This is a genomic window from Paenibacillus rigui, assembly GCF_002234615.1.
Lineage (GTDB): Bacteria > Bacillota > Bacilli > Paenibacillales > NBRC-103111 > Paenibacillus_S > Paenibacillus_S rigui.
On record NZ_NMQW01000018.1, the window covers coordinates 1 to 57,671 of the forward strand.

Consider the following 57,671-nt stretch of genomic DNA (forward strand, 5'->3'; position numbering starts at 1 on the left):
GGTAACGGCTGATCTGAAGCCCATTTACAAGGCAGCTTCAGAAGAAATGGCACTCGTCGAGCTTGATCGGTTCGAGGAAACCTGGGGAACAAAGTACCCGCTCATCCTTCGCTCTTGGCGTAATAACTGGGATGAACTAGCGACCTTTTTTAAGTATCCACCCGAAATTCGCAAGCTCATTTACACGACCAACATTATTGAAAGCTACCATCGTCAGCTTCGAAAGGTAACCAAAGGGAAAAGCATTTTCCCAACGGACGAAGCGCTCTTAAAAATGCTCTATCTAGCCACCATGGACGTCACTCGAAAGTGGACAGGCCGTGTCCAGAACTGGGGACAAATGCTGCTCCAGCTATCTGTTTTCTATCCAGATCGCATCAGCCAGCACCTGCGCTGAAAATTTTTCTCCCCTCGGGGAGAAGTCTGTAAAAGAGTTTACACAAAAGATTTGACAGACCCAGAGAAGTTATCGATTAAGGAAAAGAAAGCTATTAAAGACGCTGCAATTGCGAAAGGTTTAATACCTGAGGTTAAAGTAACTAAAGTTGAAGGAATGAAATTTGGATTTGCAGATTTTAAGAGTGCAGGAGTTGTTCATGAAACTGTTGAGTTACCTGAGTACTTATGGAAAGCCTCTGACTCAGAACAATTTAAATGGCTCGATGAAGCTATAGGTGGAAATAGACCAGGAATGACTTGGCATCATACTGAAATACCAGGTAAAATGGAATTAGTAGAAACGGGGATACATGATATAGTTCCACATAATGGAGGAAGAACTACTGGGATGTGGGCAGATGCACCACGATAATTATAAATTATAAGGGAGTGAACATATGAATATTATTCATGATACAATTGTCCATCCTTTACCAGGAGATGCTTATTTAAATAAAGAAGAGGGAATGTGGAGAGTTAATTTACCTATTCAGTATAGGGAGTTTATAAAAAAAAATAACGGTGGAGTTCCCGAACAAAACTCATTTATAGCAAATCATCGTTCATATGCAATTGATAGGTTTCTTTGTATTCTCGAAGATGCAAATAACAATAAGTTTGGTGTATATGATATTGATGTTACTCTTACGCGTATTGAAGACAGACTTACTGATAATGAAGACTTAGTAGGGGTAGAACTACTCCCTATTGCTTCTTTGTTTTCAGGTGATTACCTTTGTTTGGATTTTAAGGTGTCGAATGAAGCGCCTTCTGTATGTGTATGGAGTCATGAAGAATCTGGTGAATTAGAACCAGTGTCGTATATAGTTAGTTCAAGTTTTGAGGAGTTTTTGGAATTGTTAAGTTAATTTCTAGATATATATTTTACCCAGTGCTGAATGAGTTTCATCATTCAACCAATAACAAACTTAATCCATGTAATATCCATTTAAAGATTTCTCGAAGTTGTTGTACGCACGCCAATGCTTTACTTTTATAACTTAGAATCGAGAAAATAACGCCTGAAGGACGGAGCACAAGCAGGCTTCTTTCTGAGTCTTAGAAAACCTACCCACCCAAAAACGCCGCGAGGCGTTTTTCGTCTGTTCAGCTACACCTCCCCCTCCGCATACCTTCTAAAAAAAGAGCACGTAATCCTTAAATAAGCTCATTCCAAATTTTGCAAGCCTCAATTATAATGTGGGAGCCTTATCTATTCTGTTATAATAATGATACTTTATTTCAAGCTGGGGATGGAGCGGTAGCTGTGGGCAAATTCAATATTTCCAGGTGGCGCAACAGTATTTTTGCCAAATTCACGTTTTCCTTTATCCTGATCGGGTTAATTCCGCTGCTGGTCATCAGCTATATTTCTTTAAGCACGTTCAGCAAATACATGGAGCGGTACACGGTTAACAATTTTGAACAAATGATCCTGTTTGCAAGTAATAATATGACCGATATGTACAACAAATATAACAATATATCCAAATTAATGTATTCGTACGGGATTCTGGGCAAGTACGGTCAATTAGGGGAAGCGATCGCGGCACAAGTCGACATGAAGGACGGCAGGCTGGAATCGACTGTCGATGACTTTTTGCGGACAGTGCTTTATACGGACCGGTATTTGGAGAACGTTTTCTTCGTGTTTCCGGATGGCACCTTTCAAAGGCTGACGAAGGATAGCAAAGTATTCGACTACCGGTATCACTATCCCGACCCCGCGTGGGAAGCGCAGCTCAAACAGAATCGCCAAGCATTAGCGTTCTTTCCGACGCATCCGGAGCAGTACCATGTCGGAGTCAACAGTCAGGTGATGACCTTCGGACGTAATCTGACCAATGTTCTGGGGACGACGGCGCTGGACGGACCGGTTGTGGGAACCTTGTATATGGATGTAAGTCTGAGCGCATTCGATGAAGTATTTCAGAGAATCGTATTGAACGCGAATGACATTGTATATGTAGTCGATGCCAAGGGGACTGTGCTGTACAGCAACAAACGGGAGCTGATCGGCAAAGCGTACGTCCCGATAGCTTCGGAGGAGTATCTCCATATCCGGCAGGACGCTGCGGAGAACGGGTGGACGATTATCGGCGAAGTGTACAAGGAGGAAATGTTTCAACGAATCACGCAAATCATGGGCATGCTGCTGATCGTAACGGTCATCTGCGCCGTATCCTTAATGCTCGTTGCGCTATGGTTCTCGAACCGCTTCTCGGGTCCGATCCGCAGTATTACCAAACAAATGTCCAAGGTAGAATCGGGTAATTTCAATTCTTATGTCGCCGTGCAATCCGCGGATGAGATTGGTCTGCTTGCCCGTGGCTTCAATAAAATGGTGGAGCGGCTGCAAAACTATATCGACGAAGTCTACGTCGCACAGATCAAGCAAAAGCAGGCCGAATTGAATGCGCTCAAAAGCCAGATCCGGCCGCATTATTTATACAACACGCTTGAGGTGATCCGGATGAGTGCGGTGGCCAATGATGACCATGAGGTAGGGGAAATGATCTTATCGTTATCCCACCAGTTAAAATATGTTCTGGATTCCGGAGTGGAGACGGTGAAGCTGCTGGAGGAGAAGGCGAATATCGATCAGTATTTCCGGTTAATGGAGTTCCGGTACGGCGAGCATCGACTGGCTCTCGATTTTCGGTTCGATGCCGAGGTGCTGCAGTACAAGGTCCCGAAGCTATCGATTCAGCCGATCGTTGAAAACGCTATTTATCACGGGATTATGCCGAAATCAGGCAAAGGGACGATTCGAATTACGGCCGAGAAGCTGGCGGATGACAAGCTGTGCATCACGATCGACGATGATGGAGTGGGCATGTCTGAAGAGGCATTGGAGCGGGTTCGACACAAGCTCACAGGCTCGCCGGTCAGTGAGAGCTCAGGCGGGATAGGGATTAAAAATGTGCATGAGCGAATTGCCGCTTTATATGGTGCCCCTTATGGGATCGAGATGAACAGCAGCTTGCATATCGGTACTTCCGTCCGAATGATGATTCCGATAGTGAAAGAGGTGAGCGGGGATGCTTAAGGCCATTCTGGCTGACGATGAACCTATGATTATCCGCGGTCTCCGTAAGCTGATTCCTTGGGAGGAGCTGGGGGTTCAGATTATAGGTGAAGCCTGGACCGGCAAGTCATTGATGAGCCTGGTGGAGGCCGAGAAGCCGGATCTGGTCATTTCCGATATCAGCATGCCGGATGACACGGGAATTGATGTAATTAAAGAAATTCATCGGCGGCAGCTGCCGACGAAGGTCATTTTTATAAGCGCATTCCAGGAATTTTCCTACGCGAAGGATGCGCTGGCCTACGGTGCCGTCGATTATTTGGTCAAACCGATTGAGAAAAGTTTGCTCATCTCGGCAGTCCAGAAGGCCATTACCCAGCTGAACGAGGAAAATGAAGAAAGATCGTCCAAGGGCAAGCTGGCTGTCTATGAACAGAAGGATAAGAAGACGCAGCTGGAGGATCTGTTCGACAGGCTGACAGAGGGAGATATTCGCAGCGAGGAAGCGGAACGCCGGCTGGAGGCGCTGAAAGCCGATTTTGCTTCGGACACGAATACTGTAGTTTTGATTGAAGTCGAACAGCTGCAGTCCCATACAGGAAGCTGGGGAGAGCACGAGAAGCGTCTGCTGCTGTTTGCGATGACCAATTTGGCGGACGAGCTGATTCACCAGAAATATAAGGGATGGATCATCCGGAAATCGGACCGCCTTTGTGCAATTATTAACCATCCGTTCGACGCCGATCTGTTTGCTCTGGCAGAGGACATGGTGGACAAAATCAAGTTGTATTTGAAAATTGCCGTAACCGTAGGTATGGGAACATCCATAAGAGGACTTGGTCATATCCAAAGCTCCTACGATGCCGCCCAAGAGGCATTAAGTCTAAGCTATTTTACAGGCGGCGGCAGGGCGCTCTCGGAATCTGTAACAGGAGAGGAAGCGAAGGAGCGGGAGGGAGAGCAGAACCCGGCGAAGCTCAAGCAAGCGGTCACTCAGGCTCTTCTAATGAAGGAGGAGGGTAAAGTGCTCGAAGCGCTTGGGCCGTTGTTCGAATCGATTTCTCGTTCCTCCAAATGGAACAAGCAGGCGGCCGTAACGAGCTGCTATACCTTTTTACTTGAGCTGACAGAAGAATTGACGGAGATGGGTATTCCGGCGTCTATCAAGCGGGAGCCCCAGGAGCTGCTTCAGTGCATGCACGAGCATCCGCGCTTCGAGGGGTTAAAGGCCTGGGTGACGAAGTACATCCTCGACGTACTGGAGCAAATCAAGCAGTCGGGCGGCAGCAAGGAAATTCACCAGATGAAGCTGGTCAAGGAGTATATCGAGCAAAATTTCAAAGAAAACCTGTCACTCGACAGCATGGCGTCGATGGTGTTTATGAACCCTTACTATTTCAGCAGCTTCTTCAAAAAGCATACGAATCAAAATTTCAAGCAATATGTGACGGAAGTCCGGATGAAGGAGGCCGTCAAGCTGCTGCTCCAAACCGATCTGATGGTCTACGAGATTGCAGAGCAGGTCGGATACAACAACGCAAGACAGTTCAGCGATATGTTCAAGAAGCAATTCGGCAAGCTGCCCCAGGAATATAAGAACATGAGCCAGAATAAATAAAGCCAGCTCCAACTCCGCTCGAAACCGATAAGGGAGGCGGAGTTTTTTTTTCTTAAAATGCTGCACATCGCGCTTAAAAAACCGCATTCTAAACGACAGACGCGTATGGTAGTCTTGAAATATAGAAAAGAAAGAAATCATAAAGGGAGGCATCAACAAGATGTTAAAGAAAATGCTCAAAGTTGTGGCAGGGACATCGGCACTGACCCTGGTTTTATCCGCATGCGGAGGCGGCGCCCCCAGCAATACGGCCAGTCCCGCAGAGACGGCTCCTGCGAAGAAGGAAGTATCCTTCTCCATTGCTTACGCCATAGGTGACCCTGCGACCAAGCAAGCCATGGCTACGGCTGTAGACGCTTTCATGAAAGCGAATCCTAATGTGAAAATTAAAAATATCAGTGACGGCGGATCGTCGGCATATCTGGATTTTCTGAAAACAAAGGACGCTGTGGGGGAATTCCCTGATTTGGTAGAAATGCGCGATGCGCAGCTGTTCGCCGATGCCGGCAAGCTCGCGGAGCTTCCTTCCGATATAGCGGGGCTGTTCGACAATGTACCTCAAGTGAACGGCAAGGTTTATGTGGCGCCGATTTCTTTGACCTTACCTCAGGGCATTATTTACAGCAAAAAGCTGTATGAAGAAGCAGGCATTAAAGAAGAGCCGAAAACGTATGCCGACTTCCTGACCGCTCAGGAAAAGCTGAAGGCTAAAGGTGTATCCCCTATCGTTGTCGGAGGCAAGGACGTATTCCACTGGGGCTTCTGGATTAATAAGTACTTTGTCGATGAAATGTTCGTGAAGAACCCGAACTGGAATGCCCAGCGCTCCAAGGGACAAGTCAGCTTCACCGATGAAGGACCGATGAAGGCGATGCAAAGCTTCACGGAGCTGTTCACCAAGGGCTATGTGGACAAAGGCTACTTGAGCACAGCGGATAACCAAACCGCTTCCATGTTGGTTACCGGTAAAGCCGCATCGCTGTTCTCAGGCCCTTGGATGTTCGAGCAAATCAAGCAAGCCGATCCGAAATTTGATTTCGGGTGGTATCCGGTGCCGGATCAGCAGGGAAATGTGAACTTGGTTGGACTTCCGCAGCCGCAGGGCTGGGCCATTTCGGCGGAAGCAGCCAAAAGTCCGGAGAAGACGGAAGCGATTAAGCAGTTTATTTCCTTCTTCTTCAGCAAGGACCAATACACGAAATTCCTGAAGGCCGTGAATGGGGTCGCAGCGACCAAAGAAAAAATCACGTATGAGACCATGCCGCAAATGCAGAAGGTTCTGGACGTGATGGCGGATCCGAAAGTGAAGAAATCGCTCCAAATCAACAACTTCTGGGGAGATAACCAAATTCCGCCGCAATTCCGCAACTGGTTCTATAAATTGGCTCAGGAATGGCTGACCAAGGGTGATTTCAGCGTGGATTATATGAAAAAAGCCGATGCCGAATGGGATACCGAAGTCAAAGCGATGAAGAAGTAAATGTTAATGCAATGTTAATACACAACCATGGGATGCAACCTCTGCTGCTGCAGAGGTTCTCCTTTTATATGGATAGGAGTGAGTATAATGGCGAGTACCCAACTGGTGAAAGGACACGGAATGACGAGCGCACAGGCTGTAAAGAAAAAAAATGCCTGGCTCTCCTATGCCGTGCTGTTTATTCTCCCAACGTTCGTTTTGTATACCTTGTTTGTTATTGTACCGACCTTCAGCAGCATTTACCTTAGTTTTACATCATGGGACGGCGTCAGCCCGGACATCCGGTTTATCGGCTTCGACAATTTCGTGGAAATGTGGCATAGCGAGCGGGTGCACAATGCGCTTAAAAATACGCTGATTTTATCTGTCGTGCTCGTCGTTCTGGAAAATGTGACGGCCATTCTGCTGGCCATCCTGGTCGATCAGGTCCGCTGGCTTCGCAATTTTTTCCGCAGCATTTTCTACTTCCCGGTGCTGCTCAGCGGGATCGTGATGGGTTTTGTATGGACGATCATTATGAACTACAACTTCGGTGTCATTTCACAGCTGCTCGATAAGCTCCACCTGGGATTTCTCAAATTGGATTTGCTCGGGGATCCGAAGTATGCGCTGCTTGCCATTATTATTACGACAGTTTGGAAATCGTCAGGCTATTACATGATTATTTATTTGGCGGGCCTGCAAGGAATTCCGCAGGAATTGAACGAGGCCGCTGCTATTGACGGGGCGAACCGCTGGCAGCAGTTCCGCCACATTACGTTCCCGCTGCTTGCCGGGGCGATGACGGTTTGTGTCATGCTGTCGATGATTTCTTCGCTCAAAATATTCGATCAAATCGCGGTAATGACTGACGGGGGGCCTGGCTTTGCTACCGAGACGCTCACCTACATCGTGTATAAAGTCGGCTTCGGCGAGCTGCGCCAAGGATACGGTACAGCGCTTGCGCTTGTCCTGTTTATTCTGATTCTGCTAGTTTCCATTGTACAAATCCAGCTTTTACGCAAAAGAGAGGTGCAGATGTAGCTATGAAATCCCGTAATAAAATGTTTGACATCCTTCTCTTTGCTGTAACGCTTGTGCTGGCTGTTGTGTTCTTTTTCCCGATTTATTTCAGCCTGATCTCCGCTTTTAAGAGCAACGGGGAAATATTACGGAATGCGGTCGCTTTTCCGGACAGCTTTTATGTAGATAGCTTTAAAGCCTTGTGGACACAGACAAAGTTCCCGAGGGCGATGCTGAACAGTCTGATTCTAACCTTAACCTCGATTGCTTTGATGATCGGTGTCATTCCTATGGCGGCTTACGCCATCGAAAGAACCAACAAGAGGTGGACGCATCTGGTCTATATGTATTATTTGGCGGGGATGATGATCCCGTTTCAGGTGTACATGATTCCTTTGTTCAAAGAGATGAAAATGATCGGTCTTTACGGCAGCCTGGGCGCCCCGATCTTGATTTATATTTCCGGCTCCGTCGGGTTCGGCGTGCTGCTGTATACAAGCTTCATTAGAGGGATCCCTCAGGAAATCGAAGAAGCGGCTTCGATCGATGGCTGCTCGCGCTACGGTATTTTTTGGCGGATCGTGTTCCCGCTGTTAGGTCCTTGTACGGCGAGTATGGTCGTATTGAACGGGCTTGGGATCTGGAATGACTTCCTCATGCCGATGCTGGTTCTTCCTTCCGGGGAGCCGAAAACGATGATCGTCGAAATTTTCAAGTTTGTCGGAGAGCTGGCCTCTCAGTGGGATATGGTTTTCGCCGGTACCGCCATATCGATCGTTCCCGTCCTCATCGCTTTTATTGCCCTGCAAAAATATTTTGTAAAAGGCGTCGCAGCGGGAGCTACGAAAGGATAAGAGCCAACAAAGCCTCCCTGAGCTGCGCGGAAGCGCCGTGCAAGGAGGCTTTTTCACCACATAATAATTTAAAAGTTTCCAATGAGTCGGAAAACAAAATTCTTATTGGCGATAAAACCAACCGCTGAACGCGGTCGCTCATCTTCGCAAGGCTTCGATAGAGGTTTTCTCATGCTGCATCAGGCTATTTTCACGATGTTGAGGAAGCGAAGTGCTGAACACCCGCATGTTCGCAGGGGCGGAGCGTTCCTTTTTGAAACAAGTATCAATATTTGAATACCGGCAATGTTCACAATCCTTTGGATTATTCAGTTTTTGAACTACTCTTCGGAACGGGAAGCCGCTAAGATAGGCGGGAAGCAACAAGAGATGAAGCTTACTTGCGTCCAAGAGGGAGTGGTATCAGTGTCAGTGTCTTTAACATCTTCGTTGGATTCCATCGTTCGATTTGCAGAGGAGACGGCCCGGGAAGCGAGATGCGGTAACGAACCAGGTCAGTTTCTTGAGGAGGCGGTCCAAGCCTTCCTTCATTCCATTCGCAGCGCTGGGGCTGCCCAGAATGGCGAGGAGGCAGCCATACGTTCGATAAGACAGGCCGCGGATGTTTTCCTGAATTCGGTTCATGTCTCCGATCAGGTTATCGATGCCAAACAACATTTGCTGGCTTACTCCGTCTACCGGAGGGAGTTGAACCGCCTGGTATGGCAGGCCAAAGCCTGCCTTTTGGTCGACACCGAAAGCTACACCGAGGGTGCGAAGACGGCGCTGCGAGATTCATTGGAGCGGGCGGAGGCGGTATTAAATGGAACGTACCAGGTGCCGTTCGTCCGGAACCGGGAGTTCCATCAGCCGAGACCGGATGAGAATATTCAATTTGCAACCGAGTATTGCTCTATGGCTCCAAGCTACGGCATGACCACGTACGGGCTAAGACCGGCACTGGCATGGTACGAAAACGAGCATATTCTTATGGGCACCTACCGGACGCTGCATGTCGGAACAAGCTTTTCGACGTATGTGTCCGCACTGGCACCGGATTGCTCGTATGCCGGCAAGCGTACGGTAGAAATCGATCAAGGCCATATTGCGTATGTCCAATTTCCGCTCAGCGGCATGCCCCAAACGATACGGCAAGCCAGGCTGAGGCTGACCAATCATCATATCGATGGGAAAAGGCTGCTGCTTTACTTAGCCCCTCATCTGACAGCAGAGGGAGTTACCTATGCGGATGTAGCGAACAATGAGGACGGCTCCCCTGTTCCGGGAACCCTGTTGTCCGAATTTCATATCAACTTCCGTGATCGTCCCGCCTATGTCGATATTACGAAGCCGATCACGAGCAAGCTGGCGGCCAGGGCAGCCTCGGTCACCTTTGCTTTGACGAACGAGCCCGGGGCGGTTGCCTGCGGATTTTATACCAAGGAGTACTCCGATGAGTCCATGCATCCGGTCATAGACATACGGCTGCAGGAAGTGGATGAGCAGAAGCTGGAGCAGAAGGCCCGTTTTGTACTGAATCAGGCGAAGCGGATGATTGACAGCGTGGTCATTGGTCAAGCACTGGGGCAATACCCTGAGGCGTCGGTCCTGGGGCTGCGTCAGGCTATATCGGATGCCTGGAAGCTCCAGGCTTCAGGCAAGGCCGACAAAATCGGCCATGCGCTTGTGAAGGTTTACAATGCGATGCGTACGATGAGATACACCCAGGTTCTACGCAGTGCTCTCGATCCGGCTGCCGATCTGTTTTTCGATCAGGAAAGCAGGACCAAGCTTCAAGAAACGGTAAGCACCTCACCGGTGCTGAAGGCAGAGTATGGGAAGCTAAAGGAGCTGTCCGACGGGATGAGCCTCGAGGACATACGGCAGTATGATCTCTTGCTGCAGGAACGGCCAGAGCCCGAGGAGCTGAATGCTCGATTTAAGCTATGGAGTGTCTCGCCGGTGCTTTCCTTTACGCCGCCGGAAGGCACGGAGTCGGCTGAGTTAAGGTTCGTGCTTCCTTCGGACAATCATGAGGAGCACGGGCGGCTCGGGCATATTTGGATCGACGACGTCCAAATCCTGCCGGCGAACGCAACGAATCTGGCCATCGACAATTCGGGCTTCGAGCTTGAGGAAGACGGCCTGCCGGCGGGCTGGAAGCCTTGTGCCGTAAAGGGCGAGCCGATCATGAAATGGGAGGACCGGCCCCATTACGTAAACGAAGGGCAGCGTTCGCTTTATATTTGCAATCCGACGGCTGCGGATGAGGGCTCCTGGGTGTATGAGAAGGAGCTGCCGATGCAGGGCGGGATGGGACACACGATCAGCTTCCATGCCAAAATCGACGGCAAGCTTGCCAGCGGCGTCCATGCTGTCCTTGCCTTCAAGGATAAATCAGGTGCAGTTATTGGAACGTACTGTGGGGTGCATAACAAAAAATCGATGCTGGGCAACGGGAATGTCAAGTTCTCGCTTCTGTTTCAGGCGGATGCGCTCGTATACGCGATCACCGGAGACCGGTCTTATGCGGACAAAGCAAAAGCCCGGATGCTGTGGATGCTGAACGATTTTTGCCAAGGCGTCGAATTCTGGCTCGTTACCAATATGCGCCCGGACGGAATCGACGCCTACGGCGCCGTACAGGGGGGACGTATCGCCACAGTTATTGCATCGGCTTATGCCATGATCAGACCCGCGGGGGTTTTTACGCCGGAGGAGCACAGGACGCTGCTGGCGCGGGTAGACTACCTGCTGCGCGACCTGCTGGACCTGCGTGACCGGACGGAAATGGGCGAGTACGCCGCTCATTTGCATACGAGCAATTGGCACACGGATATGGCGGCGGGGGCGTCCATGCTGGCCTTGGCCATGCCGGAGCTGCCCCATGCCAGACAATGGTTTGACAATGGGAGGGCCATTCTGAAGGGACAGCTCGACTATCATGTCAACGAGGACGGCTCCTGGCCCGAATCGATCCGGTATTTGTTTGCGGTCATTCCCAGATATGCGGGGTTTGCCAAGGCGTTGCGGCATATGACGGGGGAAAATTGGTTCCATGGAACGAAGCTTGCCCGCATGTTCGATTTTGCCGTATCCGTTCAAACGCCGCCGTACGCTTACTTCGGCGGGCGAATCGCCACACCGAATTTCGGGGATCACATGCTGGACGACGGCAGAGGGTATGCCTCTCTCGGCCTGTTCATTGACGAAGTGGGCTCCACGGATACGGCGCTTGCCTCCCGGATGTATGATACTTGGGTGAAAGCGGGACGGCCTCTTGCCTCTTACGGTCATGAGAGCAGCGTCTTGGACAATTTCTTTATCCCTGCCGGATTGAAGAAGCCGGGGGGAGCGCCTCTAAAGCTCGATTCCGAGGGATTCGCAGATATGGGATTATATCTGTTCCGCCACCGATTCGGTGAACCGGAGGAAGGCTTTGTTTCCGTCATTTCCAATGCGGCGCCCATCGGTCATGGCCATGCGGACCAAGGCTCGTTTATTTTGTTTGCCCATCAAACGCCAATCGTTGCGGACCCGGGAGTAGAGAGCTATTTTGACAGCACCTTTGCATGGTACACAAGCTCCAATGCCCATAGCACGGTGCAGTTCAGCTATCACGGTCAATATGTGAATACTCCGCGCACCAGCGAAATGCAGGTATTCCAAACGTCGGAGCTGATGGACTACTGCCGTATTCGCGTTGCAAACAGCGAGGGAGAGGGGACGCAGACCCGTCATTTGTTCTACGTGAAGGATGAGATCAGTGCGCTGATCGTCTGGGATGATATACGCGGAGCCAGGGAAGGGACGATATTTAACCTGCCGGTTGCGGCGGTTCATTCGGACATTGAAGGGAATCGGGCCTTGTCCAAGGGCCACTACGACGTTGATTTGGAGACGGTATTTCTGCTCCCAGAGCAAGCGCAGCTTGAACAGGAGTGGGGCAGGTGTAAGGCAATGGCCCCACCGGTGAACGGGGCTCATCAGCTCAATTATATTCGCATAAAAGGAAACGCGGATGCGTCTTACCTGGCCGTGCTTCATCCGCACAAGGCGGGGACTGCGGGACTGCAGACGGAGAAGCTAGAGACAAATAGCAGCATAAATGCATGGAGGATCGGCCTTGCTGAGAGGTTGCGGATGGTCCTGCTCGTCAATCCGGCAAGCGAAGAGGCAGCGGTGCAGCTGCCTGCGATGGAAGCGGCATGGATGGATATGATGGAGGGAACGAATCACGCCGCAAGCGAGGGTCAGGTAACGATAACCTTGCCTGGCAGAGGAAGCCGCATCTTCAGGTTGTATGGAACAAATTGTCATTTTAATGAAGGGGTCGAGCATAGCAAATGAGAACTACAACGGCAATTACGAAAGAAGAGCTTCGTTCAGATCGGTTCCCGCTTCAGGGGAACGTCGATGAAGCTTGGGTTCAACAAGCGATACGGCATGTTCTAACCAAAATCGATCAAAATATAGAAAGACTCGGGGACCGGTTCCCGTCAGCCTCCACGCAGCATTCGCGCTATCAGGCTGTGACCGCGGAGGAGGTTGACTGGACGGAGGGCTTTTGGACGGGGATGCTGTGGCTCGCCTACGAGGTAACGGGCGATGAGAAATATAAATCCATTGCAGAACGGCACGTGACCGAGTTCAAAGCACGGATTGAACAGCGGCACAAGACGAACACCCATGACCTCGGCTTTCTCTATTCCTTGTCTTGCGTGAGCGCCTATAAATTAACCGGTCATCTGGAAGCAAGGGAAGCGGCTTTACGGGCAGCGGATGTGCTGATGGAGCGTTACCACGACAAGGCGCAAATTATACAAGCATGGGGGGATCTGAACCATCCGGAGGAGCAGGGCCGTATGATCATCGATTGCAATTTGAATCTTCCCCTGCTGTATTGGGCATCTGAAGAAACGGGCAATAAAGCTTATTATGAAGTGGCACGAAATCATATTCATCAGGCCGCAAGCTATATCGTACGGGAGGATGCATCGACGTTCCATACGTTTTATATGGACGTTCATACCGGCAAGCCTGTACAAGGAAAGACGCATCAAGGCTACAGCGACGATTCCTGCTGGTCCCGGGGCCAGGCGTGGGGCATCTACGGCTTCGCTTTAAACTATGTGTATACCCGGGATGCCGGGCTGCTTGAGCTGAGCAAAAGGCTGACCCATTATTTTCTCAACCGGTTGCCTGAGGATGACGTATGTTATTGGGATTTACTCTTTACGGAAGGAGATGCGCAGGAAAGAGACAGCTCGGCAGCAGCGATCGCCATATGCGGCCTACTGGAATTGATTAAATATTTGCCTGTTACGGACGTGGAGAGTGCCGTTTATAAACAGGCTGCGCTTGCGATGCTCCAATCGCTGGAGCGAAGCTATACGACCGGGCCGTCGGAGGAGCAGCATGGCGTGCTGCTGCATGCGGTATACAACAAGCCCCGTGGCATGGGAATCGATGAAAGCTGCCTGTGGGGAGATTATTACTATTTCGAAGCCTTGGTTCGAGTTTCGAGGGCATGGAACCTGTATTGGTAAATAAAACATGAATCAAACCATATGATAAACGAGGTGTAGTGTAAATTGAATCGAAACCATGAAGAGGACAAAGTCATGCAGCAGCTGGCCAACGGAGTGTGGAGGCTTCAATCGGGACAGCCGGAAGCGCACACGCCTGTCAGCCTGCGGGAGACGGAAATGAAGACGGAGGCGCTGGAGAAGCTGGCCTGCGAAGGTCGGCCCCCTTTTACCCTGGAAGAGGTTGCCGTTAAGCGAACGGCCAGAGGTGTGAACATTGAGCTGCCTCTGGGGGCGGAGGAGCAGATCTACGGCTTCGGGCTGCAGCTGCACCGGGTTAACCATACGGGCCGGAAAAAAGTCATCCGTGTCAACAGCGACCCGATTGCGGATACAGGTGACGGCCACGCGCCGGTGCCGTTCTATGTATCGACGGCCGGCTATGGCGTGTTTGTGGATACCTCCAGGTATGCCACCTTTTATTGCGGGACGAATTTGCCCAAAGGGGCTTCGGAGCATAAGCAGTTCGAGACCAAGTCCGTTGCTACCTCCGAAATCGAATTGTACGGCTATCAGACTGCCAGCGGCGAGCGCAGTGTCGTCATCGATGTCCCTTTCGCGGAGGGCATTCACGTTTATTTCTTCGAAGGCCCTGATCTGATCTCCGCGGTGCAGCGCTACAACCTGTTCTCGGGCGGCGGATGCCTGCCGCCTCTGTGGGGACTTGGCATGTGGTACCGGGCTTATAGTGCGGCCCGGAATGAGGATGTGCAGCGGTTGGCGGAAGGCTTCCGCAACGACCGGATGCCTGTCGATGTGTTCGGCTTCGAGCCGGGCTGGCAGACCAAAGCGTATTCCTGTTCCTTTGTTTGGGATGAAAGCCGGTTTCCAGAACACGAGAGCATGCTGGATTCATTGTACGGCATGAATTACAAGGTAAACCTGTGGGAGCATCTGTTCGTCCATCCGACCTCGCCGATGTATCAGGCATTGAAGCCTCATTCCGGCAATTACGAAGTATGGGAGGGCCTGGTGCCGGATCTTGCCGTGAAGGAAGCCAAGGAAGTCTTCGCTGACCACCACCTTCGCGAGTTTGTCGACAAAGGCATATCGGGCTTCAAGCTCGACGAGTGCGACAGCTCGGACTTCGTCCATTCGAACTGGTCGTTTCCGGATATCGCCGAGTTTCCGTCAGGGATGGACGGGGAACAAATGCACAACCAGCTCGGTACGCTGTACCAGGCGGCGGTGCAGGCTCCGTTCGAGGTGGCAGGCAAAAGGACGCTTTCGCAGGTGCGCTCTTCCGGCGCATTGGCTTCGCCGTTTCCCTTCGTGCTGTACAGTGATCTGTACAACCATAAAGTGTTCATACGCGGCATCGTGAATAGCGGCTTTTCCGGGTTGCTGTGGACGCCGGAGGTCCGGCAGGCCGAATCGCCGGAGGATCTGATCCGTCGGATTCAAACGGTCGTGTTCTCCCCGCTGGCGCTGTTAAACTGCTGGCGAATTCCGAATCCGCCGTGGATGCAGGTTGATCGGGAAAAAAATGTGCGCGGGGAGTTTCTCGATAACTATGAAGAGGTTCGGGACGTGTGCCGGGAGCTGTTTGAGCTTCGGATGTCGCTGATTCCCTATGTGTACTCAAGTTTTGCAAAATACAGCTTTGAAGGACTTCCGCCTTTCCGCGCGCTTGTGATGGATTATCCGGACGACCCGAATACGTACGGCATAGACGATGCCTATATGATGGGTGAGTCACTGCTGGTAGCTCCGATGGTGACCGGTGAAACAAAACGCAGCGTTTATTTGCCAAAGGGCCGCTGGTGGGACTTCTGGACGAACAAACCGTATGAGGGCGGTCAAACCTACGAATGTACACCGGGGCTTAGGCATATTCCGGTATTTGTGAAGGATCAAACGCTGCTTCCGCTTGCGAAGCCTCTACCTTATGTTTCGGACGATTGCACGTTCGAGCTGACGGTCCGTGCTTACGGATCGGCGCCGAGCGATTGCCTTTTGTATGAAGACGACGGAAGTTCATTCCATTACCGCGAGGGCGAATATAACTGGGTGAAGCTTTCCTGGCATCCGGACCATCAAGGAGCCATTGCGCATAGCGGCAATTACGACGGATGCAAATATAAAGTTGTCAGCTGGGAAGCAATCCGGTAATGGATAAACATCACATAGGACAAATCGAGGTGAACGCATGAACCGAATCGATCTGCTTCGCGATTGGGATAATACAGGCCAGAGAACGGATCAGGGGTATGCACTGAAGGATGCACTGCATATCCGATTTCCGGCAGCCGCAGATGCCGTAGGATGGTATCCTATAGGCTTCGAGAGGGGCAACGATACGGCGCTGGAAGCGATGGGATGGTACGGCCTGAAGCTCTGCTTGCGGACCCGATCCGACGAAGCCTTCGTTCAAATTAAGGCGAATTTCGCCGACCGGAGGACCATTACCGCTACGGTAGCCCTGGCGGGAGCCGGACTTCATGATCAGGTTAAGGTGAAGCTTTCCGATTTCGAGATCGAAACCAGCAAGGCCAACATTTGGAGATTTTTGCAGGGCTTTGAGCTTCAAGGCGAGGCTGAGCTCGTCTCGGCAAGCCTGACCCGAGGCCATACCATATTCGTCGAAACCGGTGTGCTGGGAAAAGCGGGAGACGCGAATGAAGACATCAGCTACACGTTCCGTGTGCATAACTGTACGGAGAAGAAGCAAAGCGTTGCGGTGAAGCAGCTGTTTAAAGGCTGGGAATCGCTGCTGGCCGATGTGCGGCCGTCCCGGTTTGTGCTGGAGCCGGATGCCCGGCAAGAGGTCGTCGCCAAGGTGAGGGTGCACGATAACATGGTTGCCGGGGGCCACGAGAACACCATCCTGCAATTTACACCGAACGGGGATGCCGACAGCTCGGTTCAAGTGGAATGCAAGACGTTAAGAAGGCTTCGGCATCCGTATATTTACCATAACGGGCACCAGTGGCAAGAGACGAAGAAAAAAATCGGGACGTATCCGCAATTTCAAGCAGGGTATGACAAAATCATCGCCGATGCGGATTCATGGGTGGTGACGCCCCCTGTTCACGAGCGGGATTACTGCTATAACACGAGCGAAGAGCACTTTATGATGTCTGCGGCATATGCCTATGCACTGACGAGGGAGGCTCGATACGCCGAAAAGGTGGCCCGGTTTTTCCGTTATTTTATCGACGAAGAAACCGGGTATCCGAAGAAGAAAAAAGGCTGCAGCCAAAGCTACGTGCAGGAAGGGCACTTTTTCCAGCATCTGGCGATTCCCTATGACATCATTTATGACGCGGGCGTCCTTACGCCGGAGGAGCATGCAGGAATCGAGAACGTATTCCGCATCTACATGGACATACTGGATCATCATTTGCAGCAGGGGCATATTTCCAACTGGCTGCTATCCGAAATTACGGGAGCGGTGTACTGCGCCATGGCGATTCAGGATATAGAACGCGTCGAGCGTTTTGTATTCGGCGCGGGCGGCTCCATAGATCACCTGAGATACGGGCTATTTAACGACGGCTGGTGGCACGAATGCTCCGTCGGGTATAACACTTGGGTATCTTCGATGTACATCCATACCGCCCACGCGCTGCTGCCCTTTGGCTATAACCTTGTGCATACCCATTTCCCGATCCCGTTCAACGACGAAGTCGACAGCACGTATGGCGGGAAGGACATTCCAATTCGGTTCGGAATGGCGAACAAGAAGTGGGGAGGCAATTCCAAAAATTACGTATGCATCAAAGATATGTTCGATGCGACGATCCCTTTTCTGGATTACAGAGGGGTACTGTTCGGAATCAGCGACTCGGACGAGAAGAAACTGGAAGGCGCTCATTTTGGATCCACCTTCGACCTGGCTTACCACTATTATAAGGATCCGGAATACATTCCGGTCATCCGCCAGAACAGCTATGCAGACCCGATCTTCGGGCATGGGGAGCTGCCTGCCTACGAGTCGGCCTACATTCAGAAAAATGCTTATGCGGACAACGTGGGGGTAGCCATGCTGCGCAGCCGGACGGAGCACAGGGAGCCGAAGGATCAAATCCAGGCCGTCATCCGGTACGGTTCCCACGGTTACGCGCACGGGCATTACGATAAGACCGGAATCCTGTCTGTCATGCGTTATGGCCGGAGCTTTTTTAACCCGGAGCATGTCTGGTGGGGCTATCATCATTTTATGTACAAATTTTATGTACAAAATTCAATGACCAAGAACATGGTCGTTGTCGATGAAAAAATGCAGGTGCCGAGCGATTCCAAAAGAACGTTGTTTTATAGCGGTCAAGCGATTCAGGCCGTAGCCATCGAGACGCTTGCCCCGTGGTCCTACCCACCTTATGGCGGGATGGTGTACAAGGATAACGAAACGCTGGAAGAAAGATGCCGCATGAACGCCAGCTCGCTGCCCCAGCTGAAGGAGGCGCCTCCTTATGGGGAGCTTTCCGATTTCACCGAGCCGATCAGGCAGAAAAGAGTGATGGCGGTAACGGATGATTACCTCGTGCTTTTTGATTATGTACATGGCGAGCGGGAGCATCAATACGACAGCCTGTTCCAGATCAAAGGCTTCAAGGGCTTAAAGGCCCGGCAGCTGGACTACATCAAGCATACCAGCCAATGGACGGACAATCCGCTCTCCGACGCCCAATTCATTACGGATTGCCACTGGTACAACGTATCCGGCGGAACGAGCGTTGCAAGCTTCGAAACGATCTTCGGTGAAGGCGAGGATCTTCGAGGCACAAGAACAGCGCACAACACCCCCGGTTTGTTGAAAATGGATGTGCATACCGCTTGGCCGCACCAGTCGCTGCAGATTGCCGGCAGAGCAGCAGAGTCGCATGGTATCGCGATTCCGATGGCGTACGGGGTTGAGGTGGATGGCGAGGTGAAGGCGGAGGGTGCATTCGGGGCATGGCTGCTTGGCGAAGGCCGATGCGACATTGAGCTTCACGGGGCTAGGTCTTTAACGCTGCGCGTAAGAAACGATCCAACGTATAACGAGCAAAAATATCCCGAGAAAACGAAGCAGGCGCTATTCTGGGGGGAGGCTTATCTGCTTTGCGCGGACGGTAAGAAAATCCATCTGTGCGATGTCGATTTCATGAGTGAAAATATCGATCCGGGCTTTGGCATCGGCAAAGATTACGAGGGGGGCCGGGTCACGATTATTGGCAACGAATACCCTTATGCGATTCCGACGAGTCCGGTCGATCATGCTCAAGAGGGCGTCATTACGGTAGATTTAACCGGAATCGATGCGGTACGTTTTGTCGGGTTGATCGGAGCGGATGCGTTCCCGGGCGACGAAGCCCAGCGGCGCACAACGTATGGGGTTCGCACGAAAGGCCGTACCGCACGGTTTGTCACTGTCGTGGAGCCTTTTGAAGCGGAAGCCATGATCCTGTCCGTTCATGCGGCAGATGAGAACACGGTTGAAGTGAAGCTGAGGGACGGAAGAACCCAAGTGATGACGGTTTACGACATCGAGGACGATTCCGCAGCCGTAAGCATGGTGGAAACCGAAACTGCCAGCGGCCGCATTCTCCGTGAGGAGCGGGCGGCAGGTAAATAAAGCAAGCTCCATGGACGATGGACGATCCGAATGCCCATTCCCTCCCTACACAAGAACGTATGGGTTTGCACATGAATGGACCGTCAGGATAAGGCAGGTGCGACGGGGAATGTTCTGGTTCCGGGATTCCAGTTTGCCTCTTCGTGTGAGGGAAAACCTAATATAATGAAAAGATCTTGCACGGAAGTTATTTATCATAATAGGAGCAGATCATAATGAAGGATTCTACAATTTGGTTTCAGAAGCCCGCTGAAAATTGGAACGATGCACTCCCCCTGGGCAACGGACGGTTGGGGGCTATGGTGTTTGGTCATGTTGCAAAGGAACGTATTCAGCTGAATGAAGACTCCGTATGGTATGGTGGGCCAATGGACCGGAACAATCCGGATGCGTTGCCTAACCTTCCCATGATCCGAGAGCTGATCATGCAAGGGAAATTGCAGGAAGCGCACGGGTTGGCGGTTACTGCCTTTTCAGGCACCCCGGAAAGTCAGCGGCACTATATGCCTCTCGCTGACCTGCAGCTTCATTTTCATGGACAAGAAGGAGAGGTAACCGAGTACGTACGTGCTTTGGATTTGTCAACAGGCTCGGTCTCGGTCCGTTATGAAGTCGGCGGTACGACATTTACAAGGGAATTATTCACAAGTTATCCGGATCAAGTGATGGCCATCCGGTTGACGGCGAACAAGCCCGGCTCGCTCTCTTTCCGTATTCGGTTAACTCGAACGAAAAACCGTCACATCGACCAGGTGGGTCGGCTTGGAAACGATACTTTGTTTCTACATGCCAATACGGGCTTCCTCGATAGCTCTACGTGTGTGAAGGCCTCAACGGATGGAGGAAAGCTATCGGCTATCGGTGAGTTTCTGCTTATAGAACGTGCGGATAGCGCTACGCTTCTGTTAACGGCGGCGACCTCCTTTCGTTATGAGCAACCGGGTGAGCAATGCCTCTCTGTATTGGACAAAGCCTCATCGCTGTCCTTTGACCAGCTGAAGGAGCGCCATCTGTCCGACTATCGGGAACTGTATGACAGGGTAATCCTGCGGCTGGGGGCCGAGGAGGAGAACTGTTTAAGCCAACTGCCTGTGGATGAGCGTCTGAAAAGATTTAAAGAGGGGAAAGAAGATGCAGGCTTGTTCGAGCTTTATTTTCAATTCGGCCGCTATTTGCTCATCTCCAGCAGTCGTCCCGGTTCATTGCCGGCCAATCTGCAGGGCATTTGGAACGACCAAATGCTTCCTCCCTGGGACAGCAAGTATACTATTAATATCAATACGCAGATGAATTATTGGCTCGCGGAAAGCTGCAATCTATCCGAATGCCACCAGCCGTTGTTTGACCTGATTGAACGCATGCGGGCGCCGGGCAGACGCACCGCGGAGAGCATGTACGGCTGTCGCGGCTTCGTAGCGCATCACAACACGGATATTTGGGCAGACACGGCCCCCCAGGATATGTATTTACCTGCATCGTACTGGCCGATGGGAGCGGCGTGGTTATGCTTGCATCTATGGGAACATTACGCATTTAGTGGAGATCCGGGCTTTTTGCGGGAAGCCTACCCGGCTATGAAGGAAGCGGCGCTGTTCTTCGTCGATTTCTTAATTCAAGGCCCTGAAGGCAAGTGGGTCACATGTCCATCGGTTTCTCCTGAGAATACATATATTCTTCCGAGCGGAGAGTCCGGTACTTTGTGCATGGGGCCATCCATGGACAGTCAAATCCTGTACGCATTATTTTCAAGCTGTATACAAGCAAGTGAGCAGCTTGGGGCAGACGAGGCTTTTCGAGCGCAGCTTGAGAATATAAAGGCGAATCTCCCTGAACCGCGTATCGGCAAGCATGGGCAAATACAGGAATGGATCGAGGATTATGAGGAAAAAGAGCCGGGACATCGGCATATTTCCCATTTATTCGGCCTTCATCCCGGAAACCAGTTCACGGTCCGGGGGACGCCTGAACTTGCGGAAGCGGCTGTGGTCACCTTGCGCCGGAGGCTGGCGAATGGCGGTGGCCATACCGGCTGGAGCCGTGCCTGGATCATTAATTTCTGGGCCCGGCTGGAACGAGGGGAGGAGGCGTATCATAATGTATCCGAGCTGTTGAGAAAATCAACGCTTCCTAACTTGTTCGACAATCATCCGCCTTTCCAGATCGACGGCAACTTCGGGGGCATGGCGGGGATAGCTGAGATGCTGCTGCAAAGCCATGCAGGAGAGCTACATCTTCTTCCTGCACTGCCAAAAGCATGGTCTGAGGGAGAAGTGAAAGGACTGAGAGCACGGGGGGGCTTCGAGGTACGGATGGCATGGGAACGGGGTCAATTGAAGCAAGCGGTTATCCATTCAAGTCTTGGCGGCATCTGTCGGGTAAGAACAGATGCCGCAATTGCCCTGACCACAGGTGGCGGCGTTCAAGTGATGGAGCGTGACCCCGTCAGCGAGCTGATTGAGTTTGCTGTGGAGGCAGGCGGAACCTATGTGCTGACGGCACTATAGCTTTCATTGTTCTCCGTTAACTAATCAATGCTCAATGATAAGCCACTTTACGAAGGTATACATTACAGTCAACAATAAAGGATGTGCATAACTTTGACGATACAAGAGATCAATATTTCGCAAGAGGGTAAGAAACTGACTCCTATTTGGAATAAATGTGTGGGAGCGGGAAGGGCTAACGAGGGACTGCGGGCCAATTGGCTGGAGCAGCTTCAAATGGTGGTATCGGAATGCGGATTTGAATATATCCGCTTCCACGGCTTGTTCCATGACGATATGTTCGTATACAACGAAGTGAATGGAGCGGTAGCTCACAATTGGCAGTATGTGGACGAGTTATTTGATCGCCTGCTCGATATGGGCATTCGTCCATTTGTGGAATTTGGCTTTACTCCAAAGGATCTGGCATCCGGGGAAGGAACCGTATTTTGGTGGAAAGGAAACGTGACGCCGCCAAGCTCATATGAAGCTTGGACCGAGCTAATTTATCAATCGGTTCAGCACTGGATTCAGCGCTACGGGATCGACGAAGTGCTTCAATGGTTTTTTGAAGTGTGGAATGAACCGAACCTGAGCCCGTTCTGGAAAGGAACACGTACCCAATATTACGAGTTATATAAATGCAGTGTCCAGGCGATCAAGTCCATTCATCCGAAGCTTCGGGTTGGGGGTCCTGCGACAAGCAACTTTGTTCCGGATGACCGGTTCGATGGGGATAGAGAAGATCTGAGCAAGCATCAAACGTTCACCTCGCCAAATATTGACGACGCGGAGTGGAGACCGGTCTGGGTAAAAGATTTTTTGGAGTATTGCAGCCGAGAGCAATTACCGGTGGACTTCGTATCCTGCCACCCGTATCCGACGGATTTTGCATTGGACGGACACGGCAACGGGCGCAATTATAGCCGCAGCGTGGAGGCGACTAGGCGAGATCTGACGCTGTTGAAGCGTATCGTGCAGGAGAGTGCCTTTCCGGAGGCGGAAATTCATTTGACCGAATGGAGCTCCAGTCCTTCCCCTAGAGATCATAGCCACGATCATCTGCCTGCTGCAGCTTATGTGGTGAAAGCTAATCTGGACGCAGCATCTTTAACCGACTCGTTGTCTTACTGGACATTTACAGATGTATTCGAAGAGAAAGGCGCAGGCGCTTCCATATTTCATGGCGGTTTCGGCATGGTGAACTTCCAAGGGATTGTCAAACCGACCTTCCATGCGTACCGCTTCCTGAATCGCTTAGGAGATATCGAGATTGACAGAGTTGAGCAAGGCATTGTCACCCGATCTTCAAAGGATGGACGCATTGCAGCGTTATTCTACAACTATGATCATGAAAGTGTTCCTACAGCGCCGCCGGTAACGAATAATCGTGAGGAAGCCGAGCAGGTACAGCAATCAGGGCGTCCTCGCTCACTACAATTGCAGTTGAGCGGGCTCAAGCCGAACAGTCTCTTCCGTGTCGAAGCGGTGGATGAAGAACACGGGTACGCTATCCCGCTATGGAAGGGCATGGGATTGCCTGAGCCGCCGAATCGGGAGCAGACTCAATTGCTTAAAGCTGCGTCACAGCGCACACGCCAATCCGCTTTATCCGCTGACGAGAATGGCGTTCTTCATTTAAATATCGAACTGGCACCGTGGAGCATTCTATTATTGAAGCAAGTGTAAGAGAACGGCGGGCGTTCCCGGAGACCTCCGGGCATGTCCGCTTTGTTGGTTTAGAGCATGTTGCTTCGCTATGACGCCGGAAGGCGTCTTTCTTTTTAACATTATAGAATTTATAAAATTTCAGGGTGGAGTGTGGAGAGATGTATCCCGAATATTACAAGGGTGTACATGGATATGAATACCGGATTGAGGATCGGTTAGGAAAAAAAGAAGTCGAAGGTAGCTCAAAGTAGAACAAAAAGGGAATGGATATGGGGTGGAAAAGCGATAGCGTCCGTATTTGAAATCGTGTTATTATCGCTACATAAATTTAAAAAACACGATTTCAAGAAACGGTTGGAGCCCCATATCCATTCCCCCCATGCTCAAACGTATTGGGTTAGACAAGGACCTGAGGCGTAGCCTCGGGTTTTTCTTAAGCCTGCCGGATGTCATGATTTGTAGAAATGACTCATATAAGCCGAGGGCGACTCGCCGAATACTTTCTTGAACACTCTGCTGAAATAGTAAGGATTCTGATACCCCAGCCGTTTGCTGATCTCCGATACGTTAAGAGAGGTGCTACGAATAAGCTCAAGAGCATGGTTCATCCTCAGCTTGGTATGTGCTTCAAAATGCATACTTCTGTTTGCTTGAGGCTCTGAGCCTGCTGCGGGCGGCCGGAGGAAGCATTCATCTTTTTTGTATGCGGTTCATGTAATCATTCAGTTTCCTTAAGGGCAGATTTAGTATATAAAACGGCTAAAATTAGATATGTACATGGCAAAGCTTGCCTTCTATAATTGATAATAATTATCAATATCAACTATGAAGGACTTGAGGGTCTAATAACGGGAGGAAACCAACCGATGAGAGTGATCAAAATGATGCTGGTGCTTATGCTGGCATTGGCCGTTTCGGCATGCGGAGCAAGCGGCGGGGCGAAGAACAGCGGTAGTCCGTCTGCGGGAGACGGGAAGCCTGGGCAAGCCGGTACGGAGAAAACCATTCAACACGCATTGGGTACAGCTGCGCTGAAAAAGAAACCGGAACGTGTCGTCGTGCTGTTCAATGGCGGTGTAGATATTGTAATTGCGCTGGGTGTAAAACCGGTTGGAGCGGTGGAATCTTGGGATCAGAAGCCATGGTACAACTATTTGCGTCCGCAGATGGAGGGTGTGAAGAACCTGGGGGATGAGACCCAGCCTAACGTGGAAGCCATCCTGGCCTTGAAGCCGGACTTGATCATCGGAGCCAAGAGCCGTCATGAGAAGATCTATCCCCAGCTGAACAGCATCGCCCCTACCGTTATTGTGGAAGAGTTGTTTAATTGGAAAGAAAATATGAAGATCGCTGCTGATGCTCTGAGTAAGCAGGACGAAGCGGCAAAATTTTTAAGCGATTGGGATCAACGGGTTGCCGAGTTTAAGCAAAAGGCAGGCGGAAAGCTCTCCAATACGGAAGTGTCCCTTATCCGATTTGAGAAAGACGGCAGCGCACGGATCTACGTCACAGGTTTCGCAGGGACGATCTTCAACGAGCTCGGGCTCAGCCGGCCGAAATCCCAGCAGCTAGAGGGGAAATCGGTTGTCAATCTTACATCGAAGGAGCAGATGTCACAGCTTGACGGCGATTTCATATTTGATATTACCCAAAGCGGCAGCGACCCTAATCATGCGAAATCCCAGAGCGAGTGGACGGCACATCCATTATGGAAGGGCTTGAAGGGCGTCAAGAATGATAAATATTTTAAAGTAGATGCCATAACATGGAATTTAAGCGGCGGTGCCTTGGCGGCGAAAGCGCTGCTCGATGATTTGTATAAATATTTTGATATTCAATAGGATAAAGAGCCCAATGGATGAGCGAGCATGCTCATTCATTTGTGTGTCACAAGGAGATTCGGAAATGATAGCAAGCAAACAGTCAAAGGATTGGAAATGGAGCGGATTGTTGGCCGGTTGCATTGTCATGGTATTAGGCATGGTGTCGAGCGTCTTGCTCGGTGCCGTGAACTATAACTGGCATACGGCCTGGGATGCGGTCTTTCATTATGACGAACAAGTAACCGAGCAGGTCATTATTCGAACAACCCGACTGCCGAGAGCGTTTATCGCAGCGGCCATCGGTGCAAGTCTCGCCATCGCAGGAGCACTTATGCAGACCTTAACCCGTAACCCGCTTGCCGCACCGAGTGTCCTGGGCGTCAATGCAGGAGCGACCTTTCTCGTTGTATTGGGAGCGGTGGCTTTCTCGGTTTCCTCCATGCAAGTGCTGATGATGCTTGCGTTTGCCGGAGCGGCAGGCGCAGCTATTATCGTGTATGTGCTGGGTTCGGTGGGACGCGATGGCTTGACTCCCTTGAAAATTGTTTTAGCCGGGGCGGCGATGACGGCGTTATTCTCGTCTTTTACACAAGGAATTCTTGTGCTGAACAAGCAAGGGTTAAATACCGTATTGTACTGGCTGACCGGGACCATTGCAGGACGGTCGCCCGATAACCTGCTTGCGGTGCTGCCCTATATGGCCTTGTGCTGGGTGGCGGCATGGCTCATCGCTCGGGATATGAACCTGCTGATGATGGGAGAGGACTCAGCCAAGGGGCTGGGGCAGAAGACGATAGGGATCAAAGTGACCGCAGGCGTCATCATCGTTGTGTTGGCTGGAAGCTCGGTATCTGTAGCTGGCCCTATCGGCTTCATTGGGATTGTCATTCCGCATGTCTCGAGATTTTTTGCCGGGGTGGACCATCGATGGGTCATTCCTTATTGTGCGGTGCTCGGTGCAATCCTCCTCCTTGGAGCGGATATCGCAGCCCGTTTCATAATGATCCCGGAAGAGCTGCCTGTCGGTGTCATGACTGCGGCCATCGGCGCGCCGTTCTTCATGTATATCGCACGGAAGGGGGCGGCGCGCTCATGAATTCACACATTCCTTTGCGCTCTAAGCGGGGCAGTCTTTCCATTCTGGTGCATAAGAAGACTGTTTGGGTTTCTTTACTACTGGTCTTAAGCTGCTTGCTGATTGCTGTCGTCAGCACAGGTATGGGGGAGCTGTACATCTCTCCCTGGAACGTGATCCTTAGCGTGTTCGGAGCCGGCTCCGAAGATTACTCACTGGTGATTCAGAAGCTGAGGCTGCCGAGAATTACGGTAGCCTTGCTGGCGGGAGCATCGCTGGCCGCGGCAGGAGCGCTGCTGCAAGGCATTGTCCGCAATCCGTTGGCTTCGCCGGATATGATGGGCGTAACGGGCGGGGCCTCTGTTGCGGCCGTGGCCTTCCTAACTTATTTTGCCGGCGGCCTTAGCATTCGCTGGCTTCCTTTTGCAGCGATGTCAGGCGCCACTGCCGTCTCCGCCATTTTGTATCTGTTGGCTTGGAAGCGCGGGGTAACCCCGTTTCGGCTCATCCTGGTCGGGATCGGCATGTCGTCACTCATGTCTGCAGCAACCACGATGATGATCATGTTCAGTCCGAAAAACGATGCCGCTCAAGCTTATTTATGGTTAACCGGCTCCGTGTATTCCACCAATTGGGAGAACGTACTGACGATTTTGCCGTGGACGGCGGTACTGCTTCCATGTTGTCTTCTTGTCGCGCGCCATGTCAACATCTCTCAGCTTGGGGACGAAATCTCGATGGGAGCCGGGAGTCGGGTCGAAAGGAACCGTCTCCTTCTCCTGCTTCTCAGCGTTGCACTTGCAGCCTCGGCCGTTGCTGTGGCAGGCGGGATCGGCTTTGTCGGGCTTATCGCGCCGCACATGGCACGCAAGCTGGTCGGTCCCAGCTTCGAGAATGTACTGCCGGTCTCCGCGCTGCTTGGAGGCGCAATCGTGATGCTGGCGGATCTTGTGGGGAGAACCGTTTTTCTCCCGTTGGATGTGCCTGCAGGGGTATTTACATCTGCGGTAGGAGCGCCATTCTTCATCTATTTACTTTATACGAGAAGGAATGCAAGATAAGAGGCGCAAGTCGGTTGGTTTAGAGCGCAGTCGGGAGCCAACAGCCGGCAGCCTAATTTAGCTTAGAAGAAGGTAACTCACATAGGAGGTTTGGCAGGTATGACACAAACAAATACGAAGGTTCAAGGAAATGTATCGGAGCTGATCAAGCAGAGAAGAACGGTTCGCGTATTCAAGAGCGATCCAGTCCCTACGGAGCTGCTGACGGAGCTCTTGAATGTAGCCGTGTGGGCTCCGAATCATGGTCACAGGGAGCCATGGAGGTTCATCCTGTTTCAGGGTGAGGGCAGAGCCAGAATTGCGGAAGCGATGGTGCAGACGTATTCGGGAGAAGATCTGGAGAAGCACGGAGCGAAGAAAAGGGAATACTTCATGCAGGTTCCTGCTCATCTCGTCATTGTATTGAAGGAAGATCCAAGGCAAAAAGTATGGGACGAAGATTACGCGGCCGTCTGCAGCCTGATTCAGAATTTTCAGCTTGCCGCATGGGAGCAGGGGCTTGGCGTCGTTTGGAAAACGAACAACTACGGCTATCAACCGAAGTTCTGTGAGGCCATCGGGGTGCAGCCCGGTGAGAAAATTGCCGGTGTGCTGCACGTCGGTTATCCGGAGGTCATTCCGCCTGCAAGACCCCGTACAGCAGCCGAAGCACGGTTGACCGTTGTAGAACACCTGTAAATGAAGCCGCCAGCCGCATATGCCTTTCCAACAGCGCGAAAACCATCTATACTACTATTAATGATAACGGTTCTCAATGCTGTTTGGAAAGGTGACATGTTATGCCCTCGTTTGCTAAGCATTCTTATCCTCTAATATTTTTGTCCTCCATCCATAAACGCCGCTTCTACAAGCGTCATACCCTGCAATTTCCGAAGATACCTGCTGAGCTCTTATGCGTTGTACGCGGGGGTGAAGGCATGGTGCGGATTCACAACGATATGGTTACCTTAAGCCCCAATCAAATTTTTTTCCTGAAACCTTCTACCGAGATGGAAGTGATGCTGGAATCCGACTATGTAGACTATTATTTGCTGACGCTGCGTTCTGTTACGGTGACACGGCAGAGGGGGGAATGGTCATGTCAGCCTTCCCTTGACAGTGTATCGGTTTTGCCATCGGGAAAGCTGCTATTGCCGACTGCTAAAATTTGGCTCGAACGGGTGGAGCAGCTGCATGCCACCAGCAGGCTGTCTTCAGATGGTGCCCATGAAGTGCAGCGCCAATTCCAGATGTTCTTCCAGGACCTGCAGCAGGAGCTAGCCGGGCAGGGTGAAGCAGCCGGCAATGGGATTGACCAGAGCATTGGATACATGTACAAGCATTACAGTGAAAAAATTAAACTGGATACCCTGGCGGAAATCGCTGGCTTGACCGAGACCTCCTATTCGAGAAGCTTCAAGAAGGCCAAAGGCGTTACTCCGGTCCAGTATTTGAATCAAATCCGGATCGAGAGCTCGAAGGCGCTTCTGAAGCGGGAACTCCCGATTCAGGACGTAGCCGCATCCGTCGGCTTTGGCAATGAATTTTATTTTAGCCGGATGTTCAAAAGGACGATCGGTCTTTCTCCTACCATCTATATGAAGCGCAAGCAGCTGCGGGTGGGTGTGGCTTCCTGCTACAGATACCAGGAAAATCTCCGCACTTTGGGGACGGAAGCCTTATATGAAATGAATGGATATACCATTAAACAGCTGACTGCGGAGGAGCATCGAAGCTTTGTTCAAGTGCAGCTGGACGCATTACGGGAAGCGAAGCCGGACATGATCCTGTCAGACTACCGTCACCTGCCGTTTTATGACCGGCTCAAGGACATTGCTCCAACGATTTGTCTGGATTTCACGATGGACTGGCGTCAAAATCATTGGAGAATCGCCGAGCTCATTGGGCGGGAACAGGAGGCCAGGTACAATTTTGACCAGATGGAGCTCAAGGTGAATTATACCCGTGAAGTGCTCGCTCACGCCATTGGGAAGGAGACGCTGTCCATTCTGCGTTTTTATTATGGCAAAATCCGCATGTATGGCATGATCGACCACCCGCTGAACCACTTGCTGTATAAGGAGCTTGGGCTGAAGCCGGGCAGCTGTGTGCCCCAGCATGAACGAAGCAAGGAATTTACGCTTGCACAGGTGCCTCCCTTCGAAACCGATCATTTGCTGATCTACAAGCAGTATGTTTCACCCCAGGAGGAGGCCGCATTCTCTGCGTTATTGGCAAGCGATGCGTGGAGCACGATGAAGGCGGTGCGGAATGATCAAATACGGTTTACCCCGAATTGGATCGGGATGAGCTGGTCCCCAACCGGGCTGAACGAGATCATGGATTATTTACTGGATGCTTATGGTTCGGAGTAGCCACTACGGCAAGTACTGCTTGCGGAACCGCATCGGCGAGATCCCGGCGTATTGCTTGAAGCAGTTGGAGAAGTACGGAGTATTCGGAAAGCCAACGTGTTCGGCGATTTGCGTCATCGGCCACTCCGTCTTGACCAGCAGCAGCTTGGCTTGCTCCATGCGGTATCGGTGCAAATATTCCATCGGCGTGCATGCGTATATTTCTTTCATGCATCTGACGATATAATTCGGGTGAAAACGTAGCGCCTCGGCAAGCGTTCCATTCGTCACCTCGGCCTGATAATGCTGGCGCAGGTAAGCTTCTGTCTGATCGGCCAGTTCCTTTGCTGGCGAGCCTTCTTTTCCAGCGAGCTGCTCCTCCAGCAGACGAAGCAGCTCGAGGAACAGCTGCTGCCCGTTCCAGTACGCAGCTGACCGGTGCCGTTTAAAGTCAGCCAGCATCTTGCGCAAATGACGCTCGGCCAGAGCGAATTCCGGCAGTGAGGCGTATTGGGGAATCCGAAGCTGATAAGGATTGGACCAGGTTTGCCGAACCGGATGGATATCACTTTCCCCGTCATGGATGTGGCGGGCCTCCTCGTACCATACCCCAGGAAAATCGAAATGAATCCAGTAAAAGACGGTCTCCGTCTCGCACGGCTTAACCGGATAATGGTAACGATCCGGAAGCAGCAGCAGCGTCTGACCCTCTGCAACGGTCCAGTGCCGGTCATCCTCTCCCATGTACAGGGCGCCTTTGACAACGAAGAGCAGGTCAAAGATGCCGAGCTTCCGGCGGCTTGGGTGCTGCTCACCCGGTCTGAAGGTGGATTCGCCGATTGTGATGAAATAAGGCATCGGCGGCAGCTTCATCGAAATCAGTCCGTCATTCATGTGCCTTGACTCCCTTTTCAGTAGTGTGAAATTTTATAAAAAACAAGTTGATTTTATACGTAGATGTTCCTTCCTTCCAAGGATAAACTGGAGTAGGAAAATAATCAAATGTTATATAAACGTTGCACACAACGAAGGAGGGAAGACACATGTTGGACTCTGCTAGAGGACAATGCAGCACCGGCCGCGTTCGCATTCAGGATGAATTCTGGAACCGCTATACGTCATTGGTTCGGGAGACGGTGATTCCATACCAATGGGAGGCATTAAACGACTTGGTTCCGGATGCCCAACCAAGCTTTGCGATTCGAAATTTTCGCATTGCGGCAGGGCTTGAAGCAGGGGAATACGGGGGGATGGTCTTTCAGGACAGCGATGTGGCGAAATGGCTCGAAGCGGTTGGTTATTCGCTGCGGAATCACCCCGACCCTCAATTGGAGCAAACTGCGGATGAGGTCATCGAGTTGATCGCAAGGGCACAGCACAAAAACGGCTACCTCAATACGTACTACACGGTCAAAGAACCGGGTCAGGAGTGGACCAACCTACATGAGGCTCATGAGCTTTACTGCGCGGGGCACATGATGGAGGCTGCGGTTGCTTATTATGAAGCGACAGGCAAGCGAAGGCTGCTTGACGTAATGTGCAAATGTGCCGATCATATCGATTCGGTTTTCGGTCGGGAGCCCGGCAAGCTGAGGGGCTATGACGGACACCAGGAAATTGAGCTTGCCCTTGTGAAGCTGTATGAATCAACTGGAGAGGAACGCTATTTGAAGCTGGCTCAATATTTCATCGATGAGCGAGGGGCGGAGCCGAATTTTCTTGTGGAGGAGTGCAAGCGAAGAGAAGGGTACAGCCATTGGGGGAAAAAGAATCTGCCGATTCCATCAGTCGAGCAGATGGCGTACAACCAGGCTCACAAGCCGGTCCGGGAACAGGAAACGGCCGTCGGGCATGCCGTAAGAGCGGTCTACATGTACACGGCCATGGCCGATCTGGCCAGGCTGACGGGAGACCGGGAGCTGATGGACGCGTGCCGCCGCTTGTGGAACAATATGACCCGCAAGCAGATGTACATTACCGGCGGCATTGGGTCCACCCATCATGGGGAGGCATTTTCGTTCGATTATGACCTGCCCAACGATACCGTCTATGCCGAGACCTGCGCTTCTATCGGTCTGATCTTTTTCGCCCGCCGCATGCTTGAGCTTGAACCGAAGAGCGAGTATGCAGATGTGATGGAGCGGGCCCTCTACAACAATGTGATCGGCAGCATGTCGCAGGACGGCAGGCATTATTTCTACGTGAATCCGCTTGAAGTATGGCCGAAGGCTTCCGAGCGCAATCCGGGCCGGCAGCATGTGAAGGCGGCGCGGCAAAAATGGTTCGGCTGCTCCTGCTGCCCTCCGAATGTGGCACGGCTGCTCAGCTCATTGAACAGCTATATCTATACTTTCTCGACAACGGCTAATACGATTTATACGCATTTGTTTATCGGAAGCGAGGCCGAGTTCCAGCTGGATGCGGGGACTGTTAAGCTCAAGCAGCAATCGTGTTTGCCATGGGAAGGGAATGTCAGCATTGAGCTGTCCGAGGTTCCGGCTGCGCCGTTTGCGCTCGCTCTGCGCATTCCATCCTGGAGCTTTGGCCGGGCCGTCATGAGCCTGAATGGCGCCCCGGTCGATTATCGTGTCGAGGACGGTTACGCGATAATCGGCAGACAGTGGATGCAAGGGGACAGGGTAACATGGGTGCTTGCCCTGGAGCCACAGCTGACGGCCGCTCACCCCGAGATTCGCGCGAATGCGGGGAAAGCGGCTATCGAACGGGGGCCGCTGGTGTACTGTCTTGAGGAAACGGACAATATGAGCCCGATTGCCTCTTTGTTCATTCGAAGCGCTTCGAAGCTGAAGTCCGTTTATGATCATGACCTGCTCGGCGGAGCGGTCGTTATCGAGGCAGACGGCAGCGCCGATGAACGTGCATCCTGGCAAACCGACACGCCATACCGGCCGCTTGCGCAGCAGCGGGCATCCGAACCGGTGAAGCTGAGAGCGGTACCGTATTACCTGTGGGGTAATCGGACACCGGGAGAAATGAGTGTGTGGATTCGCACGGTAGTTGAGTAATGATGAGACTATGAAATCATAATTCCCCAAAATGAAGATACACTCTCAAAATTAATGATCGTATTGTCTTCATATTTATGAGCGGTTTCAATTTTTGCTGATTTAAAATGAGAGCCATCCTCTATATAACTAAGGAGAGACCAGCTCTTACAATATGTGAAAGTGCTCTATGTTATGTTCACGCCGAACAGCAGAGGGAAGAGATGGCGATTTTTTGAAATCACGACGCAGCAAAAAAAGAAGAGCAGTGCACCTTGCGCTAGCTTTCTTCGCAAACAAAGCAGGGACGGCCGCGGATCGGGCAGCCGTCCCTGCTGTTTCCTATGAACGGATGCCGGGAGAAACTCGAGAACGCTGGCTCGATCCCTGCTTTTGTGTATAATGAGATTATTACTTATATAACAAGATTGCCGGAGGTAACGGTTATGAGTCTTCGAAGGATTCGTTTTAACACACATAGCATCGTATTCAACTGGCTCATCTCCTACATCTCCGTACTGCTGGTACCAATTGTGGTAAGCGCTTTTATTTATACAGCAACCTGGCATGTGGTGGAATCCGAAGTAAATCGGGCCAATGAGTCGCTTCTTCGGCAGATGGAACAGGCGATTGACGGCAATCTAAGCGGCATCGAACGGCTCAGCGTAGAAATGGCGTTAAGTAAACGTCTTGCAGGCTTCATTGGCACGGCCAAGCCGCTGACAGACAATGACTACTACGATATTGTCAGTATCGCAGCGGATCTTCGGTTGTATCAGCTGGCTAACGATTATATCGAGCAAATATACGTGTATTACAAGAATAGTGATACGGTCATATCTACCCGCGAACGAATCGATAGCCGCGGGCTATTCGATAGGATTAGAGAACGAGATGACATGAGCTATGAGCAATGGCAGACGTTTTTCAACAAGCGATACATCCAGGAATATGCACCGGTCACTCTTCGGGAGAATGGAGAAGCGGTTAAAGCCGTGATGTATGCCAAATCGATCCTGCTTGATAACCCTGAACAACCGGGCGCCGTTATCTTATTTATGATTAAAAATTCAAAGCTCCTTGAAAGCATCAGCTCTGCAAACCAAACGTCCGTAGCCGTGCTGGATAAGGACAATCGCTTGATTGCCTCCACCGGCATCGAGCAGCTCCCTGATTTTCTTGCCCAGGCAAAATTTACTGGAACCAATGGGTTATTCTACGCAGGCCAGGCTGAGCAGGAAGTAGCGGTTTCCTATACGACTTCAGAAAAGACCGGGTGGAAGTACGTCTCGATGATCCCCGCCGAAATGTTCGATGAGAAAATGAAATATGTAAAGAAGCTGATTTATATCAGTCTTACGGTAAGCTTGCTGGTCGGGGGACTCGTCACCTTCTTATTCCTGAGAAGAAATTATAATCCGATCCATACGTTAATTCGCAGCCTCTCCACCAAATCAGGAATCACCTTTGAGAAAGGGTCGAATGAATACGGCTATTTGCAAGCTGCGCTGAACAATACCTTGGACGAGAAGGAGAAGGCCGGCCAACGATTGGAACAGCACCGCGACGCCATCCGTTCCCACTTTCTCCAGGACCTGCTTAAAGGGCGGATTGAACCGAAGGTACCCCTGCACGAGTTGTTTCAGAGTCATAATATCCGGCTGTTAACATCGGAGTTCGCCGTATTGTTATTTCATATTGACCACCACGGTAAGTTCCATGCCTCCGACTTCATAGAGCCTCAGAAGGTGAAGCTCGTACACTTTATTATTATGAATGTGGCGGAGGAAGTGGCGGGATCCAGGCATCAAGCCATGACTACGGAAATTGACGGCCAGCAGGCATGCATTATTAATTTCAACGAAGAATATGAAGCGGGACAATTAAATCGGATCGCGGAACAGGTGAAATCGTTCGTAGCGGATCATTATCATATTCACTTGACGGTAGCCATTAGCAGAGTCCATCAAGGACTTGGAGGGATTTCGACCGCTTATCAGGAATCGCTCGCTGCACTTGAGTACCGATTAGTCAAGGAAAGAGGAGAAATCATTCGGTATGAGGATCTGCCAGGTGCAGGCACGGTTCGAGGCAGTAACCGGTACTTCTATCCCGTGCATATGGAGCAGCAGCTCATTAATTTCATCAAGACGGGGGATTACGAAAACTCCAGGGCCGCGGTCGACGAAATTGTTGAAACCAATATAGCGGATGCTACTTTATCCGTTCCACTGGCTAAATGTCTTATGTTTGACCTTATCATTACCATGCTCAAGACGCTGGACGAAATCAGCAGCAGCGACAAGCGGGATTTCATTGACATGATGAACCCGGTGGATCGATTAACCGCTTGCCAAACGATCAATGAAATGAGAGAGCAGATCGGGGCCGTGCTTCAGCAGGTTTGTGCCTCCATCCAGGATGACCGCAAGCAGGGGCATAATCAGCTCAGTCAGCAGGTGATGGCTTACGTGAAAGAGCATTACAGCTCTGAAAACCTGAATATTACGATGATTGGGGAGGCCTTCCGCTTAACTCCCCCTTATTTGTCAAAACAATTTAAAGCTCAAACAGGTGAGGCGCTCCTGGAGTATATTAGCAGGACGCGTATTGAAGAGGCCAAGCGCCTTCTTGCCGACCAATCCTCTCCTATTGCCGAAATTGCAAGAAAGGTAGGCTACTCGGATATTAACACATTTAATCGACTGTTCAAAAAGTATGAGGGCATCACCCCAGGCAAATATAAGAGCATTCTATAGGGCATGTCATTGAATAAAAGTCTCTCTCCTCCATCTGAGCCGCCGAGTGCGGCTATTTCCGTTTTTTAAAGGGTATATTCCGTTTTGCATATTCTTAACTCCCCATTTTAAAGACGAATTCTGTTTTTTGTAGATTTCCAAAACACGATCTTAAGACCATAATAGGGCCATGGGTGACAGTCTTTTGCAGATGAGCACCCAAAAAGAACTTGCGACGAATACAAGGGGGATAACGATGAAAAAGCAATCTATGAACAAATCGGTCGGTCTTGCCGTTTCCGTCATGCTGGCTTCAACGAGCCTATTGGCGGCATGCTCCAGCACAAAGGAGGGAGGAACCGACTCGACTAAGAAACCAGCCGCACCGATGACCGAAGCGGGCAAATACCCGGTTAGCACGGCGGAAACCATTACATCCTGGGAGCAGATTAATTCGAACTTAACCACGTTCTTTCCCAACCTGGCCGATTCGCCCTTTGGCAAACAGCTGGAGAAGGAAACGGGCATCAAAGTCAAATACTCGCACCCGGCAGACGGACAGTCGAAGGAGCAATTCAACCTTCTTATCGCATCGAACAATTTAACCGATGTCATCGAGTACGATTGGAACAGTTCTTACCCTGGCGGACCGGAAAAGGCGATTGCCGATAAGGTCATCCTCCCTTTAAACGAGTTAATTGATAAGCATGCACCGAATTTGAAGAAAAGGCTGGAGCAGGACAAAGAGCTGAATAAAATGCTGAAGACGGACAGCGGCAAATACTATGTGTTTCCTATGATTCGTCCGGATAACGGCCTTGTATTCCGCGGTCCGATGATCCGCAAGGACTGGTTGGACGAACTTCAATTGAGTGTTCCTTCAACCATTGATGAGTGGTACACGGTCTTGAAAGCGTTTAAGGAAAAGAAAAATGCTTCGGCCCCTTTCACGGCACAATATAGCAATGAGCTTAATATTCAGGATGCGTTCATCGGTGCCTTCCAAACGGCTAACCGTTACTATATCGACGATCAGGGCAAGGTCAAGTACGGACCGGTGGACCCTCAGTTTAAGGAAGCATTAACCTTGCTTCGTAAATGGTACGCCGAGGGACTGATCGATAAGGATTTTGCTTTGAATACGGACTCCAAATCCTATGACAATAAAATGCTGAGCAATGCCTCGGGGGCTACGGTCGGACTGTTGAGCGGAGGCATGGGACGCTGGATGGAATCAGGAAAGAAGCAGGATCCGAAGTTCCAGCTGGTTGCCGCTCCGTATCCTACGCTGAAGAAGGGGGAAAGGGCCTTCATCGGGCAGCGCGATTTCAAATATAACCCGGCAGCCAGCAAGGCGGTCACTACAGCTGCCAAAAACCCTGAACTGGCTATAAGGTGGCTGGATTATGCATATAGCGAAAAGGGCAGTATGCTGTTCAACTTCGGTATTGAAGGAGAAAGCTACACGATGCAGAACGGCAAACCGGCCTTTACGGATAAAATTACGAAGGATCCAAAGTACAATCTGCAGCAGATGGTATCCCAGTTTACGAAGCCGAACGGTCCTTTCCCAGGCGATTCCAGAAAAAGCTTCAATACTTTTAAGGAGCAGGATGAGGCAATAGCCATATGGGAGCAAACCGATGCAGCCAAACATGTGCTTCCGCTATTCATTACCCCTACGATAGAAGAAAGCAAAGAGGTAGCGAAAATCAATACTGCAATCGCCAGCTATAAAGAGGAAATGTTCGTGAAATTTGTTATGGGGAAAGAGCCGCTTGATAAGTTTGACGATTATGTAAAGCGGATTAAAGATATGGGCAGCGACAAGGTTGTGAAAATTTATCAGGATGCTTACGACCGTTACAATAAGCGTTAAAAAGCACGCCGGCTGCGCTTCAAGAGGACGCGTTTTCCTGTAAAAGGGCATTAAGGAATGGAGTGGAATAGAGATGTCTGCAATTCATCAGGAAGCAACACCCATCGTTCGAGACTCAACACAAACGAAGTCTGGTCTGCTGCTGGATATACGAAAAAATAAATTATTATATCTCATGCTGCTTCCGGTATTGTTATATTATATCGTATTTCATTATGGTCCCATGTATGGAGCCCTGATCGCCTTCAAGGATTTCTCGCCGAGTCTGGGGATTTTAGGGAGCGAATGGGTTGGCTTCGAGCACTTTAAGACGTTCTTTACCGGAGCCTATTTCTGGAGGACCATCAAGAATACGATTTTGATCAGCCTCTACGAACTGATCTTTGGTTTCCCAGCTCCGATCATTTTAGCTCTACTTTTAAATGAAGTGAAGCATTCCTTGTTCAAGCGTACCGTTCAAACGGTTACTTACATGCCGCATTTTATCTCTTTGGTTGTTATTTGCGGTATTGTTAAGGACTTTACTTCAAGTGAGGGTGTTATTAACGATCTGATTGCCTGGATGGGAGGAGAACGGGCTACGTTCCTGCTTGATCCGGAATGGTTCCGGCCGATTTATGTGTCCTCCGGGATCTGGCAGCATATCGGATGGGGTACCATTATTTATTTAGCCGCATTAACAGGCATAGATCCCGAACAATACGAAGCGGCCCGTATGGACGGAGCTGGGCGCTGGAAGCAGCTGCTCCATGTTACGATTCCGGGGATCATGCCGACGATCATCATTTTGCTTATCCTCGAAACGGGAAGAATGATGAACGTTGGTTTCGAAAAGATCATACTGCTGTACAATCCCAGCACTTACGAAACGGCTGATGTCGTCTCCTCTTATGTGTACCGGGTCGGTCTGCAGGATTTCAATTATAGCTTTAGTTCGGCTGTCGGTCTGTTTAATTCGGCAGTCAATTTCACCCTGCTTGTATTCTCAAATTGGCTAAGCCGAAAGTTAAACGATACGAGCCTTTGGTAAGAAGGAGCAGCCCATATGAATCGACCGACAATATCGGAAAGATGTTTTGATGTGACCAATGCACTATTTTTAGCACTGCTGATGATGGTAACCATATACCCCATCATTTATATCACATTTGCATCCGTAAGCGATGCAGCAAGGCTTATGGCCTTCAACGGCATTCTTTGGAGGCCCCTGGGGTTTTCACTCGATGCTTATGCAAGTGTATTTGAAAATCCGATGATCTTGAAGGGCTACGGCAATACTTTTTTTGTTGTGCTGACGGGGCTTGCCTTTAACATTCTGCTGACCTCGTTAGGGGCCTATGCTTTATCACGCAAAAGCTTGAAATATCGCAAGCAGCTTATGCTGTTTATCGTTTTTACGATGTTTTTTAGCGGCGGCTTGATCCCCTTTTACTTGACCGTGAAGGGAGTCGGACTGGCGAATACATTGTGGGCGCTGATCATCCCCCAGGCGATCAATACCTTTAACCTGATCCTGATGAAAACAGCCTTCGAGGCGATTCCCGATGCGCTGGAGGAGTCGGCGAAGATGGATGGCGCCAACGACTTTGTCATTTTATTTCGGATCATTCTTCCATTATCCATGCCTGTTATTGCAGTTATGCTCTTATACTATGGCGTCAGTCATTGGAATTCCTGGTTTCACGCGCTGATCTTCCTGCAGGACCGCTCCATGTATCCGCTTCAGCTGGTTTTGCGGGAGATATTGCTGCAGGGTGAAGCCAGTGCCATGGCTGTCGGTGCCTCCGTTACGGATGCCGGGATGTTATCCGTCACTTTAAAATACGCTACGATCATTGTAGCTACCGTACCTATTCTGTTAGTGTATCCGTTTCTTCAAAAATACTTTGTGAAGGGTGCCCTAATCGGAGCGATTAAAGGGTAGGGGGAGAATTGATGAGCGTCATTAAGCGTGGAGATCTTGTGCTTTTTCAGGGTGACAGCATCACCGATGCAGGGCGGAATCGGGACAATCCGATGGACCTGGGCAGAGGCTATGCCCATATGATTGCCGGCTTATTCGGGGCGGCCTTCCCCGAAAAGCAGGTCACCTTCCTAAATCGCGGTATAAGCGGTAACCGGGTGAAAAATCTCCAGGAACGCTGGGAAAAGGATTGCTTGGAGCTTAAGCCGACATGGGTTTCGATATATATCGGAATCAACGATTGCTGGAGGCGATACGACCGGAACGACCCTACCTCAGCAGAGCAGTTTGAGGAGGGCTATCGGGAGCTGCTCACAAGAACGAGGACCCACTTGGGTGCCGGGCTGATTTTAGTGGAGCCGTTCGTGCTGCCTGTGCCGGAGGATCGCAAGACCTGGCGCGAGGACCTTGATCCCAAAATTCATATCGTAAGAGACCTGGCGCGCGAATTTAATGCCCTTCTTGTTCCGCTCGACGGTTTGTTGGCCCAAGCTTCCACTTTAGCGCCGCCGGGCTTTTGGGCCCCTGACGGGGTCCACCCGACACCTGCCGGCCACGCACTGATCGCTAAAGCATGGCTTAAAGCGATGAGTGTTCCTATATTTGCATAAGCTCTGGACAATGGTCGGATCGGGGAAGGAGGTACGTATTTAAGAAAGCGTTCTCATCAAAAAATGTGTAAAGGATGTGTAACGAAAATGAAAAACCCGAAGAGAATCCTCGCTTTGCTGTTATGCTTGTGTTTGATGCTAACTATGATTCCAATGATGGGTAATGCAGCTGACGCCAAAATATCCATAGCCCCCGGTTCGGTAACAGCCAGTGCCGATGATGGGAATGTACCGGCTAATACCGTAGATGGAGATTTGGCCACCCGTTGGTCCGCAAGCGGGGACGGGCAGTGGATCCAATACGATTTGGGAGCAAATAAGAAGCTTGCTTATATGAAAATCGCCTTTTTAAGCGGGGATACTCGGACCTCAACCTTCGACATCCAAACCTCCACAGATAACGCTAGCTTTACCACGATAAGTGCGAATGTAACCAGCAGCTTAAATACGGCTCTTCAGACCTTCGATTTTCCCGATGCGGATCCCGTCCGGTATGTGAGGATTATAGGACACGGGAATTCCGTGAATGCTTGGAACAGCTATACCGAGGTGGAGATGTATGGGGATACCTCAAGCGCTGCAGCTAAATTGTCTATTCCGGGCACCTCTGTGACGGCCAGTGCCGATGATGGAAATGTACCGGCTAATACCGTGGATGGAAATTTAGCGACCCGTTGGTCGGCAAGCGGGGACGGGCAGTGGATCCAATACGATTTGGGAGCAAATAAGAAGCTTGCATATATGAAAATCGCTTTTTTAAGCGGGGATATTCGGACCTCAACCTTCGACATCCAAGCCTCCACAGATAACGTTAGCTTTACCACGATAAGTGCGAATGTAACCAGCAGCTTAAATACGGCTCTTCAGACCTTTGACTTTCCCGATGCGGATCCCGTCCGGTATGTGAGGATCGTAGGGCACGGCAACTCTGTCAATGCATGGAACAGCTATACCGAGGTGGAGATGTATGGGGGCGACTCAAGCGGTTCCGGAGGCTCCGGCACGGTTGTGCCTGTTTCGACATCGTCACAATTGAGCTCGGCATTAAGTAATGCAGCTGCCGGCACTACGATTGTGCTCGCTAACGGAACTTATACGCAGAGTACGCCTTTCATCATTACCGGAAAGCAAGGGACGTCCGCTGCCCCTATTACGATTAAAGCAGCCAATCAGGGTCAGGCCATCATCTCCGGTGGCGCGGCAATACACATTTCAAGCTCATCGTATGTCACGATTGAAGGCTTGAAGTTTACCAATACCGGGAACACGGCCATTCTGTTGGACGGATCGAATCATATTCGGGTCACGCGGAATACATTCGCGCTCGCTGCTACCGGGGGAGACCTCATCTGGCTTCAGGTCAGCGGCAGCAACAGTCATCATAATCAAATCGATCATAACGACTTTGGAAACAAAAGTGACACAGCTCCTTTAATCGCTTATCAAGGGGATGGCAACGGAAACGTCTCGCAATATGATGTGATCGAGTTGAACTATTTCCACGATGTAGGCCCGTGGGTCGCGAACGGCAAGGAAACCATCCGTCTCGGTTTGTCCTCCGTGTCTCTCTCGAATGGCTACAATACGATCCAGAACAATCTATTCGAAAACACCGATGGTGAGCCCGAGATCGTCTCTGTGAAGAGCGGCAACAATACGGTCCGCTACAATACCTTCAAAACCTCCAAGGGCGGCCTTACCTCAAGGCATGGACATAGCAACAGCTTTTACGGAAACTTCTTCCTTGGGGATGGAGTAGAGAGCAACCAGGACGGAATTCGGATTTATGGTAACGACCATAAAATTTACAACAATTATATGGAGAAGCTGACGGGAAATGCGATTCTGCTGGACAGCGGCAGTTATGACGGCGGCTCCGACGGCTACCCCTCCAATCCATCCTCAAGCGACCTAACGGCACAATGGAAAATATATCGCGCCAACGTTGTGAACAATACCATTGTCGATAGCGCTACAGGGATTATCGTGGGCTCCGGCAAGACGTATCCGCCTCAGGATAGCAGAGTTGCAAACAATATTGTAAGAAATACAGTCGGTACCCTCTACAATGAGGCGGCGACGACGAACACCGTATTTGAGGGCAATATCGGTTATGGCAGTACGGTCAATAACAAGTCGAGAGCTGCCGCCGAAATTTGGAATACGAACCCGCTATTCACAACGGTCGGCGGATTGCAAAAGCTATCCGATTCCAGTCCGGCAATCAATTATGCGAAGGGAAGCTACGCATTTGTTACGAAGGATATGGACGGAGAAACGCGCTCTACGAACGATACCGGAGCCGATGAACGCTCCAATGCCACGACGTTCTCTATTCGTCCGTTGACCCCGGCGGATGTGGGTCCTCTCGCTCCATAACAGGTTGGATACAGGTGTGCTGCCTTGGCGGCCGAGATAACGAGCTTGTTCGAGCAGTTGTTCAAGCTGCATACACCGCAGGAAAGAACAGCCCCGAAGTACCGTTTGAGCCTGTAAGAGTCAATCCTTAAACCGGATTGGCTCTTTTTCTTTTTCCAGAGTCAAGGTGCAGTGGCGTGCCTGTTCATTTTCTTACCAAAAAAACGGTTGCAAAAAAAACGAAAGGTAGTTACAATGAATCTAAAGATAGTGATGTAAACGCTTTATTCATACAATGAACGAACTCAAACATCACTATGTTTCATTTATAAGGAGTACCCGTATCGAACAATAAGATGAGTAAAGGGGTAAACGTATGAGAAAAGCTTGGAAATGGGCATCGGTTTTGCTTGTTGGATCATTAGCGGTGACAGGTTGTGGAAAAACTCAGGTTACGGGAGGCGAGGAGAAGCCTGCTGCCGGGAAAACGACCAAAATCAGTTTTATCCATTGGCGCGGTGAGGATACCAAGGTATTCAATGATCTTATTGCTGAATTCAAGAAAGCGAATCCTACGATTGATGTAGAAATGAATGTATTTCCTTCAGAATCATACTTAGCCAATGCACAGGCCAAACTGCTTGACGGTTCCTCAGGCGATGTATTCGCATCCTTCCCTGGAGCCCAGTTTGAAAGCATTTCCAAAGCCAACTTGTATGAAGATTTATCCAAAGAAAGTTTTGTAAGCAATTACACGGAAAATTTGATTCAAGCGGGTAAAAAGGACGGCAAGCAGCTTGCATTCCCATACCAGCTTGTATATAATCAACCGATTTATAACAAAGCCATTTTCGATAAGCTTGGTTTGAAGCCGCCGAAGGATTGGGACGGATTCCTGAAGCTTTGTGAAACGTTGAAAAATAGCGGCTACATCCCGATTGCTTTCCCGGGTCAGGATATCGGTCCGGGGCAATTTATGAACTCGATGATGATGAATAACAATACGGATGAAGCGATTTGGAGTAAGGTAGAGTCGGGTCAGGCCAAGCTGACGGATGAATGGTTCGTTAAGACTCTATCGCAATTTAAAGAGCTTGCGGACAAAGGTTATTTCCAGAAGGACTCTCTTGGTACGAATAAAGATATTGCCGGCTCGCTGTTCGCTCAAGAAAAGGCAGCCATGCTCGCTACAGGCTCTTACATGATGTCCTCAAATAAACAGCAAAACCCGAACCTGGTTCAAGGCTTGCTGGCACCGATTACTGTAAGCGCAGACAAAGCGGTTTTTGAAGGAATTCATACGACCACCTTCATGCTTGGGGTCAATGCCAATTCGAAGCACAAGCCGGAAGCCAAAAAGTTTATTGAGTTTTTGAGCCAAAAGGAAAACGCGCAGAAGTATGCGAACCAAACGGGGCAGCTGGTTACAGTGAAAGGCGTTAACTATGAAACGGCTGAGCTGAAGGAAAGCGCTCAATGGGCGGATAAGAAGACGAGATTCCATCCGCGTTATCTGATAGCCAATGCAAATAATGAAAAAGCGGTTGTCAGTTCGATCCAAGCGGTCGTTTCAGGCAAGAGCCCGGAAGAAGCGGCCAAAGCAGCTCAAGTGGTTATCGACCAAAATGTGAAGAAGTAACGGAAAGCGGGGAGGGGCTCTCCCCTCCCAAACAGGTAATATGGAGGTAACGCAATGAAGCAAAGTAAATCGCTCTATCTGTTTGTTTTACCGGGCTTGCTCATGTACTTGCTGTTTTTTGTTTATCCGACGATCAACGGACTGGTCCTTTCGTTCACGAACTGGGAAGGCATCTCTCCGGACTGGAAATGGGTCGGACTGGACAATTATAAGAAAATGATCACAAATGATGTTATTTTTCATACGGCTATTTTGAACAATTTGAAATTCATGTTTTGCGTCGTGCTGTTTCAAACCGCGTTTTCCTTGATCCTGGCACTGCTGCTGCTCAAAAATTCCAAGGCCAACATCTTCCTGCGGGCATTATACTTTTTTCCCACGATCATTTCTTCGATCTCCGTCGCTTTCATTTGGTCCTTTGTACTGAATCCGAATGTCGGGGCATTGAATGTGATCCTTGGCAAAGTCGGGATGGAAAACCTTGCGATGAACTGGCTGGGCAATCCGAGCCTTGCGATGTATTCGATCGCTTTCGTACAGATTTGGGCACATACGGGACAAATGCTCGTCATTTTCGTCGCAGGTCTGCAATCGATTCCGGGTGAGCTGTATGAGGCGGTTTATCTGGACGGAGCGACGCGCTGGCAAGCGTTCAAAAATGTGACCTGGCCGATGGTTGCACCGGCTGCGACAATCGTTGTTGCTTACACCACCATTCAATCGTTCAAGGCTTTCGATCTGATCTTTGCCATGACTGGCGGAGGTCCAATGAACTCTACCGAAATTCTTTCTACTTATATTTATCATACCGCATTCCAAAACTCAGAGTTCGGTTACGCGGCTACCCAATCTATGGCCTTCATGGCCATCATCGCCCTGATTACGTTTATTCAATTCAAATTGTTAAAAGGCAATCGGGCGGCTTAACATGTCCGCATGAAAGGATGAACCACCAATGAATCAGCTAAGCAAGGAAACAGTGGCGGGGAGTTTAATGAAACGGACGATTCTCCTCGTATACGCAGCAGCCATCGTGCTGCCGTTATTGATTATTGTGTTTGCATCCTTCAAGGGTACGAATGAGCTGTTCAAGAATCCGATCGGGCTGCCAGTGAACTTTTCCTTCAGTAATTATCTCAATATGATGAAAGAGCAATCGATGGGGGATTATTTTCTAAACAGTGTGATCGTGACTGGCTCGACGATCTTTCTCGTCTTGTTCTTCTCCAGCTTGCTATCGTATGCCATGTATCGCTTTACCGGCTGGAAGGGTGTCCTGCTGTACGGACTATTCGCCGCAGGGATGATGGTTCCCCCCCAGGTCAATATGATTCCGATCTATACTTTGGTCGCGAAGCTGGGACTCACAAATTCGTTAGTCGGTCTGATCGCCGTGTCCGCATCGGTTTTTATGCCGGTTGCCGTTTTTATTCTTGCCGGATTCATGAAGTCCGTGCCCAAAGAAATGATTGAAGCGGCTGCGATCGATGGCGCCAATGAATGGCGGGTATACTATCAGGTCGTCCTGCCGATTACGCTTCCTTCCTTGTCCGCGTCAGCTATTTTTTTGAGCGTCATGGTATGGAACGATCTGTTGTATCCGTTATTGTTTATTAACTCGAATAGCAAAAAAACGCTGCCGCTGGCTTTGCTCCAGTTCCAGGGAGAGTATTTGACCAACTATCCGATGATTTTCGCAGGGGTCATTATCGCCTCCGCACCGATGGTCATTGCCTATGTGTTTTTGCAAAGATATTTTGTTGCCGGTGTGACGGCTGGCTCCGTGAAAGGCTGATCGAAACAGAGAGGGAGAGATACATGAAAGAGAGAATGACCGAGCTTCAAGGCTTAAATCCGCATTTGGCACTGTTCTCTGTACAGAACGAAGCCTTTCGCCCATATGGCAGGATTCTGAAGGGCTATGATTTTAATGAAGTGATGCAGCAGATGGAACAAACCGACATTCCCGCAGAGGGGAACGTCTACCTGACTTCTGTGAAGCAGTTGGAGCAAACGGCTATTAAAGGCCAGCTGCAGCAGCATGTATACGGCGGCATGGAGATTCAGCTCGGCTATTGCAATGGGAGAAACTCCAATCTGAATGGTCTGGAATACCACAAAGGCAGTGAAATTAATGTCGCAGTGACGGACCTGGTCCTTCTATTAGGGAAAGTACAGGATATCCGGGACAATAAGTACTCGACTGAACATATACAAGCGTTTTTTATTCCGCAAGGAACGGCTGTGGAGCTGTACTCAACGACGCTGCATTTTGCCCCTTGCAAGGTGACGGATGACGGGTTCAAATGCATCGTTGTTCTGCCGAAAGGCACGAATGAACCGCTGGAGCACAAGAGCGAAGCCATCACAGAGGAAGATGAGCTGCTGTTTATGACCAATAAATGGCTGCTGGCCCATCCGGAGAGGAAAATTCTGATCGATCGGGGTGCATATCCCGGGATTGTTGGAGATAACATTGTGATGATGTATTAAGGAGGAAATGGCGTGCGGGATCAAGCGACACAAGAAAGCCGGTTTCAGTTTACGAAGCTGGAGGACGGATTTGAGATCACGCTCCGGGGGGACGTGTTGCTCAGGCATACTTCAGCCCAGCCATTGCTATTTGCCGGTTACGGTGAAGAAACGATGGAGATGTACCGGGGAAATTTCGATATCCGTGATTATGTGATTGAGCGTATAGCTTTGCGTTATGCGGAGACGGAAGTGACGGAGCAATCGATACGGATCACCTTTTCAAATGTAAAGAATGGCGAGCCTTATATCACGCTGGAGGTGAAGCAGGGACTTCGCGACCTGCAGATCGATTTCATACAAGCGAATGCTGCATTGAACCGTTTGTGGTTCCGGCTTCAGGCGGATGCGGAAGAGAAAGTGTATGGCTGCGGCGAGCAAATGTCCCATTTGAACCTGCGGGGCAAAAATTTTCCTCTGTGGACGTCCGAGCCCGGGGTCGGCAGAAACAAGAAGACCTATGTGACCTGGCAGGCGGATGTGATCGACAAAGCCGGGGGCGATTATTATACGACCAATTACCCGGAGCCTACGTTTGTCTCCAGCCGGAAGTACATGTGCCATGTGGAAACAACGGCTTATGCGGACTTTGATTTCAGACAGCCACAGTATCATGAGCTCCAAATGTGGGAGGTGCCATCAAGCATTGTGATCGAAACGGCCGAATCGTTCCTGGAGCTGACAAGTCGTATCTCCGATCGCTTCGGACGTCAACCGGAGCTCCCCGACTGGACTTATAACGGGATATGGCTGGGGATTCAAGGCGGCACGGCTGTGGTGGAGAAGAAGCTGGAGCATGTGCTTTCCAAAGGGCTGAAGGTCGGCGGCGTCTGGTGTCAGGATTGGCAGGGCAAACGAATCACGTCGTTCGGTAAACGGCTGATGTGGAACTGGCGCTGGAATCCGCAGGAATATCCGGGCCTGGATCGCAAAATGCAGGAGTGGAAGCAGCAGGGCATCCGTTTTCTCGGTTATATTAACCCTTATGTAGCCGTGGAGGGGGATTTGTTCCAAACGGCCAAAACGAACGGTTACCTGGCTTTAACGGAGCAGGGGGAAGTGTATTTGGTCGATTTCGGCGAGTTTTACTGCGGCGTGGTCGATTTCACGAATCCGGAAGCCAACGAATGGTATAAGGGAGTTATTAAGGAAAATTTGATCGGGTTCGGACTCGACGGCTGGATGGCCGACTTCGGCGAATATTTGCCGATTGACCTGGTGCTGCATAATCGCAAGCCGGCAAAATTAATGCATAACGCTTGGCCTGTCTTATGGGCGAAGGTGAATTATGAGGCTGTGGAAGAGTCCGGGAAATTAGGCGAAGTTGTGTACTTCATGAGAGCGGGCTACAGCGGTATTCAACAATATTGCACGCTGCTTTGGGCTGGGGATCAGAGCGTGGATTGGTCGCTCGACGACGGTCTCGCCTCGGTGATTCCCGCTGCGTTATCCTCCGGCTTGCTTGGCAATGGTCTGCACCACAGCGATATTGGGGGCTACACAAGCCTGCATGGTAATAAACGAAGCAAAGAGCTGTTTATGCGCTGGGCGGAGATGTGCGCCTTTACTCCTGTGATGCGAACGCACGAGGGGAATCGGCCTTACGATTGCTGGCAGTTCGACAGTGACGACGAGACGCTGGAGCATTTGGTCCGGATGACGGACATTTATGCAGCGTTGTCTCCTTATACAAGGGAGCTTGTCCGCATTAATGCGGAACAAGGCATACCGGTACAGCGTCCGCTGTTCATGCACTATGAGCATGATATACGCTCCTACGATATCCAATACCAATATATGTACGGGCCTGATCTTCTTGTGGCTCCGGTTTATCAGGAGAACCAATCCGCCTGGTCGGTCTACCTTCCAAAGGATGAATGGGTTCATCTATGGACAGGGGAATCGTATCCTGGTGGCGGCGAAGTGGAGGTTGCCGCACCGCTCGGCTGCCCGCCCGTCTTTTACCGGAAGTCTTCAAGCTATGCCGAATTGTTCCGGTCCGCAGCCGGAATTCAAGGCTAGTCTCTAACGAGATGTGAACTTTATTCCATGATAAGAGGTGCCCTACACTTATGCTGACAACATCGCTTTTATACTTACCTATCGGCCGTAAAACGTTTGACATGACGGCGGCCGAGCCGATCTGGGCGGAAACGTCTGCAATATTGAAGGAGCAATATGAGACAGTTTATGAGCCTGCCGGTATCATTACTTCCATAGACGAGTTGGAGGCGTTCCTCCAAACGTTGGAAGGCAAAGCCGTTGACTCCATTGTGTACCAAAGCGTGACCTTCGCCGACGGCGAATTCGCCGTGAAGGTGTTGGACTACTTCAAGGCTCCTTTCATCGTATGGTCCGTACGTGAGCCGAGTGTTGGCGGACGGCTTCGCCTGAATTCCTTAACCGGTGGCAACAGCACGAGCAACGTATTGAAAAATCACAGCCATCCCTTTGCATTTGTGTTCGGCAATCCGTCCGAGGCCAAATTGCAGCAGCGATTGAAGCTGCAGCTTCAGGTCAACGGTGTGATTCGAAAGCTGCAGGAGCTTTCGATCGGAGTGGTCGGCGAACACCCGCCGGGCTTCTTTTTCTCCGATGCGGATGCGGTGGAGCTAAAGGACACGCTTGGCGTCCAGCTGCACTCGCTGAATTTGCATCAAGCCTTTAAAGAGTGTGCGGAGGTTGAGGAGGAGCGCTGGATCCAAGCGGTAGAACGGGCGGAACAGCAGGTCGTCGGCCTGAACCGAACCGATGAAACCGTTAAAAAATTTGCGCAATTTTATACGTATCTTCAGCAGTATATCAACGAGCATCGGATTCAAGCGTTAGCAGTTCGCTGCTGGCCGGATTTCTTCGTCGAGCTTGGCGCTGCAGCGTGCTCAACGTTATCTCAGTTCACGGAATGCGGTGTCGTGTCTTCCTGCGAATCGGATATCCACGGTTCGATCTCGATGTATATTTTGCAGGAATTAAGTCAGGGGCAAGCCCCGTACCTGGGAGATATGGTGCATGTGAACGAAGACCGCAACTCGGTCGTCTTCTGGCACTGTGGAGCGGGGGCATATTCCTTGGCTCACCCGTCTACGGGTGCTCAAGCAGGGGTTCATCCGAACCGCAAGATGGGCTTTACGATGGATTTCGGCCTGAAGCCGGGCGGGGTGACGATCTTCCGCGTCAGCCATACGCCGGACGGCTACCGGCTGCTCGTCATGAAGGGCGAAGCGTTGGACGCAGCGCAGCCGTTCAGCGGTACCTCCGTCGAAGTGAAGCTGCCTCATGATGTTTCGGATACGCTGGTCGAGCTGATGAATGAAGGTTTTGAGCCGCATTTCGCTCTTGTCTATGAGGATGTTGCCGATGCCTTAATCGAACTGGGCCGACAGCTTGGCATTCATACAATTGCTTACGTTTGATTAGGGAGGATGAACAGGATGCATAAAATTGCCGTCGGGCAAGCCGGAGGGCCAACCGCTGTTATCAATGCGAGTCTGGTAGGCTTTGTAGACGGTTTGCCCGAGAACGTGGAGTTATACGGGGTCATGAACGGGTATCAAGGCCTGGTTCTGAATGAGATGGAACGCTTCGACAGGTCTTCTCTGGAATGGCTTAAGCAGCATAGGGGCGTTCCGGGGGCGTGTCTTGGCTCAGGCAGATATGCCTTCACTTCGGATTTGATCGTGACAGCAGTGCTGAATTTAAAGGCCAGAGATATTCACACACTGGTTTTTATCGGGGGCAATGGCACGATGGCTGCTCTTCAGAAGATGAGCGAGGCGGCCGCGTCCATGAATTATGAACTGCAGACGATAGGCATTCCGAAGACGGTCGACAATGATCTGTCCGCTACGGACCACGCCCCGGGGTATGCCAGCGCAGCGCATTTTGTGTCCATGTCGGTAAGGGATATCAACAAGGATTTGGAAGCGATGCGTAATTTCGAGCAGGTTCGCATCATCGAAACGATGGGCCGCAATGCAGGCTGGCTGGCGATGGCGGCCGGATTGCACAAAACCTGCGATGGGGATGGCCCTCATATGATCTGCATTCCGGAGCTGGCAGTGGCCAAGGAGCCGTTTGTCCGGCAGGTTCAAAACATCGTGAAGGATAACGGGATCGCCACGATTGTCGTCAGCGAAGGGGTAGCCTTTGAAGGCGGCTCTCAGGTGCAGCGGGAAGTGGTGAATGGAAGAGCCGTTCTCGGGGGCATCTCCACCGAAATGGAGCAATTGCTCCGTTCCGAGCTTGGCTTGAATGTGAGATCCGAAAATTTGGGCATGAACCAGCGCAGCGCCATGTGGGCGGTTTCGAGCCGGGATCATCAGGAAGCTTATGAGGTAGGGAAGCAAGCGGCCCTGTACTTGGAAAAAGGATACTCCAATGTCATGATTAGTATACAAAGAAGCGACGCAATAGGATATAATTATGACTTAAAGAGTGTGCCCCTTGAACAAGTCTTTATTCTGGGCGAACGCATGCTGCCTGAAACGTTTATATCGAACCCTGCTGATTTTTATTCGTGGCTGGAGCCTCTGATTGGAGATCAAGTCAGAAGATATCCTCCGGCATGGAAAAGGAGAAAACCACATGACCTCAAATACCATAAACTCGAATTCGGTCGATCCCAATAAGAACATTGCGCTGTATCAGCAAGTAAAGGATGCGCTCCTTAAGTTTATCCATACGCAGGTATGGAGACCCAATACATTGATTCCTACGGAGCAAGAGCTTATGGACACCTTCAAGGTGAGCCGGACGACAATTCGTCAAGCGATCAATATGCTGGTTCAAGAGGGGCTGCTGGAGAAGCGTCAAGGCAAAGGGACAATCGTACTGCCGCTGAAGCTGGTAGGAAACCTGGGAAGGCTGCGCGGGTTCGCTGAAGAAGTGATGGAGCGAGGTCTGGTTCCGAATTCGCAGCTCATCCGCGCGGAGTTTACGACGATCCTGAATTTTGAGAAGAGCATGCTGCAGGTTCCGGAGAATGAGAAGGTGCTGCTGATCGAGCGCATCCGATTCGCCAACGATACCCCCATAGCGCTGGAGCGCAGCTGCTGGCCCGAGAAAATCGGTCAGATTCTCATGAAATATGATTTGAATTCGGCACGGTACTACGAAATTCTTGAGAGCAATAATATTTTCCTGAAGCAGGCCAATGAGAAAATATCCGCGATTAACGCTACCTTGCATGAAGCCGATCTGCTTGGCATTCGCGGAGGCGAAGCATTGCTGGAGATGACCCGTCTAAGCTTCGGTATTGATGGTCATCCAATGGAGTATACACGCACGAAGTTTAGAAGCGATCAGTACAGCTACGATATAGAACTTACACGATAGGGGAGAAAGCTATGCGGTTTATTTCCGGTAAAGACATGTTGGACAAAGCTTGGAAGGAAGGATATGCCGTCGGCGCCTTCAGCGCTCATAATGCAGAGAGCATTCAAGCTATTCTGATGGCGGCGGAGGCCGAGCAAGCTCCGGTTATGATTCAAGTAGGCCAAAGAGTGATCCACTATATGGGGCTCGAAGCGATGAAAGTGATGATTGATACGTTTGCGAAGCATACGAACGTTCCGGTTTGTATCCATCTTGATCACAGCCGTCAGTATCAACAGACAATGAGTGCGATTCAACTAGGCTTTCAATCCGTGATGTTCGACGGGTCGTCGCTTTCTTTTGAGGAAAATGCTTCGATTACCCGGAAGGTTGTTGAAGCCGCAAGGGCTCTCCATATCGGTTCCGAAGGAGAAATAGGCAAAATCGGCGGTACCGAGGACGACATTACGGTCGATGAAGAGGATGCCATGATTACAACTGTGGACGATGCGGTCCGTTTCGTAGAGGCGACGGATGTCGATTACTTGGCTGTTTCGATCGGTACAGCCCACGGGATGTATAAGAAGCCGCCGAAGCTTGCATTGGAGCGTCTCCAGGAAATTACCGATGCGGTCAAGCGTCCAATTGTGCTGCATGGCGGATCGGATGTACCGGATGAGCAAATCCAGCAGGCGATTCCGCGGGGCATTGCCAAGATCAATGTGGATACCGAGCTGAGACAAGCGTTTACTCAAGGGATGCTGGATGTGCTGCTGAAGGATCAAGAGGAATATCATTTGGCGGTTTCCTTGGGCCGTGGAAGACAATTCATGCAGGCGAAGGTGCAGGAAAAAATCAGGTTATTTGGAAGCTCGGGCCGTGCCCAAGATTTTAGATAATGATTAAGTTTAAACATCGTGACGTTACTATAAATACGAGGTGATGAATGTGAGCGTGAAGCAAGCTTACGGATTATTTATAAATGGAGAATGGGAACAAACCGAACGGACGATGGCGGTACTCGATAAGTACAGCCTATCCGAAGCAGCTGCCATTTCGGTGGCCGAGCAGCAGCACGTTGCCCGAGCCGTTGAAAGCGCGCATGCTGCACAAAAATCGCCCTTTTCACCTAACGAACGTTACAAAGTGCTGATGCGTGTGGCCCAGCTTCTTCAGGAGCAAAGAGAACAATTCGCTGCTCTACTGGTAAGCGAAGTTGGCAAACCGATTCGGGAAGCCCGCGGCGAAGTCGATCGAGCCATTCAGACGATGATCATTTCCGCAGAAGAAGCCAAGCGTATTCATGGGGAAGGGGTTCCGGTGGAAGCCGCTCAAGGCTCCGAGAACCGGATGGCCTTTACAATCCGGGTTCCTGTCGGTGTCATCGCCGCCATTACTCCGTTTAATGTGCCGCTTAATCTCGTCTGCCACAAAATTTGTCCGGCGCTTGCCGCGGGCAACAGTGTGGTGCTGAAGCCGTCGGAGGTAACGCCGCTTGTCGCTTTGCGTTTGGCGGAGCTTTTCCACCAAGCCGGCTTGCCGAAGGGACGCCTGAATGTGCTTACCGGAGACGGTGCCGAAATCGGTACTTGGCTCTTGGACAATCCGAAGGTGCGCATGTTCTCATTTACTGGCAGTGTACGTGTAGGAGAAATCATCCGCCGCCAAGCGGGCATTCGCAAGGTCGCGCTGGAGCTCGGCAATAACTCGGCAACGATCGTTCATAAGGATTGCGATCTGGATCAAGCGGCGGAGCTGATAGCTATGAAAAGCTTTAACAATTCGGGCCAGGTATGTATTTCCGTACAGCGCGTTTATGTGCATGAAGACGTGCTGCCGCTGTTCCTGGAGAAGCTGAAAGCGAGAACCGAACGGTTGGTTGTCGGCAATCCGCTTGAGGAAGCGACGGATATCGGACCGATGATTAGCGTACGAGAAGCGGAGCGGGTCGAGAGCTGGGTTCATGAAGCGGTGGAGCAGGGAGCTGAACTGGTGCTGGGCGGCGAGCGAAGCGGCGCTTTTTATCGCCCGACCATTTTGACTCAAGTGCAGCCATCGATGAAGGTGTGCTCGCAGGAAGTGTTCGGTCCTGTCGTTGCAGTAGACACCTATAGCGAAATGGATGAGGTTATTGCCAAGGTCAACGATTCGGAATACGGTTTGCAGGCAGGCTTGTTCACGAACGATTTGAAATTTGCGATGAAAGCGGCCAAAGAGATTGAGGTCGGCGGCTTGATCATCAATGACGGGTCGGCTTACCGGGTTGACCATATGCCGTACGGCGGAGTGAAAAACAGCGGAACGGGTAAAGAAGGACCGGTGTACGCCATTGAGGAAATGACCGAAGAACGCATTATAGTTATGAATCTATAAAAGCTGAAGGGTACCCTATTGCAAGGGGAACATCACCATGGGAATATTACGAACAACGAATACTTTGCTGGAAAAATGGATTTACCTTCTCATGCCTTCGATTATGGTCTTAGGTATGACGATCGGGGGAAGCCTCGCACCATGGACGGCTTGGACGTCGTTTCTGTTTATGCTGCTGACGTTCCTTTCCTCATTGAACGCGGACTATCGCAAATTCGTCCATGTGATCAGGAAACCGGCACTTCTGCTGACTTTTCTGATATTCGCTCACTTGGTCATTCCGTGGACCGTTTTTCAAATGAGCAGCCGTCTGTTCTTTGGCCAAGCGGAGCTAGCCGCGGGAATCACGTTATCAACGCTGCTTCCGCTCGGTGTGACCTCTATTTTCTGGGTGGCGTATAACAAAGGCAACGTGGAAACCACGTTGTCTCTGGTGTCCATCGACACGATTCTGAGCCCGCTCATCGTACCGTTGACCTTATCACTCATCTTGAGCTCCCAAGTCCAGCTTCAGACCGAAGCGCTGATTGTGAGCTTATTCAAGCTCGTATTAATTCCTACGGTTGCAGGTATGCTGGTTGGGGAATATGTGAAAAAGAAAGAGGAACGGGTGTGGTTTAAGCCTGCCTCGGCACTTCTCGGTAAAGCATGCTTATATTTCATTGTTTTATTGAATGCCGCATCGATATCCGGGCAGCTCCACCTGATCCGCGATCATGTAGGGTCTATCATTGCCGCCGTATTCGGCACGATGGTGTTCGGCTATGTTGTCAACTTCGGGATTAGCAAGCTGTTCACGCAGGCGCATGAGGATCATATCGCCATTAGCTATTCGGGCGGCGTGCGCAATTATACGGTAGGTGTCGTGTTGGCGACCACTTTTTTTGAGCCTATCGTCGCTCTGCCGGTGCTGCTGGCGATGCTGCTGCAGCACCCGATGGCTCTGCTGTTTTACTATTTCTTTCGTTGGGTGCAGCGGAAAAACAGGCATGCGGAGAATGCAGCTAAGCAAGGGGCTGCATCTTAATGAAGCAGCAGGTGATGAGAGGAAGGAGTCAAGAGAGAGAGCCTGCCGGTTGGCAGGCTTTTCTTAAATTTCCTGTTCGCGGCCATTTGACATTCGGGACGTTTTGATTTATATTAATTGATGGGTCAACTATTGAGCTATCAACTAACGGGAATGTCCGGGTAAGGAGGGGTCCCTTGACCGATTCGAATAAACAAGAAGATCAAATTTTCGACTTGATTTATCGGCTTAATCTCCAGCTCAGTCCTAAATTTGAACGCTGTACGGGCATCAGTCCGTCACGGCTCAGCATTTTGCATCAGCTGTTTGAAGTCGACGAGGTTAGTCAAACGAGCCTCCAAAAAGAGGTCAACATCGACAGCGCGGCGATCACCCGGCATCTGAAGCAGCTGGAGGCTTCCGGGATGGTGCAAAGGCGCAATGATCCGACCGACAATCGGTTTACACTAGTCCGGCTTACCGATCAGGGTCGCAGCGAGATTGCAGCCTATAAAAAGGAGAAGCAGCAGTTTGTAGCGCAGCTGCTTCAAGATTTTAACGAGCAAGAGCGCAGTGATTTTCATGACATGCTCCGGCGTATGCTCGACAATCTTCAGCATTATTAAGCTTCGGTTAACCGAGGCATGAATCTTGATCTACCCGAAAGCAAGCGGCGGGCATTTTAGTAACCCGGCTCTTGGAATCTACAGCATAGGAGAGAGAACATATGAATCTTAACACCACCGTAGCAGCATCGAATGATTTCAAAGAGATCGTAACAGGACGCCGTTCCATCAAGCGGTATGACCCCAACGTGAAGATCAGCAGGGAAGAAATGAAGGAAATACTTACGGAAGCAACGCTTGCCCCTTCTTCGGTCAATATGCAGCCGTGGCGCTTTGTCGTGATCGACAGTCCGGAAGGGAAAGCGAAGCTGGCCCCGTTAGCCCGGTTCAATCAGACACAGGTCGATACCTCAGCAGCGGTCATCGCGGTATTCGGCGATATGAATAACTTTGACAATGCGGAAGAAATCTATTCAAAAGCGGTGGAGCTCGGCTACATGCCCGAGGACGTCAAAACGTCCAATATGAAATTCATTTCGAATTATTATGCACAGCTGACGCCGGAGATGATGAATGACATCATTCTCATTGATGCAGGCTTGGTTTCCATGCAGCTGATGCTGGTTGCAAGAGCACACGGCTACGATACGAATCCGATCGGCGGCTATGAGAAGGAACAGATCGCGGAAGCATTCGGCCTGGATAAGGACCGGTATGTTCCCGTCATGCTGATCTCGATTGGTAAAGCGGCAGACAGCGGATACCGCAGCGTCCGTCTTCCCATTGATAAGATCACCTTTTGGAAATAACCTGCATAACCATCAATGACATAAGGGAGACTTGAATTATGATTATTATCCATGCCAAATTATCCGTTCAAGAACAAAAGGAACAACAGTTTTTAGAGGAAATTCATGCTTTGATTGCCGAGTCCCGTGCGGAGAGCGGCAATATCTCGTACAGCCTGTTAAAGGACACCGAGCAGGATCACCTTTACACGATGGTGGAGGTTTGGAAGGACATGGCGGCTGTGGCCAGCCATAATGCAAGTCAGCATTTCGTATCGTTCGTAACCAAAGCGAAGGAGCTGCTGGCCGCGCCTCTGGCTGTGACTGCATTCGATGGTCAGCCTCTAAGCAAGTAAGCTTGCCCACATCAAGGAACCCTTGAGACCCGGTCACCGGGCTTCAAGGGTTTATTTTTGGTCGCTTAAATCGAACAGCAGATTGTATAAGTGGGGAGCCCTGTGAGGCATGGATGCAAATGGAATTTATTCCCTTTTATGGTGCGGGTCATTATAGTATAATGTTAGCACTCGGAAGAAACATAGAACGCTGCAAAACAAGCTGCAAACGCTTTCTGAAAGGGGATCGCAGGATGAGGGCCCATGTTTCATCCAGCTTCAAACGGTTTTTGATTTCCTATCTCATTATCTTGCTGATCCCTAATTTGGCCGGTTATTTATCGTACCGAACGTCCATCGACGTAGCGGAATCCAGCTCTATCGAAAACAGTACGATGCTGTTGAGGCAGAGTGCAGAGATTCTGGAGCGTAAGCTAGCTGAAGTGGAAGGCTTCACGAAGCAGCTGGCTATCAATCAGGACTTGAATCTTCTTATCAATGAGAAGAGGCAGGGGGATGCGTACAACGTGTTCGGTTTCTGGAAAACGATGCGCGACCTGTCCGGCTACAGC

General features: G+C 50.6%; 43 protein-coding genes (1 of these 43 running past the window's edge). 41 read left to right on the plus strand and 2 right to left on the minus strand.

Annotation, left to right across the window (positions count from 1 at the left end):
* The 14 genes from CF651_RS13545 to CF651_RS13615 all read left to right on the plus strand — a co-directional run.
* On the plus strand, positions 1-397 hold a 397-nt coding region (locus CF651_RS13545; protein WP_179232801.1), incomplete at its 5' end, for a transposase.
* Positions 398-448: 51 nt separating this feature from the next.
* The gene (locus tag CF651_RS13550) at positions 449-811 is read left to right on the plus strand and encodes an HNH endonuclease signature motif containing protein (RefSeq protein ID WP_245855886.1); all 363 of its coding nucleotides are present in this window, start codon (positions 449-451) and stop codon (positions 809-811) included.
* Positions 812-836: 25 nt separating this feature from the next.
* Positions 837-1,307 carry an SMI1/KNR4 family protein gene (locus CF651_RS13555; protein WP_094015404.1) on the plus strand — a complete coding sequence of 157 codons (471 nt, stop codon included), beginning with the start codon at positions 837-839 and terminating at the stop codon, positions 1,305-1,307.
* 398 nt (positions 1,308-1,705) lie between these two features.
* Positions 1,706-3,487, plus strand: coding sequence for a cache domain-containing sensor histidine kinase (locus CF651_RS13560; RefSeq protein ID WP_245855887.1), 1,782 nt, complete (start codon positions 1,706-1,708; stop codon positions 3,485-3,487).
* Positions 3,480-5,084, plus strand: coding sequence for a response regulator (locus tag CF651_RS13565; protein WP_094015406.1), 1,605 nt, complete (start codon positions 3,480-3,482; stop codon positions 5,082-5,084). Before CF651_RS13560 ends, CF651_RS13565 begins: the two co-directional genes overlap by 8 nt.
* A 160-nt stretch (positions 5,085-5,244) precedes the next feature.
* The gene (locus tag CF651_RS13570) at positions 5,245-6,564 is read left to right on the plus strand and encodes an ABC transporter substrate-binding protein (RefSeq protein WP_425436263.1); all 1,320 of its coding nucleotides are present in this window, start codon (positions 5,245-5,247) and stop codon (positions 6,562-6,564) included.
* Between the two features lie 87 nt (positions 6,565-6,651).
* On the plus strand, positions 6,652-7,587 hold the full coding sequence (locus tag CF651_RS13575) for a carbohydrate ABC transporter permease (RefSeq protein WP_245855888.1): 936 nt from the start codon (positions 6,652-6,654) through the stop codon (positions 7,585-7,587).
* Between the two features lie 2 nt (positions 7,588-7,589).
* Positions 7,590-8,420, plus strand: a complete 831-nt coding sequence (locus CF651_RS13580) for a carbohydrate ABC transporter permease (RefSeq protein ID WP_094015408.1) — start codon at positions 7,590-7,592, stop codon at positions 8,418-8,420.
* A gap of 405 nt (positions 8,421-8,825) precedes the next feature.
* Positions 8,826-12,749, plus strand: a complete 3,924-nt coding sequence (locus CF651_RS13590; RefSeq protein WP_179232802.1) for a heparinase II/III domain-containing protein — start codon at positions 8,826-8,828, stop codon at positions 12,747-12,749.
* Positions 12,746-13,948, plus strand: coding sequence for a glycoside hydrolase family 88 protein (locus CF651_RS13595; RefSeq protein ID WP_094015411.1), 1,203 nt, complete (start codon positions 12,746-12,748; stop codon positions 13,946-13,948). The genes CF651_RS13590 and CF651_RS13595 overlap by 4 nt, the downstream gene beginning before the upstream one ends.
* A 45-nt stretch (positions 13,949-13,993) precedes the next feature.
* The gene (locus CF651_RS13600; RefSeq protein ID WP_245855890.1) at positions 13,994-16,099 is read left to right on the plus strand and encodes a glycoside hydrolase family 31 protein; all 2,106 of its coding nucleotides are present in this window, start codon (positions 13,994-13,996) and stop codon (positions 16,097-16,099) included.
* Positions 16,100-16,136: 37 nt separating this feature from the next.
* The gene (locus tag CF651_RS13605) at positions 16,137-19,547 is read left to right on the plus strand and encodes a hypothetical protein (RefSeq protein WP_094015413.1); all 3,411 of its coding nucleotides are present in this window, start codon (positions 16,137-16,139) and stop codon (positions 19,545-19,547) included.
* A gap of 215 nt (positions 19,548-19,762) precedes the next feature.
* On the plus strand, positions 19,763-22,051 hold the full coding sequence (locus CF651_RS13610; protein WP_094015414.1) for a glycosyl hydrolase family 95 catalytic domain-containing protein: 2,289 nt from the start codon (positions 19,763-19,765) through the stop codon (positions 22,049-22,051).
* A gap of 93 nt (positions 22,052-22,144) precedes the next feature.
* A complete protein-coding gene (locus CF651_RS13615; protein ID WP_218827844.1) occupies positions 22,145-23,719 on the plus strand; it encodes a GH39 family glycosyl hydrolase in 1,575 nt (524 codons plus the stop codon).
* 431 nt (positions 23,720-24,150) lie between these two features.
* Here CF651_RS13615 and CF651_RS13620 read toward each other — a convergent pair whose 3' ends face one another.
* Positions 24,151-24,339: a helix-turn-helix transcriptional regulator gene (locus CF651_RS13620; protein ID WP_094015416.1), complete on the minus strand. Its 189-nt coding sequence runs from the start codon at positions 24,337-24,339 to the stop codon at positions 24,151-24,153.
* A gap of 228 nt (positions 24,340-24,567) precedes the next feature.
* Here CF651_RS13620 and CF651_RS13625 point away from each other — a divergent pair, with 228 nt between their 5' ends.
* The 5 genes from CF651_RS13625 to CF651_RS13645 all read left to right on the plus strand — a co-directional run bounded on the left by CF651_RS13625 (position 24,568) and on the right by CF651_RS13645 (position 30,014).
* Positions 24,568-25,542, plus strand: a complete 975-nt coding sequence (locus tag CF651_RS13625) for an ABC transporter substrate-binding protein (RefSeq protein ID WP_094015417.1) — start codon at positions 24,568-24,570, stop codon at positions 25,540-25,542.
* Positions 25,543-25,606: 64 nt separating this feature from the next.
* Positions 25,607-26,620: a FecCD family ABC transporter permease gene (locus tag CF651_RS13630; protein ID WP_094015418.1), complete on the plus strand. Its 1,014-nt coding sequence runs from the start codon at positions 25,607-25,609 to the stop codon at positions 26,618-26,620.
* A complete protein-coding gene (locus CF651_RS13635; RefSeq protein ID WP_094015419.1) occupies positions 26,617-27,660 on the plus strand; it encodes a FecCD family ABC transporter permease in 1,044 nt (347 codons plus the stop codon). Before CF651_RS13630 ends, CF651_RS13635 begins: the two co-directional genes overlap by 4 nt.
* A gap of 99 nt (positions 27,661-27,759) precedes the next feature.
* The gene (locus tag CF651_RS13640) at positions 27,760-28,338 is read left to right on the plus strand and encodes a nitroreductase family protein (protein WP_094015420.1); all 579 of its coding nucleotides are present in this window, start codon (positions 27,760-27,762) and stop codon (positions 28,336-28,338) included.
* Between the two features lie 239 nt (positions 28,339-28,577).
* Complete coding sequence (locus CF651_RS13645) at positions 28,578-30,014, plus strand: helix-turn-helix domain-containing protein (RefSeq protein ID WP_179232803.1); 1,437 nt, start codon at positions 28,578-28,580, stop codon at positions 30,012-30,014.
* Positions 30,015-30,017: 3 nt separating this feature from the next.
* On the opposite strand, the gene CF651_RS13650 is transcribed toward CF651_RS13645, so the two are convergent.
* On the minus strand, positions 30,018-30,887 hold the full coding sequence (locus CF651_RS13650) for a helix-turn-helix transcriptional regulator (RefSeq protein ID WP_094015422.1): 870 nt from the start codon (positions 30,885-30,887) through the stop codon (positions 30,018-30,020).
* Positions 30,888-31,036: 149 nt separating this feature from the next.
* Here CF651_RS13650 and CF651_RS13655 point away from each other — a divergent pair, with 149 nt between their 5' ends.
* The 22 genes from CF651_RS13655 to CF651_RS13760 all read left to right on the plus strand — a co-directional run.
* Complete coding sequence (locus CF651_RS13655) at positions 31,037-33,019, plus strand: glycoside hydrolase family 127 protein (protein ID WP_094015423.1); 1,983 nt, start codon at positions 31,037-31,039, stop codon at positions 33,017-33,019.
* 425 nt (positions 33,020-33,444) lie between these two features.
* Positions 33,445-35,757, plus strand: coding sequence for a helix-turn-helix domain-containing protein (locus CF651_RS13660; protein WP_094015424.1), 2,313 nt, complete (start codon positions 33,445-33,447; stop codon positions 35,755-35,757).
* A gap of 235 nt (positions 35,758-35,992) precedes the next feature.
* Positions 35,993-37,615 carry an extracellular solute-binding protein gene (locus tag CF651_RS13665; RefSeq protein WP_094015425.1) on the plus strand — a complete coding sequence of 541 codons (1,623 nt, stop codon included), beginning with the start codon at positions 35,993-35,995 and terminating at the stop codon, positions 37,613-37,615.
* A gap of 73 nt (positions 37,616-37,688) precedes the next feature.
* The gene (locus CF651_RS13670) at positions 37,689-38,645 is read left to right on the plus strand and encodes an ABC transporter permease (protein ID WP_094015426.1); all 957 of its coding nucleotides are present in this window, start codon (positions 37,689-37,691) and stop codon (positions 38,643-38,645) included.
* A 15-nt stretch (positions 38,646-38,660) separates the two neighbouring features.
* The gene (locus CF651_RS13675) at positions 38,661-39,539 is read left to right on the plus strand and encodes a carbohydrate ABC transporter permease (protein WP_094015427.1); all 879 of its coding nucleotides are present in this window, start codon (positions 38,661-38,663) and stop codon (positions 39,537-39,539) included.
* Positions 39,540-39,550: 11 nt separating this feature from the next.
* Positions 39,551-40,189, plus strand: coding sequence for an SGNH/GDSL hydrolase family protein (locus tag CF651_RS13680; protein WP_094015428.1), 639 nt, complete (start codon positions 39,551-39,553; stop codon positions 40,187-40,189).
* 87 nt (positions 40,190-40,276) lie between these two features.
* The gene (locus CF651_RS13685) at positions 40,277-42,568 is read left to right on the plus strand and encodes a chondroitinase-B domain-containing protein (protein WP_245855892.1); all 2,292 of its coding nucleotides are present in this window, start codon (positions 40,277-40,279) and stop codon (positions 42,566-42,568) included.
* 355 nt (positions 42,569-42,923) lie between these two features.
* On the plus strand, positions 42,924-44,186 hold the full coding sequence (locus CF651_RS13690; protein ID WP_094015429.1) for an ABC transporter substrate-binding protein: 1,263 nt from the start codon (positions 42,924-42,926) through the stop codon (positions 44,184-44,186).
* A gap of 54 nt (positions 44,187-44,240) precedes the next feature.
* The gene (locus CF651_RS13695; protein ID WP_179232804.1) at positions 44,241-45,113 is read left to right on the plus strand and encodes a carbohydrate ABC transporter permease; all 873 of its coding nucleotides are present in this window, start codon (positions 44,241-44,243) and stop codon (positions 45,111-45,113) included.
* A 28-nt stretch (positions 45,114-45,141) separates the two neighbouring features.
* Entirely contained in the window at positions 45,142-45,981 is an 840-nt protein-coding gene (locus CF651_RS13700) for a carbohydrate ABC transporter permease (protein WP_179232805.1), read from the plus strand.
* Between the two features lie 23 nt (positions 45,982-46,004).
* Positions 46,005-46,679, plus strand: a complete 675-nt coding sequence (locus tag CF651_RS13705; RefSeq protein WP_218827845.1) for a DUF4867 family protein — start codon at positions 46,005-46,007, stop codon at positions 46,677-46,679.
* 12 nt (positions 46,680-46,691) lie between these two features.
* Entirely contained in the window at positions 46,692-48,740 is a 2,049-nt protein-coding gene (locus tag CF651_RS13710; RefSeq protein WP_094015430.1) for an alpha-glucosidase, read from the plus strand.
* A gap of 50 nt (positions 48,741-48,790) precedes the next feature.
* Entirely contained in the window at positions 48,791-50,131 is a 1,341-nt protein-coding gene (gene sftI / locus CF651_RS13715; RefSeq protein ID WP_094015431.1) for a sulfoquinovose isomerase, read from the plus strand.
* A gap of 18 nt (positions 50,132-50,149) precedes the next feature.
* Positions 50,150-51,346, plus strand: a complete 1,197-nt coding sequence (locus tag CF651_RS13720; RefSeq protein WP_179232806.1) for a diphosphate--fructose-6-phosphate 1-phosphotransferase — start codon at positions 50,150-50,152, stop codon at positions 51,344-51,346.
* Positions 51,303-52,052, plus strand: a complete 750-nt coding sequence (locus CF651_RS13725; protein WP_094015433.1) for a GntR family transcriptional regulator — start codon at positions 51,303-51,305, stop codon at positions 52,050-52,052. The genes CF651_RS13720 and CF651_RS13725 overlap by 44 nt, the downstream gene beginning before the upstream one ends.
* Before the next feature lie 11 nt (positions 52,053-52,063).
* Positions 52,064-52,930 (plus strand): class II fructose-bisphosphate aldolase, encoded by an 867-nt coding sequence (locus CF651_RS13730; RefSeq protein WP_094015434.1) that lies wholly within the window; start codon positions 52,064-52,066, stop codon positions 52,928-52,930.
* Between the two features lie 43 nt (positions 52,931-52,973).
* Entirely contained in the window at positions 52,974-54,404 is a 1,431-nt protein-coding gene (locus CF651_RS13735; protein WP_218827846.1) for an aldehyde dehydrogenase family protein, read from the plus strand.
* A gap of 37 nt (positions 54,405-54,441) precedes the next feature.
* The gene (locus CF651_RS13740) at positions 54,442-55,431 is read left to right on the plus strand and encodes a bile acid:sodium symporter family protein (RefSeq protein ID WP_094015436.1); all 990 of its coding nucleotides are present in this window, start codon (positions 54,442-54,444) and stop codon (positions 55,429-55,431) included.
* 176 nt (positions 55,432-55,607) lie between these two features.
* Positions 55,608-56,036: a MarR family winged helix-turn-helix transcriptional regulator gene (locus tag CF651_RS13745; protein WP_094015437.1), complete on the plus strand. Its 429-nt coding sequence runs from the start codon at positions 55,608-55,610 to the stop codon at positions 56,034-56,036.
* Positions 56,037-56,137: 101 nt separating this feature from the next.
* Positions 56,138-56,785 (plus strand): nitroreductase family protein, encoded by a 648-nt coding sequence (locus tag CF651_RS13750; RefSeq protein WP_094015438.1) that lies wholly within the window; start codon positions 56,138-56,140, stop codon positions 56,783-56,785.
* Between the two features lie 38 nt (positions 56,786-56,823).
* Positions 56,824-57,120, plus strand: coding sequence for a putative quinol monooxygenase (locus CF651_RS13755; protein WP_094015439.1), 297 nt, complete (start codon positions 56,824-56,826; stop codon positions 57,118-57,120).
* A gap of 233 nt (positions 57,121-57,353) precedes the next feature.
* A protein-coding gene (locus CF651_RS13760; protein WP_245855894.1) for a helix-turn-helix domain-containing protein crosses the window boundary here: on the plus strand, positions 57,354-57,671 show its start. The gene runs 1,971 nt beyond the window's last position; 318 of the gene's 2,289 nt are visible here — the first part of the coding sequence; it begins with the start codon at positions 57,354-57,356; the stop codon falls past the right edge of the window.

Excerpts from the sequence above, each read along its gene's own strand:
- CF651_RS13595 (WP_094015411.1), top strand. The coding sequence starts at position 12,746 with ATGAGAACTACAACGGCAATTACGAAAGAAGAGCTTCGTTCAGATCGG.
- CF651_RS13700 (WP_179232805.1), top strand. The coding sequence starts at position 45,142 with ATGAATCAGCTAAGCAAGGAAACAGTGGCGGGGAGTTTAATGAAACGG.
- CF651_RS13685 (WP_245855892.1), top strand. The coding sequence starts at position 40,277 with ATGAAAAACCCGAAGAGAATCCTCGCTTTGCTGTTATGCTTGTGTTTG.
- CF651_RS13740 (WP_094015436.1), top strand. The coding sequence starts at position 54,442 with ATGGGAATATTACGAACAACGAATACTTTGCTGGAAAAATGGATTTAC.
- CF651_RS13705 (WP_218827845.1), top strand. The coding sequence starts at position 46,005 with ATGAAAGAGAGAATGACCGAGCTTCAAGGCTTAAATCCGCATTTGGCA.
- CF651_RS13630 (WP_094015418.1), top strand. The coding sequence starts at position 25,607 with ATGATAGCAAGCAAACAGTCAAAGGATTGGAAATGGAGCGGATTGTTG.
- CF651_RS13610 (WP_094015414.1), top strand. The coding sequence starts at position 19,763 with ATGAAGGATTCTACAATTTGGTTTCAGAAGCCCGCTGAAAATTGGAAC.
- CF651_RS13635 (WP_094015419.1), top strand. The coding sequence starts at position 26,617 with ATGAATTCACACATTCCTTTGCGCTCTAAGCGGGGCAGTCTTTCCATT.
- CF651_RS13660 (WP_094015424.1), top strand. The coding sequence starts at position 33,445 with ATGAGTCTTCGAAGGATTCGTTTTAACACACATAGCATCGTATTCAAC.
- CF651_RS13735 (WP_218827846.1), top strand. The coding sequence starts at position 52,974 with ATGAATGTGAGCGTGAAGCAAGCTTACGGATTATTTATAAATGGAGAA.
- CF651_RS13670 (WP_094015426.1), top strand. The coding sequence starts at position 37,689 with ATGTCTGCAATTCATCAGGAAGCAACACCCATCGTTCGAGACTCAACA.
- CF651_RS13555 (WP_094015404.1), top strand. The coding sequence starts at position 837 with ATGAATATTATTCATGATACAATTGTCCATCCTTTACCAGGAGATGCT.
- CF651_RS13640 (WP_094015420.1), top strand. The coding sequence starts at position 27,760 with ATGACACAAACAAATACGAAGGTTCAAGGAAATGTATCGGAGCTGATC.
- CF651_RS13720 (WP_179232806.1), top strand. The coding sequence starts at position 50,150 with ATGCATAAAATTGCCGTCGGGCAAGCCGGAGGGCCAACCGCTGTTATC.
- CF651_RS13570 (WP_425436263.1), top strand. The coding sequence starts at position 5,245 with ATGTTAAAGAAAATGCTCAAAGTTGTGGCAGGGACATCGGCACTGACC.
- CF651_RS13690 (WP_094015429.1), top strand. The coding sequence starts at position 42,924 with ATGAGAAAAGCTTGGAAATGGGCATCGGTTTTGCTTGTTGGATCATTA.
- CF651_RS13645 (WP_179232803.1), top strand. The coding sequence starts at position 28,578 with ATGGTGCGGATTCACAACGATATGGTTACCTTAAGCCCCAATCAAATT.
- CF651_RS13655 (WP_094015423.1), top strand. The coding sequence starts at position 31,037 with ATGTTGGACTCTGCTAGAGGACAATGCAGCACCGGCCGCGTTCGCATT.
- CF651_RS13605 (WP_094015413.1), top strand. The coding sequence starts at position 16,137 with ATGAACCGAATCGATCTGCTTCGCGATTGGGATAATACAGGCCAGAGA.
- CF651_RS13580 (WP_094015408.1), top strand. The coding sequence starts at position 7,590 with ATGAAATCCCGTAATAAAATGTTTGACATCCTTCTCTTTGCTGTAACG.
- CF651_RS13625 (WP_094015417.1), top strand. The coding sequence starts at position 24,568 with ATGAGAGTGATCAAAATGATGCTGGTGCTTATGCTGGCATTGGCCGTT.
- CF651_RS13725 (WP_094015433.1), top strand. The coding sequence starts at position 51,303 with ATGACCTCAAATACCATAAACTCGAATTCGGTCGATCCCAATAAGAAC.
- CF651_RS13755 (WP_094015439.1), top strand. The coding sequence starts at position 56,824 with ATGATTATTATCCATGCCAAATTATCCGTTCAAGAACAAAAGGAACAA.
- CF651_RS13650 (WP_094015422.1), bottom strand. The coding sequence starts at position 30,887 with ATGAATGACGGACTGATTTCGATGAAGCTGCCGCCGATGCCTTATTTC.
- CF651_RS13620 (WP_094015416.1), bottom strand. The coding sequence starts at position 24,339 with ATGCATTTTGAAGCACATACCAAGCTGAGGATGAACCATGCTCTTGAG.
- CF651_RS13565 (WP_094015406.1), top strand. The coding sequence starts at position 3,480 with ATGCTTAAGGCCATTCTGGCTGACGATGAACCTATGATTATCCGCGGT.
- CF651_RS13730 (WP_094015434.1), top strand. The coding sequence starts at position 52,064 with ATGCGGTTTATTTCCGGTAAAGACATGTTGGACAAAGCTTGGAAGGAA.
- CF651_RS13575 (WP_245855888.1), top strand. The coding sequence starts at position 6,652 with ATGGCGAGTACCCAACTGGTGAAAGGACACGGAATGACGAGCGCACAG.
- CF651_RS13680 (WP_094015428.1), top strand. The coding sequence starts at position 39,551 with ATGAGCGTCATTAAGCGTGGAGATCTTGTGCTTTTTCAGGGTGACAGC.
- CF651_RS13665 (WP_094015425.1), top strand. The coding sequence starts at position 35,993 with ATGAAAAAGCAATCTATGAACAAATCGGTCGGTCTTGCCGTTTCCGTC.
- CF651_RS13695 (WP_179232804.1), top strand. The coding sequence starts at position 44,241 with ATGAAGCAAAGTAAATCGCTCTATCTGTTTGTTTTACCGGGCTTGCTC.
- sftI (WP_094015431.1), top strand. The coding sequence starts at position 48,791 with ATGCTGACAACATCGCTTTTATACTTACCTATCGGCCGTAAAACGTTT.
- CF651_RS13675 (WP_094015427.1), top strand. The coding sequence starts at position 38,661 with ATGAATCGACCGACAATATCGGAAAGATGTTTTGATGTGACCAATGCA.
- CF651_RS13750 (WP_094015438.1), top strand. The coding sequence starts at position 56,138 with ATGAATCTTAACACCACCGTAGCAGCATCGAATGATTTCAAAGAGATC.